General features: G+C 66.6%; 47 protein-coding genes, 1 tRNA gene and 1 pseudogene (1 of these 49 running past the window's edge). 22 read left to right on the forward strand and 27 right to left on the reverse strand.

Going from position 1 to position 57,671, the window contains the following annotated elements:
• On the reverse strand, window positions 1-750 hold a 750-nt coding region (locus E1202_RS20100), incomplete at its 3' end, for a formate/nitrite transporter family protein (protein ID WP_235878694.1).
• 719 nt (window positions 751-1,469) lie between these two features.
• On the opposite strand from E1202_RS20100, the gene moaA reads away from it, so the two are divergent.
• Window positions 1,470-2,534, forward strand: a complete 1,065-nt coding sequence (gene moaA / locus E1202_RS20105; RefSeq protein WP_132684699.1) for a GTP 3',8-cyclase MoaA — start codon at window positions 1,470-1,472, stop codon at window positions 2,532-2,534.
• 4 nt (window positions 2,535-2,538) lie between these two features.
• The gene (locus E1202_RS20110) at window positions 2,539-2,823 is read left to right on the forward strand and encodes a MoaD/ThiS family protein (RefSeq protein ID WP_132684700.1); all 285 of its coding nucleotides are present in this window, start codon (window positions 2,539-2,541) and stop codon (window positions 2,821-2,823) included.
• A gap of 17 nt (window positions 2,824-2,840) precedes the next feature.
• Here the strand turns inward: E1202_RS20110 and mobA are convergent, their stop codons facing one another.
• The 5 genes from mobA to E1202_RS20135 form a co-directional block, all read right to left on the reverse strand.
• Entirely contained in the window at window positions 2,841-3,758 is a 918-nt protein-coding gene (mobA, locus tag E1202_RS20115; protein ID WP_132684701.1) for a molybdenum cofactor guanylyltransferase, read from the reverse strand.
• Entirely contained in the window at window positions 3,713-7,102 is a 3,390-nt protein-coding gene (cydD, locus tag E1202_RS20120; protein ID WP_165943920.1) for a thiol reductant ABC exporter subunit CydD, read from the reverse strand. The genes mobA and cydD overlap by 46 nt, the downstream gene beginning before the upstream one ends.
• A 69-nt stretch (window positions 7,103-7,171) precedes the next feature.
• Window positions 7,172-8,407, reverse strand: coding sequence for a molybdopterin molybdotransferase MoeA (locus E1202_RS20125; protein WP_132684702.1), 1,236 nt, complete (start codon window positions 8,405-8,407; stop codon window positions 7,172-7,174).
• Window positions 8,394-9,467, reverse strand: a complete 1,074-nt coding sequence (gene cydB / locus E1202_RS20130) for a cytochrome d ubiquinol oxidase subunit II (protein ID WP_132684703.1) — start codon at window positions 9,465-9,467, stop codon at window positions 8,394-8,396. The genes E1202_RS20125 and cydB overlap by 14 nt, the downstream gene beginning before the upstream one ends.
• Before the next feature lie 19 nt (window positions 9,468-9,486).
• The gene (locus tag E1202_RS20135; protein ID WP_132684704.1) at window positions 9,487-11,034 is read right to left on the reverse strand and encodes a cytochrome ubiquinol oxidase subunit I; all 1,548 of its coding nucleotides are present in this window, start codon (window positions 11,032-11,034) and stop codon (window positions 9,487-9,489) included.
• Window positions 11,035-11,510: 476 nt separating this feature from the next.
• Here E1202_RS20135 and E1202_RS20140 point away from each other — a divergent pair, with 476 nt between their 5' ends.
• Both E1202_RS20140 and fdhD read left to right on the forward strand, forming a co-directional pair.
• Window positions 11,511-13,796: an FdhF/YdeP family oxidoreductase gene (locus E1202_RS20140; RefSeq protein ID WP_132684705.1), complete on the forward strand. Its 2,286-nt coding sequence runs from the start codon at window positions 11,511-11,513 to the stop codon at window positions 13,794-13,796.
• A 121-nt stretch (window positions 13,797-13,917) separates the two neighbouring features.
• Window positions 13,918-14,751, forward strand: coding sequence for a formate dehydrogenase accessory sulfurtransferase FdhD (gene fdhD, locus E1202_RS20145; RefSeq protein WP_132684706.1), 834 nt, complete (start codon window positions 13,918-13,920; stop codon window positions 14,749-14,751).
• 20 nt (window positions 14,752-14,771) lie between these two features.
• Here fdhD and E1202_RS20150 read toward each other — a convergent pair whose 3' ends face one another.
• Window positions 14,772-15,791 (reverse strand): FUSC family protein, encoded by a 1,020-nt coding sequence (locus E1202_RS20150; RefSeq protein ID WP_235878696.1) that lies wholly within the window; start codon window positions 15,789-15,791, stop codon window positions 14,772-14,774.
• Window positions 15,792-15,811: 20 nt separating this feature from the next.
• Window positions 15,812-16,111: a hypothetical protein gene (locus E1202_RS20155; protein ID WP_132684708.1), complete on the reverse strand. Its 300-nt coding sequence runs from the start codon at window positions 16,109-16,111 to the stop codon at window positions 15,812-15,814.
• A gap of 48 nt (window positions 16,112-16,159) precedes the next feature.
• Here E1202_RS20155 and E1202_RS20160 point away from each other — a divergent pair, with 48 nt between their 5' ends.
• The 3 genes from E1202_RS20160 (at window position 16,160) to E1202_RS20170 (ending at window position 20,297) form a co-directional block, all read left to right on the forward strand.
• Window positions 16,160-17,083, forward strand: coding sequence for a LysR family transcriptional regulator (locus E1202_RS20160; protein WP_132684709.1), 924 nt, complete (start codon window positions 16,160-16,162; stop codon window positions 17,081-17,083).
• A 92-nt stretch (window positions 17,084-17,175) separates the two neighbouring features.
• Window positions 17,176-18,816, forward strand: coding sequence for a Na+/H+ antiporter (locus E1202_RS20165; RefSeq protein WP_132684710.1), 1,641 nt, complete (start codon window positions 17,176-17,178; stop codon window positions 18,814-18,816).
• A 206-nt stretch (window positions 18,817-19,022) separates the two neighbouring features.
• Window positions 19,023-20,297: an ATP-binding protein gene (locus E1202_RS20170; RefSeq protein WP_132684711.1), complete on the forward strand. Its 1,275-nt coding sequence runs from the start codon at window positions 19,023-19,025 to the stop codon at window positions 20,295-20,297.
• Window positions 20,298-20,597: 300 nt separating this feature from the next.
• Here the strand turns inward: E1202_RS20170 and E1202_RS31860 are convergent, their stop codons facing one another.
• The gene (locus E1202_RS31860; protein ID WP_207918795.1) at window positions 20,598-20,942 is read right to left on the reverse strand and encodes a hypothetical protein; all 345 of its coding nucleotides are present in this window, start codon (window positions 20,940-20,942) and stop codon (window positions 20,598-20,600) included.
• 10 nt (window positions 20,943-20,952) lie between these two features.
• Here E1202_RS31860 and E1202_RS32250 point away from each other — a divergent pair, with 10 nt between their 5' ends.
• Complete coding sequence (locus E1202_RS32250) at window positions 20,953-21,933, forward strand: hypothetical protein (protein ID WP_235878698.1); 981 nt, start codon at window positions 20,953-20,955, stop codon at window positions 21,931-21,933.
• Window position 21,934: 1 nt separating this feature from the next.
• Window positions 21,935-22,742, forward strand: a pseudogene (locus E1202_RS20180) (IS5 family transposase).
• Window positions 22,743-23,192: 450 nt separating this feature from the next.
• Here E1202_RS20180 and E1202_RS20190 read toward each other — a convergent pair.
• Window positions 23,193-24,314 carry a hypothetical protein gene (locus tag E1202_RS20190; RefSeq protein WP_132684713.1) on the reverse strand — a complete coding sequence of 374 codons (1,122 nt, stop codon included), beginning with the start codon at window positions 24,312-24,314 and terminating at the stop codon, window positions 23,193-23,195.
• A 284-nt stretch (window positions 24,315-24,598) separates the two neighbouring features.
• Between E1202_RS20190 and E1202_RS20195 the strand changes: the two genes are divergently transcribed.
• Both E1202_RS20195 and E1202_RS20200 read left to right on the forward strand, forming a co-directional pair.
• Window positions 24,599-24,814 carry a zinc finger protein gene (locus tag E1202_RS20195; RefSeq protein ID WP_132684714.1) on the forward strand — a complete coding sequence of 72 codons (216 nt, stop codon included), beginning with the start codon at window positions 24,599-24,601 and terminating at the stop codon, window positions 24,812-24,814.
• Window positions 24,811-25,032: a hypothetical protein gene (locus tag E1202_RS20200; RefSeq protein WP_132684715.1), complete on the forward strand. Its 222-nt coding sequence runs from the start codon at window positions 24,811-24,813 to the stop codon at window positions 25,030-25,032. The genes E1202_RS20195 and E1202_RS20200 overlap by 4 nt, the downstream gene beginning before the upstream one ends.
• Window positions 25,033-25,244: 212 nt before the next feature.
• On the opposite strand, the gene E1202_RS20205 is transcribed toward E1202_RS20200, so the two are convergent.
• From E1202_RS20205 to E1202_RS20225, 5 genes are read right to left on the reverse strand one after another with little or no spacing between them, the layout of a single operon-like run.
• Entirely contained in the window at window positions 25,245-27,371 is a 2,127-nt protein-coding gene (locus E1202_RS20205) for an FtsK/SpoIIIE domain-containing protein (protein ID WP_132684716.1), read from the reverse strand.
• Window positions 27,368-28,096 (reverse strand): hypothetical protein, encoded by a 729-nt coding sequence (locus tag E1202_RS20210; RefSeq protein ID WP_235878700.1) that lies wholly within the window; start codon window positions 28,094-28,096, stop codon window positions 27,368-27,370. Before E1202_RS20210 ends, E1202_RS20205 begins: the two co-directional genes overlap by 4 nt.
• On the reverse strand, window positions 28,093-28,422 hold the full coding sequence (locus E1202_RS20215) for a hypothetical protein (protein WP_207918797.1): 330 nt from the start codon (window positions 28,420-28,422) through the stop codon (window positions 28,093-28,095). Before E1202_RS20215 ends, E1202_RS20210 begins: the two co-directional genes overlap by 4 nt.
• Window positions 28,397-28,780, reverse strand: a complete 384-nt coding sequence (locus E1202_RS20220; protein WP_132684717.1) for a WhiB family transcriptional regulator — start codon at window positions 28,778-28,780, stop codon at window positions 28,397-28,399. The genes E1202_RS20215 and E1202_RS20220 overlap by 26 nt, the downstream gene beginning before the upstream one ends.
• Window positions 28,777-29,052 carry a helix-turn-helix domain-containing protein gene (locus tag E1202_RS20225; RefSeq protein ID WP_132684718.1) on the reverse strand — a complete coding sequence of 92 codons (276 nt, stop codon included), beginning with the start codon at window positions 29,050-29,052 and terminating at the stop codon, window positions 28,777-28,779. The genes E1202_RS20220 and E1202_RS20225 overlap by 4 nt, the downstream gene beginning before the upstream one ends.
• Window positions 29,053-29,225: 173 nt before the next feature.
• On the opposite strand from E1202_RS20225, the gene E1202_RS20230 reads away from it, so the two are divergent.
• Window positions 29,226-29,609: a helix-turn-helix domain-containing protein gene (locus tag E1202_RS20230; RefSeq protein ID WP_132684719.1), complete on the forward strand. Its 384-nt coding sequence runs from the start codon at window positions 29,226-29,228 to the stop codon at window positions 29,607-29,609.
• 174 nt (window positions 29,610-29,783) lie between these two features.
• Window positions 29,784-30,794: a protein kinase family protein gene (locus tag E1202_RS20235; protein WP_328591003.1), complete on the forward strand. Its 1,011-nt coding sequence runs from the start codon at window positions 29,784-29,786 to the stop codon at window positions 30,792-30,794.
• Between the two features lie 52 nt (window positions 30,795-30,846).
• Here the strand turns inward: E1202_RS20235 and E1202_RS20240 are convergent, their stop codons facing one another.
• The 3 genes from E1202_RS20240 to E1202_RS20250 all read right to left on the reverse strand — a co-directional run bounded on the left by E1202_RS20240 (window position 30,847) and on the right by E1202_RS20250 (window position 33,911).
• Complete coding sequence (locus E1202_RS20240; RefSeq protein WP_132684720.1) at window positions 30,847-31,434, reverse strand: NUDIX hydrolase; 588 nt, start codon at window positions 31,432-31,434, stop codon at window positions 30,847-30,849.
• 140 nt (window positions 31,435-31,574) lie between these two features.
• A complete protein-coding gene (locus E1202_RS20245; RefSeq protein ID WP_132684721.1) occupies window positions 31,575-33,515 on the reverse strand; it encodes a DNA/RNA helicase domain-containing protein in 1,941 nt (646 codons plus the stop codon).
• A gap of 42 nt (window positions 33,516-33,557) precedes the next feature.
• Complete coding sequence (locus tag E1202_RS20250) at window positions 33,558-33,911, reverse strand: nucleotide pyrophosphohydrolase (protein WP_132684722.1); 354 nt, start codon at window positions 33,909-33,911, stop codon at window positions 33,558-33,560.
• A 572-nt stretch (window positions 33,912-34,483) separates the two neighbouring features.
• Between E1202_RS20250 and E1202_RS20255 the strand changes: the two genes are divergently transcribed.
• Together E1202_RS20255 and E1202_RS20260 are read left to right on the forward strand one after the other, a co-directional pair.
• Window positions 34,484-35,122 (forward strand): Hachiman antiphage defense system protein HamA, encoded by a 639-nt coding sequence (locus tag E1202_RS20255; RefSeq protein ID WP_328591004.1) that lies wholly within the window; start codon window positions 34,484-34,486, stop codon window positions 35,120-35,122.
• Window positions 35,112-38,615 carry a DEAD/DEAH box helicase gene (locus E1202_RS20260; RefSeq protein ID WP_132684724.1) on the forward strand — a complete coding sequence of 1,168 codons (3,504 nt, stop codon included), beginning with the start codon at window positions 35,112-35,114 and terminating at the stop codon, window positions 38,613-38,615. The genes E1202_RS20255 and E1202_RS20260 overlap by 11 nt, the downstream gene beginning before the upstream one ends.
• A 139-nt stretch (window positions 38,616-38,754) precedes the next feature.
• On the opposite strand, the gene E1202_RS20265 is transcribed toward E1202_RS20260, so the two are convergent.
• Both E1202_RS20265 and E1202_RS20270 read right to left on the reverse strand, forming a co-directional pair.
• On the reverse strand, window positions 38,755-40,005 hold the full coding sequence (locus tag E1202_RS20265; RefSeq protein ID WP_132684725.1) for a site-specific integrase: 1,251 nt from the start codon (window positions 40,003-40,005) through the stop codon (window positions 38,755-38,757).
• 83 nt (window positions 40,006-40,088) lie between these two features.
• Window positions 40,089-40,164, reverse strand: a tRNA-Leu gene (locus E1202_RS20270).
• Window positions 40,165-40,430: 266 nt separating this feature from the next.
• Here E1202_RS20270 and E1202_RS20275 point away from each other — a divergent pair.
• Complete coding sequence (locus tag E1202_RS20275; RefSeq protein WP_132684750.1) at window positions 40,431-41,735, forward strand: amino acid permease; 1,305 nt, start codon at window positions 40,431-40,433, stop codon at window positions 41,733-41,735.
• Window positions 41,736-41,856: 121 nt separating this feature from the next.
• Complete coding sequence (locus E1202_RS20280) at window positions 41,857-42,468, forward strand: ANTAR domain-containing response regulator (protein WP_132684751.1); 612 nt, start codon at window positions 41,857-41,859, stop codon at window positions 42,466-42,468.
• 88 nt (window positions 42,469-42,556) lie between these two features.
• On the opposite strand, the gene E1202_RS20285 is transcribed toward E1202_RS20280, so the two are convergent.
• Window positions 42,557-42,955 carry a PaaI family thioesterase gene (locus tag E1202_RS20285; protein ID WP_408006927.1) on the reverse strand — a complete coding sequence of 133 codons (399 nt, stop codon included), beginning with the start codon at window positions 42,953-42,955 and terminating at the stop codon, window positions 42,557-42,559.
• Window positions 42,956-43,112: 157 nt separating this feature from the next.
• Between E1202_RS20285 and polA the strand changes: the two genes are divergently transcribed.
• Window positions 43,113-45,758 carry a DNA polymerase I gene (polA, locus tag E1202_RS20290; RefSeq protein ID WP_235878717.1) on the forward strand — a complete coding sequence of 882 codons (2,646 nt, stop codon included), beginning with the start codon at window positions 43,113-43,115 and terminating at the stop codon, window positions 45,756-45,758.
• Window positions 45,759-45,998: 240 nt separating this feature from the next.
• On the forward strand, window positions 45,999-46,385 hold the full coding sequence (locus tag E1202_RS20295) for a VOC family protein (protein ID WP_132684727.1): 387 nt from the start codon (window positions 45,999-46,001) through the stop codon (window positions 46,383-46,385).
• Between the two features lie 220 nt (window positions 46,386-46,605).
• Here E1202_RS20295 and E1202_RS20300 read toward each other — a convergent pair whose 3' ends face one another.
• The 4 genes from E1202_RS20300 to E1202_RS20315 all read right to left on the reverse strand — a co-directional run bounded on the left by E1202_RS20300 (window position 46,606) and on the right by E1202_RS20315 (window position 51,250).
• Window positions 46,606-48,627: a YhgE/Pip domain-containing protein gene (locus E1202_RS20300; RefSeq protein ID WP_132684728.1), complete on the reverse strand. Its 2,022-nt coding sequence runs from the start codon at window positions 48,625-48,627 to the stop codon at window positions 46,606-46,608.
• Window positions 48,627-49,280, reverse strand: a complete 654-nt coding sequence (locus E1202_RS20305; protein ID WP_132684729.1) for an ATP-binding cassette domain-containing protein — start codon at window positions 49,278-49,280, stop codon at window positions 48,627-48,629. Before E1202_RS20305 ends, E1202_RS20300 begins: the two co-directional genes overlap by 1 nt.
• Before the next feature lie 47 nt (window positions 49,281-49,327).
• Complete coding sequence (locus E1202_RS20310; protein ID WP_132684730.1) at window positions 49,328-50,260, reverse strand: GNAT family N-acetyltransferase; 933 nt, start codon at window positions 50,258-50,260, stop codon at window positions 49,328-49,330.
• A gap of 132 nt (window positions 50,261-50,392) precedes the next feature.
• A complete protein-coding gene (locus E1202_RS20315; protein ID WP_132684731.1) occupies window positions 50,393-51,250 on the reverse strand; it encodes a class I SAM-dependent methyltransferase in 858 nt (285 codons plus the stop codon).
• 307 nt (window positions 51,251-51,557) lie between these two features.
• Here E1202_RS20315 and rpsA point away from each other — a divergent pair, with 307 nt between their 5' ends.
• Window positions 51,558-53,075, forward strand: coding sequence for a 30S ribosomal protein S1 (gene rpsA, locus E1202_RS20320; RefSeq protein ID WP_132684732.1), 1,518 nt, complete (start codon window positions 51,558-51,560; stop codon window positions 53,073-53,075).
• Window positions 53,076-53,239: 164 nt separating this feature from the next.
• Complete coding sequence (gene coaE / locus E1202_RS20325) at window positions 53,240-54,427, forward strand: dephospho-CoA kinase (RefSeq protein WP_132684733.1); 1,188 nt, start codon at window positions 53,240-53,242, stop codon at window positions 54,425-54,427.
• Window positions 54,428-54,534: 107 nt separating this feature from the next.
• Here coaE and E1202_RS20330 read toward each other — a convergent pair whose 3' ends face one another.
• Together E1202_RS20330 and E1202_RS20335 are read right to left on the reverse strand one after the other, a co-directional pair.
• Window positions 54,535-55,014 carry a hypothetical protein gene (locus tag E1202_RS20330; RefSeq protein ID WP_235878703.1) on the reverse strand — a complete coding sequence of 160 codons (480 nt, stop codon included), beginning with the start codon at window positions 55,012-55,014 and terminating at the stop codon, window positions 54,535-54,537.
• A gap of 143 nt (window positions 55,015-55,157) precedes the next feature.
• Window positions 55,158-55,754 carry a DUF402 domain-containing protein gene (locus E1202_RS20335; protein ID WP_132684735.1) on the reverse strand — a complete coding sequence of 199 codons (597 nt, stop codon included), beginning with the start codon at window positions 55,752-55,754 and terminating at the stop codon, window positions 55,158-55,160.
• A gap of 193 nt (window positions 55,755-55,947) precedes the next feature.
• On the opposite strand from E1202_RS20335, the gene uvrB reads away from it, so the two are divergent.
• A protein-coding gene (gene uvrB, locus E1202_RS20340; protein ID WP_132684736.1) for an excinuclease ABC subunit UvrB crosses the window boundary here: on the forward strand, window positions 55,948-57,671 show its 5' portion. It continues 442 nt past the right edge of the window; the window shows 1,724 of its 2,166 coding nt (coding positions 1-1,724); its start codon is at window positions 55,948-55,950; its stop codon lies beyond the right edge, outside the window.

Here is a 57,671-nt window from a genome sequence, read left to right on the forward strand (position 1 = left end):
GGAGTAGATTGCGCCGACCAGCAGGCCGCCACCCACCAGGTTGCCCAGGCCGACGAAGAGGAGGTTGTTCGCGAAAGCCTCGGCCGTCACGCCGGGCACGCGTGCGAACAGGCCAAGCGAGAAGCAGGTCATGTTGGCGACGACGTGCTCGAATCCCGAACCGACGAACGCCAGAAGGCCCCAGAAGACCAGAGCGATCTTGGCACCATCGGAACGGGTTCGGCCGGCCATCCACACGGTGAGGCAGACCAGGAAGTTGCAGAGGAGCCCGCGGAAGAAGAGGTCTTCGGGGCTTTCGGACAGCTTCGCCCCCAGCAGGCTCCTCAGCATCGCTGCGCCGGGTGCGGGCTTGCCGCTGTCAGCCGCGACGTCCAGCACACCGGCGGAGTGCACGAGCCAGGCGAAGACGGCGGAGCCGACGAGGTTTCCGACGAAGGAGACGACGATGACCGTCGCCGCGCCGAAGAGCGACACCCGACGGCGGCTCAAACCTTGGACCATGGTCATCATGTTGCTGGTGCACAGCTCGGAGCCTGCGAAGAGCACCAGTGTCAGCGCCACGCCGAAGACCAGGCCCTGGATCAGCTTGGTCCATGCGGAGTGCTCGGTGTAGAGCGGTCCGGTCACCATGAGCAGGAGGACCACGGCCACGCCGATGAAGGCACCGCCGAGCGACGCGAGAAGCAGATAGCGTCCAGGGCTGCGGAGTTGGGACGCTTTCGCTTGCGCCGCCACGACCTGCTCTTCCAAGGACTCGTGAAGTGGAATCGGCATGGTGGTCCTCTCAGTACTGATCAGGTTCGGAAAAAACCGTTGCTCACGGAGACGGGTGCTCGGACCTCCGGATGCGGCGATTCCACATCAGGCTCTGGTCGTGTTCCACGTCTTTCATGGAGTGACCGACAGGACAGCTCAGGGACCTTCGAACGCACTCATGATGTGGCCATGCGGTTGTTCTGCACCCCGGTTTGCGCCGTCCCTTTCCCGCCGCATGTTGGCGAACGCTGAAACCAACCGCGCGACAGCTTTAGCCCTCGGGGCGGGGGAGTCAAAGAGAAACCGATGATGGTGCGATAGACAGCGTTTTCGCCGCTGCATCGACAACGCGTCCGGTGTCCGGCGATCGCGTTCAGCAACGGCTAGCCTGGCTGCGGCGAAGCACAGCGATAGCAGCGAGGCGCCGGTGCTCGTTGGGCTGACCGCTGGATCTCGGTGAGCATTGGGTTGTCCTCCCGTGCTTGGCATCGGCATGGATTATCGATCGGTTGACAGCGCGAATTGGAGTTACGCGCTCGCTCACTGGAGAATGCGGTTGGGACGTCAGCGGATTTGACCGCTACGTGCAGCGTGATCGACGAGGATGGGCATGGACGAGCACAGTTCCCCTTTGCATGAGCGAGCCATCTCGGTAGACGCACGTTTGGACGTGTGCGCGACGCGGGTCGTCACCTGTGCGTGGGAGCGGCGCCATGACTGAGGTGGCTTTGGGAATGCCCGGCATGCCGCATCGTGTGCATCCAGGGTCGGACATGCGTCCGGACACGTCCCAGCTCGTGGACAGCTTCGGCCGGATCGCGACGGACTTGCGGGTGTCGTTGATCGACAAGTGCAACCTGCGCTGCACGTACTGCATGCCGGCTGAAGGGCTTGCCTGGCTCAAACGGGCGGAGCTGCTCGACACCGAGGAGATCCTCCGATTGATCGGAATCGCGGTGGAGCGCCTCGGTGTGCGAAACGTGCGGTTCACCGGTGGTGAACCGCTCTTGCGCAAGGATCTCGTCGAGATCATCGCGAGGACTTCGCGGCTTCCCAGTGGGCCGAGAACCTCGTTGACGACCAACGGTATCAACCTGGGCTCGTATGCTGATGATCTGCGCCGCAGCGGTCTGGACCGGGTAAACGTGTCCCTGGATTCCCTTGACGAGAACACCTTTCGCGAGCTGACTCGTCGCGACCGGTTCCACGACGTCATCGCAGGATTGGAAGCTGCGCGGGCCGCGGGGCTCGAGCCGGTCAAGGTCAACGCCGTGCTGATGCGGGGTCGCAACGAGCACGAGGCCTGCGACCTGCTGAGGTTCTGCCTCGAACGGGGTTATCACCTGCGGTTCATCGAGCAGATGCCGCTGGATGCGCAGCACGGTTGGGACCGTGCTGCGATGATCACCGCTGACGAGATCCTCGATCTTCTGGGCACCGAGTTCACCTTGACACCGCACGCGGCCGAACGCGGCTCTGCTCCGGCTGAGCGGTGGCTCGTCGACGGCGGCCCGGGGACCGTGGGCGTGATCGGCTCGGTCACCCGACCGTTCTGCGCCGCCTGCGATCGCACTCGCCTCACCGCTGATGGGCAATTGCGCTCCTGCTTGTTCTCCACGGAGGAAACCGATTTGCGCGGTCCGATGCGAGCGGGTGCCGAGGACGAGGAGTTGATCCGGCTGTGGCAGGACACCATGTGGGCGAAGGCCGCGGGTCACGGTGTCGACGGTGCTGGTTTCGCGCGGCCTGCGCGGCCCATGAGCGCGATCGGAGGTTGAGCGGATGACTGCGGTGGACGAGCAGGTCGGTGTTAGGGTCCGGTACTTCGCGGCTGCGCGCGCGGCTGCGGGTGTCGCCGAGGAAGTGGTGCGAGTCGGGAGGTCGACTGATCTCGCCCCGACCGCGGGCGATGCCATCGACGCTGTCACCGCGGCGCACGGCGATCGTTTGGCCGCGGTCGTGACGGCGTGCAGCTTCCTGCTGAACGGTGTGGCGGTGCGGGACCGTTCCGTCGAAGTCCACGACGGTGCTGAACTCGACGTGCTGCCCCCGTTCGCCGGCGGATGAGTCGAGATTTGCCGAACCTACGCGGAAACGGGTCGCGAAGCGGTCAGCAACATCACGACGTCACCGGACTGCAATGGCGACTGCGCCTCGGCGGGAAAGCACGATCCGTTGACCGCCACGACGACCTGACCGTCGAGCTGCACACCTGACTGCTCGGCCGCCGCGCCGAGCGTGCTCGCGCGGACGCACCGCCGCTCGCTCGCGACGAGTTCGGTCCCCACCAGGATGGACTTCTCGACGACCACCTCGGGTGTCGGCTGCGCGCACGCTGCCCGGTACTGCTCGGGGGTGTTGACGTTGAACACCGACGCCAGGTCGGGGTCGGCGGCGAACAGCCGCGTGTCGGCGAGCAGGGTCGCCTCGTCGAGCAGGTGCACGTCGACGCTGTCGAGGAGGTCCGACAGGCGCGAGCGCCCGGCTTCCAGCAGCGCATGGAGGTGGGGCGCGAGGCTGGTGCGATAGCCGGCGGCCAGCGGCTGCCGGAATCCCCGAATGCGCGGTATTGCCGCGTCCGGTGTGGCCCAGTCGTCGCCCGCCGCGGCGGCGGTGAAGCCGCGGAGCACGGCGTCGACGAAGGCGGAGTGCAGCAGGGGGAGGTCGGTGGCGCAGGCGAAGGCCAGGGACGCTCCCTCGCGTTCCGCGACGGCCAGCCCGGTGGCCAGACCTTGCAGCGGTCCGCGGCCCTGTTCGGCGTCGTCGCAGACGATCACCTGCGATCCGAGCGCGGGCAGCGCTTGCCCCGGCGCCCGCACGACGATCACGGGACCACCGACGGCTCGGCCCACCACGTCGGTCACGTGGCGCAAGAACGTGGAACCGTGCCATTCCAGTGATGCCTTGGCAGCGCCCATCCTGCTCGAGCATCCCCCGGCGAGCACCACTCCGGCCGTCATCGGACCACGTCCTGCTGGGTGCGTTCGAGCGTGGCGTGCCATGCCGTGTCCTCTCCTTCGTTCGGTCCTCCCACGTGCGTTGCGGTGCGCGAATCGACAAGTCGGCTGCTTTTCCACCCGGTCTCGGTGGGGTGCTCAAGCGTGATTTCGCCGTCCCGGATGTGCAGCACCATGTTGGCGTGCGCGGTGTCCGACCAGCGATGTGTCACGTGCACGATGGTCCGGCCCCGCCAGGCGCGGCTGATCTCGGCGAGCACCTCGTCGGCCTTGGCGATGTCGAGGTGCGCCGTGGGTTCATCGAGCAGCACCAGCTGGGCGTCCTCGACCAGCAGCGCGCGGGCCAAGGCGAGGCGCTGCGCCTCACCACCGGACAGCGCGGTCCCTCCGGGTTCGACGAACGCGTCCAGCCGGTCCTGCCATTCGTCCAATCCCGCAGTGCGCAACGCTTGCGCGATGTGTTCGTCGCTGGCCCGCGGTGCGGCCAGCAGCAGGTTCTCCCGAACCGTCGTCGCCACGAGCTGCGGTTCCTGCGGGCACCACGTCACCGGTTGCGGTGCCCTCACCTGACCGCTTTCGAGTTGCAGGAAGCCCAGCAGCACCGACACCAGCGTCGACTTGCCGCCACCCGAGGGGCCTACCACGGCCACGTGCGCACCGGCCGGCACTCGCAGGTGCGGCACGCACAACGCCGGTCGGCCCGCACCAGGCCAGCGGACGACCACGTCGTCGAGCTCGACGGCACCATCGGACCTCGTGCGGGGGTCGTTGGTCGGGGGCGCCGCGAGCACCGCTTCCAGGCGCGCCTGCGCTTTCCGCAGGGAGCGCAAGTGCTGCGCTGCCGCGGGGAGGAGCCCGACTGCCTCGGTGGCCGCGAGTGGGACCAGGACCAGCAGCGGTGCGAGCTCCGGTGCGAGCACGCCCCGCGCGACGGCGTCCGTGCCCAGCCAGCAGCCGCCGAGAACCGCGATTCCGATAGCGAGGGTGATCAGGCCACTGGCCGCACCAGCACCGAACGCGCCGCGGCGGGCGCGGCGCCCGAGTTGCGCGTCCGCAACGGCGAGTTCGGTGCGCCGGGCACCATCGGCGCCGAACGCCAGCAGTTCAGCGGAACCGTCGAGCAGCGCCAGCACGTGGGCGGCCACATCCCGTCGGGATTCCTCGGCGGCGGCTGTCGCGCGGCGTTCTGCCGCGAGAGCCGCGATCGGACCGCCGATCGCGGCGATGAGCAACGCACCGCCGAGCACCGCTCCAGCAGCCGGCAGCACGGCGAACTCGATGACGATGGCGCCGAGCGCAGCCACGACGGCTACGGCTGGGGGCACGATGACCCGGGGGACGAGGTCGCGCACCACGTCGGCGTCATCGACCAGGTGGGCCAGACCGTCGCTGCGGCGGTAGCGGGCGGCGCGCACCGGGCCGAGGCGCACGAGCGCCTCCCACAGCCTGACGCGCAAACGACCGGCATCCCGCAGCGCGGCGTCGTGGGTCGCGAGTCGTTCGAGGTAGCGCAGCACAGCGCGGGACAAGGCGAAGGCGCGGACACCCACGACTGCGACGGACAGCGAGAGAATCGGTGGTTGTTGCGAGGCCCGGGCGATGAGCCAGGCCGAGGTCGCGGCCAGTGCGATGCCGGACAGCAGGGACAACGAGCCGATACCCGCTCCGATCAGCATGCGCGAGCTGACCAGGTCGCGGAGCCGGGCTCGTGCGGCGGGCGCCTCCGGCGCTGCCGGGATGTCGGTGACCGCGTCAGTATCAGGCGTGGTCGCGGCCGTGTCCGGGCGGTGGCTTGCCAGCAGCACCGCAGCACCGCGATCGGCGGCGTCCCGGAGCGCGTCGTTGACCTTGCGCGCGTTCGCGGCGTCGAGGCTCGCGGTCGGTTCATCGGCCAGCAGGATGCGCGCGTGGCCCTGCAGCCGGAGCAAGGCCCTGGCCACGGCGACCCGCTGGCGCTCGCCGGTGGACAGCGAATCGACCCGACGGTGCACGAGGTGCGCCGCGCCCACCTGGCCGAGCGCGCACGAAGGGTCGAGGTTACCGGGCTGGTCAGACGTGGCGACCGCCAGCTCGTCGGCGACCGTTCCGCCGGTGAAGGTCGGACGTTGCGGGATCCAGGCGAAAGTGCGCCGCCATTCGGCTCGATCGCACTGATCGATGTCAACTCCGCCGCAGCTGATCCGGCCTTCGTCAGCGGCGACGAACCCGAGCAGGGCGGCGAACACGGTCGACTTCCCGCTGCCGCTCGGTCCCAGCCCCCCGGAGTTCTCAAGACGGACGATGTCCCCGGCCCGCGCGCTGCAGTTGAACCCCTCGGGGGCGCGGCGTTCGCGGCGGACAACCGACAAACCCTCCACCGCCAGGGGACCGAGGCCGGGCACCCGCCGACCGTGCGCAGGACTTGTCGTACCCACGATGCCGTCGACTCGTCGGACGGCTTCCACGCCATCCTCGCTGGCGTGATGAGCTGCGCCGGCTGCTCGCAGCGGTAGGTAGCATTCCGGCGCCAGCACGAGGACGAGCAGCCCAGTCGCCAGGTCGAGCTCGCCTGAGACCAATCGCAATCCGATGCCGACGGCGACCATGGCGACCGACAGCGAGGAGAACAGCTCCAGCACCAGCGCTGACAAGAAGGCCACGCGCAGTGTCGCTGCGGTGGTGCGCCGCTGCTGGTCGCTGAGCTCGCGCACGATCGCGACCTGGGCACTCGCTCGGCCGAACGCGGTGAAAACCGGCAGGGCGCGGACCAATTCGAGCATTCGTGCGGACAACCGCTGCAGCGCGTCCAGGGCGGCGGCGCTGCGCTTCTCGGTGTAATGCCCGACGAGCCAGGCGAACAGCGGGATCAAGGGCACGGTGAGCGCAATGACGATCGCCGACACCCAGTCTGAGAACAGGATCCACGCCCCCACGCACGGTGGCACGATCGCCGCGTTGACCAAGGCCGGTAGGTACTTGGTGAAGTAGGCGTCGAGCGAATCGAGCCCTTTGGTCGCCAGTGCGGTGAGCTGGGCCGGACCACGTCGCTGGATCCACTCCGGTCCACGTCGCAGAGCCGCGTCGACGAGCAAAGCCCGCAGTTCCTCCTTGGCTCCGGTCGCCGCGCGAGCTGCCGCGAACTCCATGCTCCACGCCAACGCGGCTCGCGCCGCGATGGAGCCCGCGAGGACGAGAAGTCGCTCGGGATGGACGGAGCCTCCCGTCACAACGGGAGCCAGGGTTGTGGCGATCGCCCAGGCTTGGACGATCAGTGCCACGGCATTGCAGGCAGAGAGAAAGCCGATCAACGTCAGGGCACGTCGTGCCGAAGCCGACAGCTTCGGGAGTGCCCCGAGCGGGGACAGCGCGTTGCCGGGTCTGGAAGTGGAGTCGCCTGATCCAGCACCCATGTCCGTCACCTCGTTCGGTTGACAGTGACGTCTGGGCCACGCGGGGAGGTGCGTCACGATGGGCCGCGGCTACCACGGGCGCGGCATGGGTAGGAACTCGGCGGTGGCGCTGGCGAGGACACCACCTGGCGGCACCACCGCGAGTCCGTCGGCTGCGGCGAGGCCGCGCAACATCGCTGGCCCGTGGAACGGCAAGGGGAGTGCGGTGTTGTTGTGAAGCCGCACCGGCACCAGCCTGGTGTTGTCCGAATGCCACGGGAGTTCGGTGGTGCCTCGCACCTGGTGGAAGTCGATCGCGGGACGCCCGCTGAGGCGCTCTAGGAGGGGCATGGCCAGGGTGACGATTCCGGCCACGGCAGCCAACGGGTTGCCGGGAAGCCCGACGAGTCGACGGGCGCGACCGTCGGCTGAGTTCGGCAGCTCGGCCAGCAGCATGGGGTGGCCCGGTCGCACCGCCACGGAGTCGACCAGCAAGCGTGCGTTGATCTCGGCCAGCACCGCGTGCAAGTGGTCGACTGGCCCCGCGGCCGTGCTGCCGGTCGTGATCACCACGTCCGCGGGGGAGTGGCGAACGGCGTCGAGCAGCGAATCGCGGTCATCGGACACCAGGCGGCGAGTGATCACCTCGGTAGCGCAACGCAGCCAAGGCTCGAGCATGGGGCTCAGCGCGTCCCTGACGCGGCCCTGGTGGGGGAGGCCAGTGTCGAGCAGTTCGTCCCCGAGCACCAGGAGCTCGACGGTGGGGCGCTGGTGCACCGCGAGGTGGTCGTATCCGGCTGCCGCGGCGAGTCCCAGCACGCCGGGCGTGACCGTGCTGCCCGCCGGCAGCAGTGGTTCGCCACGACTGCACTCCTGGCCGCGTGGACGGACGTCGCGGCCGGGCGTCGGGGAACTCGCGGTGCCGAGTTCCCACAGCAGCGCGGTGGAACCGTCGACGTGTCCGTGCTCGTAGCGCAGCACTGCGCTCGCCCCGGCAGGAAGTTGAGCACCGGTGGCGATGCCCACGGCAGCCCCGTCGGGCAGCGGCGCAGGTTCCTGGCCGGCGAGCGTGGTGGATTCGTGAATCGTCCAGGGGCCTGGCCCGGCGACGGCCCAGCCATCCATCGCGGAGGTGTCAAACGCCGGAAGGTCTGTCAGCGCGGTCAACGGCTCGGCGAGCGTGTGACCGAGCGCCTCAGGAAGTTCCCGGGTGCGGGCGGGCATCGCGACTCCTGTGTCGCGCGCGATTTTTCGTGCTTTCGTCCACGTCGTGAGGTGACCGTGCGGTCTCGCGTGATGTTTCGGCCTGGTTCTACCGGCTGACATGGTTACGGCCCTCCTTGCCCGCTTCGGTGGTCGTGGCTTGGCCGGGAAGACGATCCGCCGGTGTTGGCGCGGGCGTGGGGGGCGCGCCGATTCGCTGGCGGAAGACCCAGTAGGTCCAACCCTGGTAGAGCAGCACGAGAGGGGTCGCGAAGCCCGCGATCCAGGTCATGATCTGCAGGCTGTAGTCGCCGGAGGCGGCGTTGTCGACGGTCAGGCTCCACTGCGCGGTCAGCGTGGAGGGCACGACGTCCGGGTAGAGAGCGAGGAACAACGTCACGGTCACCGCGACCACGCTCACACCGGAGAAGACGAAAGCCCAGCCTTCTCGGGCACGACGGTTGGCCTCTAGCGCTGCGATCAGACCGGCCAGCCCGAGAATCGCGATCGGGATGCTCGCGGGCGCCCCGAATTCCACGGTCGTCCAGACCAGGAAGAAGGCCGCCAGTGCAAAGGTGATCAAGCCTGCCTTGACCGCGAGGTCGCGCGCACGTCCGCGGATCGCACCGTCGGTCTTCAACGCGGCGAACACCGCTCCGTGGAACGTGAACAGGACCACCGCGAGCAGCCCACCGAGCACCGCGTAAGGATTGAACAGGTCAGCGAGGGCCCCGACGTAGACGCCATCGGCTTCGATCGGAAGCCCCCGGACGAGGTTGGCCAGCAGCAGGCCCCACAGGAACGGAACCACCAGCGAAGACCAGAACAGGATGACGTCCCAGTTGCGCTTCCAACGGAGATCGTCCCGTTTCGCCCGATACTCGAGGGCGAGGCCTCGCAAGATCAAGCCCACCAGGATCACGAAGGTCGGCAGGTAGAAGGTGCTGAACATGGTGGCGTACCAGTCGGGGAACGCGGCGAAGGTGGCGCCCGCCGCGGTGATGAGCCACACTTCGTTGCCGTCCCACACCGGACCGATCGTGCTGATCAGCGCGCCGCGTTCCTTGCTGTCCCGGCCGATGAGCTTGGTCAGGATGCCGACGCCGAAGTCGAAGCCCTCCAGGAAGAAGTACCCGGTCCACAGCACAGCGATGACGACGAACCACACGTCGGGGAGTTGCATGATCCTGCTTCCTCTCGGATCAGTACGCGAACGAGAGCGGCTTCTCAGCGTGTTCGGACGGGCGTGAAGGCACAGTGGAGGCCCGGGGTGGCCGTTCGGAGGTCGGGGGTCCTGCGCTGGCGTACCTCGCCAGCAAGCGGACTTCGACGATCGCCAGGGTCAGGTAGAGCCCGGCGAAGCCCAGCAGCGTGATGAGTTGCTCGGTAGTCGACACAGCTGGGGACACGGCATCGGCGGTGCGCATCAAGCCGTAGACGACCCAGGGCTGGCGTCCCATTTCGGTGAAGATCCAACCACTGGCGTTGGCGATCAGCGGCAACGCCAAGGTGAACAGGGCGATCCGCCAGGCCCACGCCGAGGCCGTGGTGCTCAACTCGCGGTTGCGCGTGACCATCAGCCGCGGGACCGCGTCATGGCGTGTCCGAAACTGCGGCGAGAGCCACAACCTGTTGCGGGTCAGCCACAGGCCTGCAACACCGACCAAGAAGGAGACCATTCCAGTGCCGATCATGACGCGGAAACCCCAGTAGGCGATCGCGACCTGCGGCAGGTAGTCGGCGGGCTGTCCGCCGAACGCGGCGGCCTCGGCCGCGGCGATGTCGTTGATCCCGGGCACCGGAGTGCTGAAGTCACCGTGCGCGAGGAAGGACAGCACTCCGGGGATCTGCACATCGATTTCGTTGCGCCCCTCGGCGACGTCGCCGTAGGCGAACACCGAGAAGGGCGCCGATCGCTCGGTCTCCCAGAGAGCTTCGGCGGACGCCATCTTCATCGGCTGCTGCTCGAACATCACCTTCGCGAGGCTGTCACCGGAGAGAGCGGTGCCGAGGCCGGCGATCGCGGCCAGCACCAGACCCAGCCGGAGTGAGCTGCGCATGGCGGCCACCGCATTGGTGTCCACGGGCGCGCCTCGGTTCTTGCGTCGGCTGTCGCGCCACAGGTGCAGTGCGGAGATGCCGACGACGAAGGCGCCAGCGGTGAGCATGGCGGCGGTCAGCGTGTGCGCGACCACGACCACGGTCGTCTTCTGGAAGAGCACGGCGCCGATATCGGTGAGCTGGGCCTTGCCGGTTGCCGGGTCGATCCGGTAGCCCACCGGGTGCTGCATCCAGGAGTTCGCGGCCAGGATGAAGTAGGAAGACAGCACGGTGCCGAGTGACACGATCCAGAGGCACGCGCAGTGGATCTTCCTCGGAAGCCGGTCCCAACCGAAGATCCACAACCCGATGAAGGTCGATTCGAAGAAGAAGGCCAGCAGTGCCTCCATCGCCAGCGGTGCGCCGAAGACGTCGCCGACGAACCGGGAGTAGGCCGACCAGTTCATCCCGAACTGGAACTCCTGCACGATCCCGGTGACCACACCCAGAGCGATGTTGATGAGGAAGAGCTTCCCCCAGAACTTGGTGGCGTGGAAGTACTTCTCACGGTCCGTGCGCACCCATGCGGTCTCCAGGCCGGCGGTGATGGCCGCGAGACCGATGGTCAGCGGGACGAAGATGTAGTGGTAGACGGTCGTGAGCCCGAATTGCCACCGCGCGAGAGTGTCCTCGGCCAGTGCCGTGTACACGTCAACTCCTCCTCGGCCGCGCACCTGGACGTGCCGGGATTGCATCGACACGTCGCGGGAAACGCGAAATCTTGACGACGACCACCTTTGTTGCTTTTTCTTGGCCGGTCAAAGTGGTGTTTTCGAAGGGTTGATAACCAGCGCCTATTGATGGCTGAATGATTGCTCCGGTTGTTTCCTGTTGGGGTGCACTTGCGCGCGGTTGAGGTCTGTCCGGTGTGCGTGATGCTGGGCACGTCTGGGCTGGAATGCTCGTGAGCGGTCGCGGCAGAATGCCTGCAACTCCGTCAGTGGCAACGTTTTTCGGCGAACGCGGAGCTTCGTGGTTCGTGATGGTAAAAGCTGCTTATCGGACGATATCTTCTTGTTCTTTGACTTTGTTTCGGATTCGACGTTCGCTCGTTGCCGACTGGATTTTGAAGTCCGTCGCTACGCGATTTTCGCGCCCGACGGGCGATTAGGGGATTGGTCACAACATGAGCAGGATGGAAGATCCCGACGACGACCTGAAGGTCACCCCACCGAAGACGTGGGCGACAGGTGTGCCGGCCGTCACACACGCCATGCAGTACTCGCTCAGCCAGACCTCGCCGCGACGGACCGCGCTGACGCTGCTGAACCTCAACCAGGGCAAGGGGATCGACTGCCCGGGATGTGCCTGGCCGGATCCCAAGCACCGGCCGATGAACGAGTACTGCGAGAACGGCGCCAAGCACATCAACGACGAGGCGACCACCAGGCGTGTCACCGCCGAGTTCTTCCGGCAGCACCCGGTTTCCGAGCTCGACGAGAAGTCGGATTACTGGCTCAACCAGCAGGGAAGGCTCACCGAGCCGATGGTCAAGCGCCCGGATTCCGACTTCTACGAGCCCATCGACTGGGACGAGGCCCTCGATCTGATCGCCGGGGAGTTGCGCGCGCTCGACTCCCCCAACGAGGCGCTGTTCTACACCTCGGGGCGCCTCAACAACGAGGCGGCCTTCCTGCTGCAGCTGTTCGCGCGGGCGTTCGGCACGAACAATCTGCCCGACTGCAGCAACATGTGCCACGAGTCCAGCGGGTTCGCGATGCAGGAAACGCTGGGCATCGGCAAGGGCAGCGTCAGCCTGGACGACATGCACCACTCCGACCTGATCTTCGTGATCGGCCAGAACCCGGGCACCAACCACCCGCGGATGCTCTCGGCGTTGGAGAACACGAAGCGCAACGGTGGCGAGGTCGTGGCGGTGAACCCGCTGCCGGAGGCCGGGCTGATGCGGTTCAAGAACCCGCAGAAGATGCGTGGTGTCCTAGGGCGGGGGACCGAAATCGCCGACCAGTTCCTGCAGATTCGTCCCGGCGGCGACTTGGCGTTGTTCAAGGCCTTGAACGTGCTGTTGCTCGAGGCCGAGGATGCCGCTCCCGGTACTGTTCTGGACCACGAGTTCATCCGTGCGCACACCACGGGGTTCGAGGAGTTCGCCAGGCAGGCGCGCGAGCTGTCGTGGGACGACGTGCTTTCGGCGACAGGCCTGACTCGTCAGGAGATCGAGCAGGTCCGCGATCGCGTGCTCGCCAGCGGCAGTGTCATCGCGTGCTGGGCGATGGGATTGACCCAGCACAAGCACGGCGTGGCCACGATCCGCGAGGTCATCAATTTCCTGATGTTGCGCGGCAACATCGGCAAACCCGGGGCGGGGGTGTGCCCGGTGCGCGGGCACAGCAACGTGCAGGGGGACCGCACGATGGGTGTGTGGGAGCAGATGCCGCAGGAGTTCCTCGACTCCCTCGAGCACGAGTTCGGATTCACGCCGCCGACCGAGCACGGCTGGGACTCGGTCGACTCGATTCGCGCCATGCTGGACGGCCGCGCACGGTTCTTCCTCGGCGTGGCGGGCAACTTCGTCCGTGCCACCCCGGACAGCGAGGTCACCGAGAAGGCGATGCGGCAGTGCCGGGTGACCGCCCACATCTCCACCAAGCTCAACCGATCGCACACCGTGTGCGGTGAGACCGCCTTGATCCTGCCCACCTTGGGGCGAAGCGACCGGGACATCCAGGCCGGCGGCGAGCAGTTCGTCACTGTCGAGGACTCGATGAGCATGGTCCACGCCTCCCGTGGACGGCTCGAGCCGGCATCGGATCGGCTCCTCAGCGAGGTCGCCATCCTCGCCCGGCTGGCCCGCCGCGTGCTCGGGGACGATCCCGACATCCCGTGGGAGGGGTTCGAGGCCGACTACGACACGATCCGCGACCGGATCTCGCGCGTGGTTCCCGACTTCGAGGACTTCAACGCCCGGGTGGCCGATCCCGGTGGGTTCGCGCTGCCGAACCCGGTGAACAGCGGCACCTACCCCACCGCGACCGGGAAAGCGGTCTTCACCTGCAACGAGTTCGAGAGCCTGGAACCGGGCAAGGGATATCTGGTGCTGCAGTCACTGCGCTCGCACGACCAGTGGAACACCATTCCGTACGCGTTGAACGACCGGTACCGCGGTATCCACAACGCACGGCGGGTCGTGCTGGTGAACCCGGCGGACCTGGACGAACTGGGCATCGCTGATCAGACCGAGGTGGACCTGGTGAGCGTGTGGCACGACGGTGTCGAACGGCGGGCACCGGGCTTCCGGGTGATCGCCTACCCGGCGGCGCGCGGGTCCGCGGCCTCCTACTATCCGGAGACCAACGTCTTGGTGCCGTTGGACAGCGTGGCCGACACCAGTAACACGCCCACCTCGAAGGGTGTGCTTGTGCGCCTGGAACCCGCCGCTAGCGCGAGTTGACGAGACCCGGCAAGCGCTCGCTCCCGGAACGCGGGGCGGGCGCCTGCCCGCGGTTCGTGGAGCGGAGTTTGACCCCGAGCGCTGCCCGGCCGGGCCGGGGACGCTGTAGAAGGAGAGCACGATGGGAAGAGTGACCGTCAGACGTCCGGTGTTGCGCATCCGCGATGGCAGGCAGTCGCAACGGCCCGACACCCTCGCTGCCGAAGAACCGATGGAGGTCCGCATCGGAGGGCGTCCGGTCACGGTCACCATGCGCACTCCTGGTCACGATTTCGACCTCGCGACCGGGTTCCTGGTGAGCGAAGGCGCGGTGCGTGCGGCCGAGGACGTCATGTCCATCCGATACTGCGCGGGTGCCACGGCCGATGGTGTCAACACCTACAACGTCGTCGATGTCGCGCTGGCGCCAGGAACCCCGGAACCCGAGGCATCACTGCAACGCAACTTCTACACCACCTCGTCGTGCGGGGTGTGCGGAAAGGCCAGCCTGGATGCGATTCGCACGACGACGACGTGGCCGATCGCCGATGACCCGCTGGAGATCGACGCGGCCACGCTCACGTCCTTGCCCGATGTGTTGCGGTCGGCCCAGCGGGTGTTCGACAGCACGGGCGGACTGCACGCGGCCGGACTGTTCACTTCCGGTGGCGAACTCATCTGCTTGCGCGAGGACGTCGGGCGGCACAACGCGGTCGACAAGGTCATCGGAAGCGCCGTGCGGTCCGGCCTGCTCCCACTACGTGAAACCGTTCTCATGGTCAGCGGCCGAGCTTCGTTCGAGCTGGTTCAGAAAGCCGTGATGGCCGGGATCCCCGCCTTGGCGGCCGTGTCCGCACCGTCGTCGTTGGCCGTGGAACTCGCCGAGGACAGTGGACTCTCGCTGATCGGTTTTCTGCGTGGTGAGTCGATGAACGTCTACTCCGGAGCCGAACGGCTGACGTTCGAATCTGCGTGACGGCCTGGCTGGAACCGTCGTCAGGTGCGGAACGCTGTGCTGAGGTGGGACCGGTCCGGGCTCGACTTCAGCTTCGGCCGTCTGACGAGTACCGCCATCGCGATGCCGGCGGCGACCCCGATCAGAGTGTCGATGCCGCGATCGGTGAGCATCGTCAGCGGGTCGGACGGGTCGGCGAGTTGGGTCATCAACATGATCAACGGCGTGAAGAAGCCGAGAGCGATCCCGTAGTGGCGCATCATGAACAGTTCGGTCGGGAACAGCAGCACGATCACGAGGACAGCGAGCACGGTGCTGCCGAAATCGGGGGCCAGCAGCAGTGCGGTGGCGACGAGGCCGGTCAGCGTTCCTAGAACGCGGTGGATTCCGCGGTGGACGACGTCGTGGATGCCGGGGTCGAGCAAATTCGCCTTGTCGATGACGGCCAAGGGCACGGCAGCTGACACCATGGCCCAGTTGGCGTGCTCGGTGCCGAGCAGCAGCCCGCAGGTACCGGCGGCCGAGATCGCGAAGGCGTAGCGCGCCGCGTGGATCAGCAGGTCGAACGCGCACGGGCGCCGGCGGTTGGTATCGCGGGTGCTGCGCTCGCCCAGGGCGTTCCCGGCGGTTCCGATGCGGGACACGAGCAGGCAGAACAGCGCGGTGCCCAGGCAGATGCCCACAGCGAGGTCGAAAGGGACGTGACCTGCCGGGATGGTGGCGGTGGTGCCGAGCGCGAAGATGCCGAAGAAGGGGCCCGCAGGACGCAGGTCCAAAATGTCGGTCAGCAACGAGATCAGCGTCGCGCAGCAGACGGCGACTGCGACGAGTGCCCATGGAGGGGCTTGAAGCTCGGAGAGCACGACGCCGATGCTCACCGAGGCCACGAGGATCGCGCCTGCTTGGGTTTGATGTCTCAAGCGGAGGCGGTAGGGCTCGGCTCGCCCGTACATCCCGGTAAAGGAGCCGAACACGGCGTAGACGAGCATCTCGTAGCGGCCGGAGAGCAACACCAGGATTCCGGGGAAGAACAGGCCCAGCGCGACCCGGAATGCGTGCACGTGATCCCTGTCGGACGGGCTCATCCTGATGAGGAGGCGGACGTGCCCGCGGACCGACCGCAGGTGCTCCTGTCGACGAACAGCGCGCAAGGGAACCTCCCGATCGCGTCGGTGCTGTAGCGCACCATCCTGCCCGCGATCACATCGAATTCTGGGTTCTGGGAAATGCCGAGACGGCATCCCGCGTGAATTCCGGCCCCTTTGCCGCGAATTTCATCGCAATTGGTTACAGAAATTATCTGTCGCTGGATCTCAGATGTCCAAGTGGTGATGTCGAACGGCCGATAGGGATGGCTTATCGGACCCACATCGGCGCTCACCTGCGGGTCTTCAGTCGACCGGGCTAGAACCGTGTGGTCAAATGGGTCATGCTATTCCGCCAGCTTGAGTACTTCGTCGCCTTGGCGCGGGAGCGCCACTTCGCGCGAGCGGCAAGCGCTTGTTACGTCTCGCAGCCGGCGTTGTCCGAGGCCATTCGCAAACTCGAGCACGAACTCGGAGTGCCACTGGTCTGGCGCGGGCACAACTACGAGGGGCTGACCCCGGAGGGGGAGCGGCTGGTGTTGTGGGCGCGGCGGATCCTTGCCGAGCACGATAGTCTCAAGCAGGAGGTCGCGGCCCTGCAAACCGGGCTCACCGGCCGGCTCCGACTGGGCGTGATCCCGGCGGCCTCGGGTACGGTCGCGTTGCTGACCGATCCATTCTGCGCCGAACATCCGCTGGTGAACGTCCATCTCGAAACCAGCTTGCGATCGAGCGAGATCGTCGATCGCATTCGCCGGTTCGAGCTGGATGCCGGCCTCGTTTACCCCGACGACCAGGACGTCTCGGACGTCCTCGTCCACCCGCTCTACGAGGAACAGCACGTTCTCGTCGCCAATGGCGAACTGGTGGCAGGCTACGCGGACACCATGAGCTGGTCGGATGCGCTCGAACTGCCGATGTGCCTGCTCAACGAGGGAATGCGCGGGCGCCAACTCATCGACGCGGCATTGGCCGCGCACGACCTGAAGCTCACGCCGAGACTGGAAACGGACTCGTTCGTCTCGCTGCTCGCGCATGTGGGAACCGGCCGGTGGGCCTGCATCATTCCGCAGACGTGGCTGCGGACCCTGCGGCCACCTGCGGGCGCCAGGGTGCTGCGCTTGGAGGCGCCGTCGTTGCGGTCGTCGATCGCGCTGGTCACCAGCGCCGCCGAGCCGGGGCCGGTGCTGGCTCGAGCGTTGCGGAGCACCGCCCAGAACGCGGAGATCGCGGGCACGCTCGGAACCGCCCCTCCGCCCGACGAGTGATCGGTGCGGCGGCCGCCGGCTGGCCAAAAAACCGCGCATGATGGTCCGCTGTCCTGATTCGCGGGCGGATTCACTCGGGTGGAGGTGTGCCCATGCTTGGTGAGGTCGGCTTTGCGCTGGCCGTGCTCGCTGTCGTGGTGCTGGTGGGCCAGTCCGGTAGGTGGACGCGACTGCCCGACGCGGTCGTGCTCGCGGTGGTCGGGCTGGTGTACGCGGCGCTTCCCGGGCCGACCGTGCGGTTGGATCCGGAGGTCGTGCTCGACCTGGTGCTGCCCCCGCTGCTGTACTACGCGGCGCTCAATTCGAGCTTGCTGGCGCTGCGCAACCGCCTCCGGGCAGTCGTCAGCCTCTCAGTGCTGCTGGTGCTCGTCACGGCGTTCGCCGTGGGCGGTGTGGTGGCGTGGCTGGAGCCGGTGGTCCCGTTGGCTGCGGCGGTGGTGCTAGGAGCTGCCGTAGCTCCGCCGGACCCCGTGGCCGCGCTCGCCGTGGGGCGACGTGCTCAGCTGTCCGGTCGGCTGTCGACGCTGATCGAGGGCGAAGGCCTGCTCAACGACGCCACGGCGCTGACCGTGTACCAGCTGGCACTGGTGGTCGCGGTCGGCGGGCAGTTCGACGCCGGGTCGGCTGCCGGGACGTTCCTTCTCGCGGTGCTCGGCGGCCTGGGCATCGGGACTGCGGTCGCGTTGCTGGTGCGATCGACCAGGCCGTTCCTGACCGATGCCATCCTGGTCAACGCGGTCTCACTGGCAACGCCCTTCGTGGCTTACGTCCTGGCCGAGCTGTGCCGGGTGTCGGGGATCCTCGCGGTCGTCGTGGCGGGTTTGATCATCGGACATCAGAACCCGCGGTTGCAGAGCAGCGCGAGCCGGATCCAAATCAGCGCGGTGTGGCGGCTGGTCAACTTTCTGCTCGAGGGCGTGGTGTTCCTGCTCATCGGCATGCAGCTGCCGGAGGTGGTGCGCGGCGTCGAGCAGTACCCGCCGGCAACCGTGGTCACCACCGTCGCGGCCACGCTGGGCGGGGTGCTTCTGGTACGACCTGCCTGGCTGGTGCTCACACAGCACGTGCCGCGCCGATTGCGGAGCAGGCTCGGTGGCCTCGACGATCGCAGAACTGCCGAAAAGGCGTTGTCCGGGCGGGAAATCGCCGCGTTGAGCTGGGCAGGAACCCGCGGCGTGATCACCCTGGCTGCGGCGTTCGCGATCCCGGAGACGACCGACTCCGGTGCCGCTTTCCCCGCGCGTGATCTTCTACTGCTGTCCGCGTACGTCGTCGTGCTGGTCACGCTGGTCGGTCAAGGCCTGACGTTCGGACCGCTCGTGCGCATGCTGGGAACACGCGCCGATCTGGTGGATCAAGCGCGGCTGCGCAACTACGCGCGCATCGCCGCGTCTGACGCCGCTTTGATCAGGTGTGACGAACTGGTGCGCGACGAGCAGCTCTCCGAGCAGACAGCCGCTAGCATCCGCAACAGCCTGCTCGCACGCCGCCGACGGCACCTCGACCAAGCGGCGTTTCTCGAGGCGGATCCGGCCACACCGCGTTCGGCCGACTACGAGTCCGCGCTGCGGGTGCGCCGCGGTGTGCTGGACGCTCAGCACGACGAACTCCTCAAGTGGCGTGATGCCGGGCGCTTGCCGGACAGCGACCTGCGCTTGCTCCAGCGAGAACTCGATCACGAGGAACGCACCCTGCCGATGCCCACCGAGGGTGACTCTCGAGGGCACGCCTAGGGGCTGCGTCGGTCGATTCGCGCGAGACCGCGTGGCGCGTCTGCGTCGGGAGGTTTCTGCTTGACCGCCTGCGTCCTGATAGGACGCGCCGATCGACCCATCGGAAACGCGTCTTGGCCACACTGGATTGTGTGGTGCTGTACTTCGGTCACGGCCGGGGACGCGGCGGTCCGGATTCCACCGCGCGAGATTCGAGGGGGTGTGCCGTGCCGGTGTGGCGGGTGCGCGATTTCCACGGCGACGACCTGGATCAGGCGATCCACATCTGGGATCAGAGTCGCGAAGGTGCGGAACCGGTTTTCTCGGCCGCCGAGGTCGTGTCGATGGCGCAGTCCGGTCACCCGGCGATGGTCGCGGTGGTCCAGGACGACGTCGTCGGGATGGCGGCGGCGAGGGTGGAAGGCGAACGGGCATGGCTGGCTCTGTTCGCGCTGGACAGTCGTTGGCGCAACCGTGGCATCGGCAGCGCGTTGCTCACCGAGCTCGAGAAGAAGCTGCGTCATCAGGGGGTGCATCGCATCGCGAGCCTGGTTCCCGAGGGAGCGGCTGGGGAGAAGGCGATGGTCAACTCCGGCTATCGCCCGCGCACCGACCTGACCTACTTCGAGAAGGTCGACGAGCTCGACCCGGCTGACGTCGACATGCTCGAACACCTCGGCGGCAGCCTCATCCCGCCGGGTCGGTGGGATGAGCTCGCAGGCATGCAGCGGGAGAAGGACATCATCGAACGCCGGGTCGTGCTGCCGATCACGCACCGCGAGCAGGCGGAGCGACACGGCGTGCTGCCGCCGAAGGCCACCGTGCTGTTCGGACCGCCGGGCACCGGCAAGACCAGCTTCGCCAAGGCGATCGCTTCCAGGCTGAACTGGCCATTCGTCGAACTCTTCCCCTCGCGACTGGCGGCCTCGTCGTCGGACGGACTGGCGGCGTCACTGCGCGAGGTCTTCGCCCAGCTGGAAGAGCTCGATGACGTCGTGCTGTTCATCGACGAGGTTGAGGAGATCGCGGGTACTCGCTCGACGCCCTCGGCGGGCCCGGCGCACGGTGTGACCAACGAGCTGCTGAAGTTGATCCCCGGTTTCCGCGAGCACGATCACCGGCTGCTGGTCTGCGCCACCAATTCGGTGCACTCGTTGGACCCGGCGTTCCTGCGCCCGGGACGTTTCGACTACATCATTCCGGTCGGTCCGCCGGATCGGCCCGCGCGTCGCGCGGTGTGGTCGCGCTACCTCGGACCTGCACGCGACAACGTCGACGTGGACCTTCTGGTCGAGCGGAGTGAGTTCTTCACCCCGGCCGACATCGAATTCGCGGCACGTCAGGGTGCGCAAGCGGCTTTTGAACGTGACGTGTTCGAGACGAGCGGGGAACTCGCCACCACGGAGGACTACTTGCAAACGATCGCCGAGGCGCGCCCGACGCTGTCGGCTTCGGCGATCAGCGACTTCGAACGCGATATCGACGTTTACACGCGGCTGTAGGCCGTGTGCTCGCTCGTGATCGTCTGTGCACGACGGAAGGTGGATGTGCATTATGCGTAACCGGCCGCTCCTCTGGGCTTGCGCGGCCGTCGTGGTCGCGTCTGGGCTGATCGCGTTCCACGTGATCGCAGCGCCGCGAGGTGAGCTGGCGGGAGGGCTCCACATCGGCATGGGGCTGATCTTCGTCGCACTGCTGGCTGCGAAGCATCACCTGGACAAGAAGGCGCTCGCCCTGTCCGAGCGCAGACAGGGTGGCCGAGCTTCGCAACAAGCACGGTCTTGTGATCCGCAGCGCGCCGCTTAGCGGTGGGCTGCTGATGGTTCCACGGTGATGGTGACGTGCTTCATCAAAGGCTGGTCGCTCTGGGAGCTGTGATCACCGAGGGCGCACAGCACGTTCATCTCCGGCGTGTATCCCGCGGCGCAGCCTCGCGGGATGTCGTAGGGAATCGCCGTGTAGCGCTGAAGATGGCGAGTGCTGCCGTCGCGGGCAGTGCTGGTGATGTCGACGTCGTCGAACTCGTTGATGCCGCGCTCCCGCATGTCGTCGGAATCCAGGAAGATCAGCGTGCGCAGATTCTTGATGCCGCGGTAGCGGTCGTTGTCGGAGTAGATGGTGGTGTTCCACTGGTCGTGGGAGCGCATCGTTCCTAGCGTGAGCGTGCCGCTCGCGGGGACGACGTCGGGCAGGGCTGCTGCGGAGAATTCGGCGCGTTGCGTGGGTGTGGAAGATGAGTTTGCGGGCCGGCTGGCGGAGGCGGAAGCCCAGCGGTTGCCGGACGCGGCGGTTGAAGTCCTCGAACCCGTCGAGTGCTGTGGCCATCTTGTTCCGGCTCCGGTCGTAGGCGTCCACGTAGGACTCCCACGGGGTGGCGCTGTCGGGAAGCGCGGCGCGGGCCATGCCGGCGATGATGGCGGGTTCGGAGAGCAGGCCCGGGGACGCCGGGCGCTTCATGCCGACCGAGAGGTGGACCATGCTCATCGAGTCTTCGACCGACGTGGCTTGCAGCCCGCTGCGCTGCTGGTCCTTCTCGGTGCGTCCCAGGCAGGGCAGGATCAACGCCTGCCGGCCGTGCACGAGATGACTCCGGTTCAACTTGGTGCTGACCTGCACGGTCAGTTCGCACTTGCGGAGTGCGGTGAACGTGTATGGCGTGGCGGGAGCGGTGAGGGCGAAGTTGCCGCCCATGCCGACGAACACCTTCACATCACCCCGGTGCATGGCCTCGATGGTGCCGACGGTGTCCAAGCCGTGAGCGCAGGGCGGTTCGATCCCGCATGCGTCGGCGAGGCGGTCGAGGAACGCGGCGGTGGGCCGGTGGTCGATGCCGCAGGTTCGATTGCCCTGCACGTTGCTGTGCCCGCGCACCGGGGACGGACCGGCTCCTTCTCGTCCCAGGTTCCCGCGCAGCAGGAGCAGGTTGATGATCTCGCGGACGGTGTCTACACCGTGCTCGTGCTGGGTGATGCCCAGGCACCAGCTGAAGATGCTGCGATCGGCTTCGCAGTAGACGCGGGCTGCGCGGTGAATCTCGGCGCGGTGGAGCCCGGACGAGCAATTCGTCTAGGTTCTGTCCCTGAAATTGATCTAGCTGCGGGGTCTGCTTTGATCTTGAGCCCGAGTAGGTCGTGGTGAGTTGACGGATCGTGCGTGGGCGCGGATTGAGCCGCTGTTGCCGCTGGTGTCAGGGCGAGGGCGGCGATGGCGAGATCACCGGCAGGTGATCAACGCGATCTTGTGGAAGCTGCGTACGGGTGCTCCGTGGCGTGATCTGCCGGAACGGTACGGGCCGTGGAAGACCGCGCACGAGCGGTTGCGGCTGTGGACCGCTGATGGCACCTGGCAGCGGATCTTGGATGAGGTGATCGTCAAGGACGATTCCGTCGGCGAGGTCGAATGGATTGTCAGCGTTGACTCCTCGGTTGTCCGGGCGCACCAGCACGCTGCTGGCGCCCGGAAAAAAGGGGCTGTGCCGCCACGATCGAGGAACTCGCGGTCGAGGGAGAAGGACTCGGACGATCCCGCGGCGGATTGAGCACCAAAATTCACCTCGCGGTCGACGGGCGGGCCTGCCAATGCGAGTCTTGCTCACCGGCGGCCAAGCGGGCGACAACCCTCACCTGTTACCGCTGCTGAATGCCGTCTCGGTGGTGATCGCGGACAAGGCCTACTCATATCCCTCGACCCGGCAGGCCATGCGCGTACGACGGATCCGGTTCATCAGCCCCGAACGTGATGACCAGATCGCCCGCCGCGCCGCCAAAGGCGCCCGCGGCGGACGACCACCAGCCTTCCACGCCGAGGTCTACAAACGTTGCAACGTCGTCGAACGCTGCTTCAACCGACTCAAACAATTCCGCGACCTGGCCACCCGCTACGCCAAACGCGCCGCCTACTACCAGGCCGAACTCACCATCGCCGCCATCGTCCTTTGGCTCCGATGACTTACAGGACAGAACCTAGGGAGTGCGATGGTGGGGCGAGGGGTGAGTGAGCGCTGAGCGGTATTGATCAACATGAAGCTCGAGAAGATCGCTGCGGCGATGTCCACGGTACCGATCATCAGCACAGGTCTGCGCCCAATGCGGACGGACAGTCGGCCAGCCAATGGGATAACGAGGATCTGCCCGTCGAGAGCGATCACAACACCCAACGCGCCACCGACTTCGACAGGCCCAGTTGGGTCGTCGCGTAGCTAATTTCGTCGTCGAGGTGGGTGTTGTGGCGTTGGAGTCCAGTGAGATTGCCCCAGCGCGCCGGTGTAGGAGCGATGATCATGAGAATGCTTCGCCGGGCCAAAGCACAGGTTGCGGGTTGGAGTGCTGCCGCGAAGGCTCGTTCGGGCGTTACCTCCAATCGAGTCGTTTGGACGTCGGCAGCGCCGGGTTAGCCGGTCATGCGCATACCAATGCCGCGATGCGGCGTTGCTGGCGAACGGAACCGATGTTTTCGGCTAGGGACGAAGCCCTGTCGAATTGAGGCTTGGCCGCTTCGGGGTTGTCGGTCGAAGCCAAGGCTCTTGCCAGGTCGATCCGCAATGAGGTTTCGGCTCGGACGAAGGTCGGGTCGAGCTCGTCCAGTGCTGACGTCAGTGTCTCGATTGCCTCAGGGGCTCCGAATCGGGCGAGGGCGTGGCCTCGCCAGCGCCCCAGGTGTACGGAGTCGAGCACTACGTAGGGGCCGTCGAGGTTGATGGTGTCGGCTGGCAGCAGCTTGGAAGCGGTGTCGAAGGCTCGGAGGCTGTTGGCGGGTTGGTCGTCGGCGGCGAGTGCTTCCCCGTGAGCGGCTGCGAGCCACGAGTTCAACACCGGTGGTGATCCGGCTTTGCTTCGGTTGCGCGCTGCTTCGAGGAGTTCTGTCGCGGCTTTGGTTTCGCCGATGTCGAGCAGCACGAATGCCTGCTCAGCTGTTGTGTGGACTTCGTAGGACTCGAGTCTGGACTCGCGGGCGGCTCGCTTGGCTTGTTCGTAGTGCTGCCACGAGATGTTGGTCTTGCCGAGGTCGAGGGCTTGCCAGCCCGCGAGGGTGTGCAGCTCGGATAGCAGGGCGGCGAGTTGTTCGCGGACGGTGCCGGGAAGGCTGTGGGTGAGGAGCGCGCTGACCTGCGCGGCTTTCAGGCAAGCCTCCTCGTGGGCCATGACTGCGCCGAGCTGACGATCGAGGCGACGGATCGTTGCGAGCTGCTCACGCAGGAGGTTGAGCACCTGGTCGTCGACCTGCCGTGAGGTGTGCAGCATCTGGCGTAGCTCGTTTGCTGGTTCGTCGGTCGCAGCCGGGCTCGTCACCGGCGAAAGCAGTTCCTCGATTTTCGCGTCGAGCATCTTCTCGAGGAGCCGGGCGGTGGCCGGCCGAACGGGGCCGAGTGGCCGCCCGTTGGGTCCTCGACCGGAGACGAGACGCTGCAGGTGGCGCACACCGATCGTGCCCGCTTCACCGTGATCGCGGGCGAACCGCTCTGCTGATTCAGCGAACTCTTCTAGCGTCTGGCGTCGCTCTCGGATCTTCTGCTCAAGCAATGTGCGAGGTGGTCGCACGGTCTTCCCTCCCGTCCGCGCGCGGGTGGTCCTCAAGTCGTCCTTGTGTCGTGTTCCTGACATGGCGCTTATATCGTTCAGTTGACAAGCTTATTTCAGTGTGATCGGGATAGCTACTCGCGGTCCCACCTCAGCCTGGCGGCGTGCTCTCCGCGCCTTCGCGCGTCGCCGGGCTCGAAGGCAGGGACCGGGGCCGGACGTGACCGACCCCTCGGGCTCCGGTCCCTGCGCACGGTGTTAGAGCTGGGGAACGTGGAGGTGTCAGGATGCATCCGTTTCGCTGGGTGCCTGCGGACGGCGGTCGCCATGCCACAGCGGACATCCGCCTCGCTGGCGCATATGCGGTGGGGGAGACCATCACTGCGCTGTGCCGGCGTTCCGTGACCGTCGCTCGGGGAACCGAGCTCGCATGGCTGTGGCCCACCTGCGCGGAGTGCAACCGCGAAGCCCATGTGTTGGTCGAGACGGGAGTGAGTCAGTGACCAGCGATGTCGCTGCTCTGGCGGTCCTACTGCGGAAGATCCAATGGCTGCTCGACGACGTTGCGTACGAGGTCGCTGCCGGACGCATGGATGAAATTGACCTTGGCCAGGTGGCTGGCGTGCTGGAGGGCGTCGCGAAGCTCCTGCGAAGCCAAGGTGACTTACCAGCTCTTCCGGACGAGGACGGCGAGGTCGAATCCGCCAAGTGCGAACACTGAAGGAGCTCGTGGGACAGGTTGCCGTCGTGAGGCTCGTGAAGTCGACATGAGGCCGGGTTTGGGACGGCTGGGACGGGTGCGCGGACACCCGTCCCAGCCGTCCCGCTGAGCGTCTTGCCTGGTCAACGGCTACTTGGTCGCGTCCTGTCGCATGGGACGGGTGCGGACGTGGGTGTCAGGTTTGGGACGGGTTCGCGGCTGTCATGGGACGCCTATTCGCCCTCCTTCTTCTGGGCCGTGCGGGCCTCGTCCACTGCTTCCCGGAGGTCCGCGGTGTAGTAGCCGCGGACCTGGCGCACGGTGCCGTCTTCGGAAGCGACGCGGGCGCGTCTTGGCTGGCAGCCGAGCTCGCCCATATGCCGGCCGAACAAGGTCGGTTCGGTGTCGAGTGCGTCGATGAGCTCGGCCGTCGGTACGAAATCGCGCTGGTCGATGTCGTCTCCCAGGTAGTCGACGACCGACGACAGGGGCTCTGGCAGTGCTGAGGGGGCGTCCAGAACCGCGGGGCCGCTGCCGAGCGCCTTGGCCACTGCCGCTGGGTCCACTGCCCGTTGCAGGTCATCACCAGCGGCATGGCCGGTCAACGTTCCGGCAACCTCGCGCAGAGCTCTTCCGCGGCCGCAGATGGTTCGCCATTCCGGGTTCGGCATGAAGAACGTGCGGACCAACGTGGCGATGGTGTCCGCGCCGGTTTCGCTGTCCGGTCGCAAGATTCCGACTCCTTTGTGGCTGGGGAGCAACGTCGAGGCATCAAAACCCCGGGTGTTCATCTGCTCGCCGAGCACGATGTTGGAATCACGCCAGTCCATGACCCGCAAGGCGAATCGCGAGCCGAGCACCGCGCGCAGCCGGGACGGGATCGTGTTCGAGTCGGGGCGCTGGGTGGCGAGGATGACCACGATGCCCACGGCCGGACCTTTTCTCGTGAGGTACGTGAGCAGGTCAGCGATGTAGGCGCCGATGGTGCTCTTCTTGCCGCCGACGTCTTCGCGGGCGGGGTTCTCCAGGTACACCTGCACCTCGTCGATGATCACGGCCGTGATCGGCATGTCGAGGTCGGTGTCCCGGGAGATAGCAGGGGTGATTTTCGATTCCGGGCAGGTGTCGTCATCAAGCCTGGACATCCGCGCGTAGCGGGATTGGACTTCCGCCACCAGCTCCACGAGATGATCGCGAACGGCCTCGACGTGCTCGATCTCGTCACCGCAGACGAACCGGTGCGCGACGGCCTCCGCGGCTTCCCAGTCCTTACCTCCCTTGCCGTCGAAGACGTACAGCCTTGCGTGCGGGTCGAGGATCAACCCTGCAGCGGGTAGTCGTGTCGAGAAGGTTTTGCCTTGCCGGGGAATCGCGCCGACCAGCAATGATGTCCACACGAGCTGCAGGTCGACGCGGCGGTTGCGAGCGTCGCGCCCGAACGGGATCGCGCGCCACGCGTCCCACTGCTCGACGTCGAGTAGCGGGAAGCGCATCGGAGGCCCTGCGTACGGGTCGGCGTCGGCGACCCACAGGAAGACGCGACCGGCGTGCCCGCCGCGGCCTCGAACTCGTTCGATGATTAGCTGCAGCTCGTCGACCGCAAGCGCTGATGCGAGCGCCTCTCTGTGCTTGATGACGTCTGCTGCCTTGCGCGTCGCCGGCAGATCGACCGTGACCGCCCAGCCTGAGCCGTCGTGTGCAGCCCTTTCGACCAGGCGCAGGGACTCGTCCTTGCCGATCAGCTTGGCATCGCGGAACGCTTCGACCAGGACTTGCGGATCCATCGTCCAAGTCAGACTGCGGGGGCCGGACAGCACGGGCTTCCGGCCCGGCGATCCCTCCTTGCGGCGTCCGAAGATCGCTAACGTCGCGGCCGCCAGGCCACCCGCAGCCCACAGAGCTGGTGCGCCGTACAGGACATACGCGACCACCACGACGGCGGCGGAAGCCAACGCGGCAGTTCCGGTCACCTTCCACCGGAACAGGGCTAGCTCTCGGATCTCGATGAACTTGTCCGCGAGCTTCTCGGATTGCTCCGCGGCGTCCCGGTAGTCGTGAACCCGGACCCACCGACGCCAAGCACGCACTGCGGCGACGGTCCCGCGGCCGACGGCGCTGACGAACCGCCACGGGAGGCGTACGACGAACAGGAGGAGATCCAGGAGGGCCTGCTTGGTGGCCTTCTGTGACTTCAGTGCGGTAGGCACGCGTGGTGAACGCTGCCACCAGTTCATGAACCGCTGCCATCGCGTCAGCTTCGGGATCGACGGCGGATTGTCCACGAGCTCGGCGTCGAAGATCGCGGATTCGACTTCGCTCGATGGCCGTGGCACCGGGAGCGGCTCGCCCCGCTCGTTCATCGCGGATCACCTCCCTCGTTCACTTCAGATGCGAGTGCGGCGGCCAGCCGCGACGAGAGTCCACGGGAGCAGCCAGTTACCTCCCGAATCCACGAGGGCGACACCGTCACGTCCGGACTCCACGCGCTGCGCGCCCGCTCCAAGTACTCCTCGAACGACGTCCGTCGCTTGACGCTCGCTGGGCGAACCGACCGCTCGTGGTTTTCGCTAGCGCTGTCGGGCGAGGCGGCCGCTGCGTTCGTGAACGCTGTACGGACGGCTTGGCTGAGTTTGTCCCGCAGATCGGTCACGGCCTCGGCGGCGACGAACACGACCAGTGGAGGCACGGAGTGCAGAACCACTGAGTCGGCCTCGCCGGCCGCGTACGCGGCCCACGTGTTCATGACGTACGTGGCCGCGAGCGTGAACCACTTCGCAGCACGCACCCAGCCACCGGTGCGGATGCCGTACCTCGCGGTTACCTGCTCGGCACGCAGGATCGCCAAGAGGACCAGCGACACCATCGGGTCGAGCAGCCACGCCGCCAACCACACCAGCGACCACGGTGGCGAGTCAGCGGCGGCGAACTGCTGGACGTTGGTCATCGTGAAGGCCAGGCCGAGCAGGATGCCCGTCCAGCACAAGCGGTCGACCTGCTTGCGAACCTGTTCGACGTGCTCGGCCTCGGCCCGGGTGGGCGGCAGCTGCCGCCCACCCTTCGCCGTAGGTGGAACCTGCCCGATCATCGCCGCCGACTCCTTCGCTGCGGAGTCTCGAGCGTGGTCACAGTCAGAGCCCGGGTGAGCGCGTACGACGCGAGCAGCGCCGGCACCGCGAGCACCGAGAGCAGCAACACCGTGTTGCCGGGATTGACTATTACGATCCACTGAACCCCGACGATGGTCGCCGCCGTCAGCAGCACCCGCCCTGTGAGCGACATCAGCCGGGCTCCAGCCCGCGTCGCCTCGGAAGCCCGGTGCGCAGCGCGCGCACTCGCGCGCCACACGGCGAACAAGGCGACGACGATACCCAGGCCGATCAGCACTTCAACGAGTGTCAGTTGCACCATCATCGCCAGTCACCTCCTCGTTGCTAGTTGGTCCGTGCTGTCGATGCGCCAACCAGATCGGGTAGAGCGCCCATCGGTCCTGATCGGACATTGCTCCCCACACGCCGAGCGTTCGTCCGCCGTGCAAACGGAATTCGAGCTCCAGGCATGCGTCCTGGACGGTGCAGCCCGAGCACAGATCGGCCGCGAGCTGCCGATCCGGGTTCGCACTGGCAGATTCCGGCGGTTCCCCGCCTGTTGTGATCTGCATGCACCTGCCGTCGCGCACGACGACCTCGGCGAGTACGTCGGTGGGGACGTGCCGCAAGCGATCCAGCTGTGCGGCGATTCGCTGGAGTCGTTCGATGTCGAGGTGGTTCATCGCGCACCACCCGTCAGCCGAGCGATCTCCTGAGCGGTGCGGTGCTCAGCAGCCATCTGGGCGACGTCAACGCAACCACCCGAGGTACTGGCCTCGTTGGCGAGCTTGTCCACCGCTGCGGCGGGGACGACGTAGCGGGTGCGGACCCGAACTGCGGGGAACGCACCTTCGCGGATGGCTCGGTAGAGGGTCGAGGGATTGCATCGCATGATCTGCGCGGCTTCACGGACCGTGTAGAAGGTCGGCCGCGCGTTTTCAGCGCTTGTTTCCATGGCGGTATGCCCTTCGATTGAAGAGGTAAGAGGTTGTTTCGGCGCATTTGAACGCCAATTTCAGCGCTCAATGCGCAGATTGGTCGAACCCCGGCGATTCGCGAGCCGGGTCTGTCTTTCGGATCCGCTATTGCGCGCTAATCTCGGCGCTGAGGCGGAGCGCGGAGGAATACGTGACGGAAGACTGGGCTGCGGTCGCGCGCGCGATCAATCAGCGCACGAGCGAGCTGGGCATGCGTCAGCGGGAGCTGTCGCGGCGCTCGCACGTGTCGCAGGCGACGGTGCGCGAGTTGCAGCGCAACACGGTGCAGCGACGTCGCAGCGCGCGAACTTTGGAAGCGCTGTCGCTCGCGCTCGGCTGGCACCCGGAACATCTGTTGGCAGTACTGCAAGGGCGTGAGCCGCCCCTGGCCGGCGAGCCGGTGTTCAAAGAGGACGACGTGCCGTCCAGGCTCTCGGCGATCGAGCGTCAGCTCGGCCAGATCACCCGCCAACTCGACGAGATGAACGCCCGACTGCGCGCTGGGACCGGCAGTGACGGCGAGCGAGCGGGGTAGCCGGCTCTGGTCCTCGACGGCCCGCCGCAGTGACGGGCTGGTGGTTGCGTTCGTGCTGCGCATGCCACCAAGAAACGGCATCCGCGGACGTTTTTGCAGATGGCGCGGGTTAACCGCGAATCCATTAACCGCAATTAACTTCGCAGGTCAGGACCGTTATTCAAGGTGGGGGCGGTGATGGAGGAGAAGCGACTTCAGGCCGTCCGCAAGCAGCTCGGTTACTCGGCCGAGGCTGTCATTCGCATGCTTCTCAAACGCGCCGACGCCCTCGGCGTCCCGGTGATGACGGCGGCGAGCCTGAAGACGAAGCTCTCCCGCTGGGAGAACGGGCACGAAGCCGTCAGCGAGACCTATCAGCAGCTGTTCCGCGACATCTACGGCCGCACCAACGAAGAACTCGGCTTTCCTCCGGAGGCCGAGGACAGCGACGCCGCGGAGCTGCGGTCGAGGCTGGCGATGGCGAAGACCGTGGACGCGGACACGGTCGAGGTCTTCCTGCGGCAGATCAACGATGCGAGACACGTCGACCGCCGCTTCGGCGGGATCACACTGCTCGACCAGCTCCGCAGCACCATCAAGCAGGTCGAAGACCTGCTCAGCTACAACACCATTGGCAGACAACGGGAAAAGCTCGCCGGTGCGCTCACCGAGGCGTCCACATTGGCGGGCTGGGAAGCACTGGACCGGAACGCCCTCGGGCAGGCGTGGGAGCACTACGAACGCGCAAAATCAGCGGCCCGAGAGGCCATGGCTCCGGCCCTGCTGGCACACGCCGCGGCGGAGCAGGCGTTCGTCTTGATCGACGTCGGGGAGACCGCCTCGGCCGTCGAACAGCTCGCGTATGCCTGCGAGGTCGCGGAGGGGACGGCACCGCCGCTGCTGCGAGCGTGGCTGTCCGCGGCTCACGGGGAGGGACTGGCCGCGGTTGGCGACCGCGACGGTGCGTTGCGGGCGTTCGACGTGGCAGACGCGTTGTTGCCTTCCGAGCCAGTCGACGCCGCGCTGCCGTTCCTGTTCCTAGGCGGCTCGCACCTCGACCGCTGGCGCGGTAACGCCCTGAGCAAGCTCGGTGAACCCGAGGCGATCGACCAGCTCGTTGAAGCGCTTCGTGCGGGCGCGCACCGGTTTGCTCGTCGACCTGGCGCTGGCGTTTGCCGCCGCTGGAGACCGCGACGCCGCGCTTGACCACTCCAGGCAAGCGCGACGTCTGGCAGCTCAGATCAAGTCAGACCGACACCTACGCCGGCTCGGCGGGCTGATCTTGCCCGGTTCCACCGAGGGTGTTGCGTGAAGCGAGGAAGTACAGCAGCGCCACCAGGGTTCCCGAACCGAGCAGCTCCTGCCGCTGCGCCAGCTCGGTAACCCGAGATAGCGGGACCCACTCGACCTGGCCGACTTCCTCGGTGTCGGTCGGATCGCCGATGTGCTTCGCTCCACGCCACAAGTAGACGTCCACCGGGGCGGTGACCTGTCCAGGCAGAGGCTCGAAGGTCACCAAGTGCTGACCCTCGCCGACCGGCTCCCAACCGCTCTCCTCAGCGGCTTCGCGAGCGGCGGTTCCAGCCGAATCGTCACCGTCGTCGACCAAGCCACCAAGCAGCTCGTAACCCCACTGCTGGGTCGGGAACCGGTAGCGCCACAGCATCAGCGCCCGGTCCTCGTCGTCCACGATCAGAGCGATCGCGATCCGCGCCAGGTGAACGACGTGGTACTCCCATCGCTCACCGTTCGGCGCCTCCACGTCGGCCAACCCCAACCGAACCCACCGGTTGTCGTAGACCAGCCGCTCCCCGTACGTCTTCCAAGCTCCGCGCTCAGTGCTCACGGCAAAGAGCGTACGTGCTTGACCGGGTCTCGTTCCCCCACGCTCGTCGCGGACCGATTGTTGAGTGGGCAGCCGCCCGATGAAGGGTCGGCCATCCCAGTCGAACTCTTGACGCGGCCTCAGATAGCGACGAGGTTGCTTCACACCTTCTGGATGCCAAGGTCAGCAAAGAGGCGCCTGGTTGCCGGGTCGACGGAGTACAAAACAGTGCCGCGGATCGAGCGAGTCATGAGAACGCCATAGGCGTTCCGGACAACACGTAGAAGATCGTCATCCGAATCAATCCTGCTGGCTTTGCTCAGCACGTTGCTGCGGTGGACCCTCCAACCATCGTTCGTCCACGTGAGATCCGGCCCCATGATCACGCCGCCCCACTCGTACTCAAGTCCCTGAGCCGTGTGCACACAGCCGATCTGGCCGAATCCACCGGGTTCAGTGGCCCAAAATCTCCGCCTCGGCACCCCCGGCGTGTCATGTTGGTCCCCCGCGTTCCACGGGCGGGCCCAACCTGGTTCAGGGTTGACTTCAGGCTCGGTGCCGCTTTGGTCTTCCCATTTCCAGCACAGTCCGGCGCTCATTCGAGCCGTTTCCCCAGCGTCGTTCTTATAGTGCAGGAAACGCTCCATCGCTGCGGGGTGGTCGGAGTAGTAAAGCTGAAAGGGCTCCGGGTCGAAGTCGTCGTCAGGCCGCCAAGCCAGTGGGTTTCCGGACAGGAATTGTTGTAGCCAAGTGTCGTAAGTCGAACTCCCGACCGCGCGTAGTACCCGGTCCAGATTGATCGGCACGACCTCGGCGCCCAGATTTTGGATCTCCTTGGTCAGTGCCTCGGGCGACCAGACCTCTTCTGCGAACAGGCGTTGGTCTCCATCGATAAAAAACACCGGTACCTTGGCCCTTGTTACGACTACTTCGACCGACGATTCACCAGGGCGCATTGAGTAGGAACCGCTCATGGGGCGCTCGGTCAGTCGATGCGCTTCGTCGCACAGCAGAAGGTCCAGTTCATCGACTGATTTGCTATTGGCGATGTTGTTCAGGGTGGCAAACGCCTTGCCATGCCCCTTTGAGCCCCGCCTGAAGGTCTCGCGTGACGCAATGCCGCCGGAGGCGTAGGAAGCATTCTTGTTGGCAGCCAGCGCTTGGCTGAGAAGGGTCAGTGCCACAAGCGATTTCCCGCTACCGGCACGGCCGCTGACAACGAATACTTTCTTCGGCCCTACCCGCGAGGAGCTGTGCACCGAATCCATCACCGACTTCACTGCTGTGAGTTGTTTTCCTATGAGACTGAACTGAGTATGCCCGTTGACTATCAACCCGATTTCTGGCGTGATGGTCGACGTGGATCGACGACGCTCGAGTAGAGCCTGAGCTGCCTCGGATCCCGACTCAGCGCTGAAGTTCTTGCCTAAGAACTCTTCGAGTTCGCGAGGGGCGCGAGCTGTGAACGTCGGAAATTCAGGGTGAGGTGAGACGTTCCTGATCCACTGAAGATCCGGGTTCTTGAGGTTGTGAAGGTACGATGCGCCTACAAGATTGACGTAACGATCGTCGAACATGCTGTGATGCTTCTTGAGTGCAGCAACGTTCGCGTTTACCTGCACTGCTGGGTGCTTCGTGTTCTGCCCGTTTTTCCCGTACGATTTCATGAAAACTTTGCCAACTGCGCATTCGTTGCAGAGTGTCCCAGAATTCGCTTTGCGGCAGGAAGCGCACAGGCCGTCAATCACACTAGGGTTTGGGCGCGCAAAATTGCTCCATTGCTTCAGCTCGATCGCGCCGAAACTCAAGCCGCCCTCCGGGTGGCGGCCAGCGAGAACCACGTCGATTGGGTTCATGTTCGGGTCGACACGGTACTCCACGAACATCCAGACTTGGTCCAGGCCGAGTCGGTCTAAAAGCGAAGCTAGCCAGTAGACGCTCTCTCGCCACGACGTGACGTCGGAAGGAGACGGTTCTTCACCCTTGGGGTGTGCATCTTTGTAAGACTTTTCAATTTCTGGCACTAAGCGGGCGTGGTCTCGAAGAAATTCCTTTACTGGCCAGTACGCTTCCAGTGGTTTCCACGTTTTCTTCGTGGCCATTAATCAACCAGTTCCCGGGATGTTTCGGCTTCGATCTGTTCGTCAATCGAGCTTGTCGTACTTGGCTGCGGTTCCGCGTGCGCGGTCAACGGGATAGCGCGTCTCGTTAAGGGAGATCTTCGAGGACAAGGCAGCTAGCAGGTCGACGTCTAGCACGTCGGCCAGTCGGACAAGATAGGCGAGGATGTCGGCGAGTTCCTGGCGAACATGCTCAGCGCGCTCTGGTTCGTCCATGACATCCGTGGACTGCTCCGGCGTGAGCCACTGGAAGATCTCCAGCAACTCGCCAGCTTCACCTGCTAGCGCCATCGCCAGGTTCTTCGGGGTGTGGAACTGCCCCCAGTCCCTCGCATCGGCGAACTCGCGCAGCCGCGTCTGAAGCTCCTCCAAGCTCATCCTAAAGAGCTATCACACGCAAGGCCGTTCAGTCTGACGTTCGTTCAGGAAAGTCGGCCACTGGCTCGAGCTTGCACGGGTCCTGACTGGGGAAGGGGCAGGTCGGACGTTCGATGGTGGCCTGCTGTAGGAGAAGCAATACTGCCGCGGACTTCCAAGCAGCGTCGGGGCGTAGCGACGTACCCGGGCGGCATGACCTAGGACGACGGGGCGGATTTGATCACGAATTCTGGCTTTCTACGCCAACGCCTCTACCAGGGCATACTGCAATGGGCCATGCTGGAACTCCTCGGAGCTTGGTCCCGTTGCCGCTCCCGTGATCGCAAGAGTCTCCGCCGAACGGTTGAGAATCAGGTATTTTCGCAGTGGGCACCTGATCAACCCCGTAGGGCCCGCGTTTTGTCCAGGACCCACGTGGGCGGGAAAGGGCGCGTGAGCGGCAGGCCATGGTTGACTTTCGTAGCTGGTGCACTGTTGAGGAGCCCGTACGTGTGGGTGGGCACCTCGCCGGCGTCCTTACGTCGGATGACGCAACAAGGGGAGTTGCAGTCCTGGGAGCGGCTCTGCCGACCATGTATGCGAAGTCCGACACGTTGGCGCGTATCGCGGAACGACTGGGGAAGGATGCGGTCGCAGAGCACCTTCGTAACACGCTCCCCACTGAGTCAAGCGCCCGTTCTGGTGACATGGGTGAGATCTTCGCGACGGCGTATCTTCGCGAGGAACAGGGATGCGTGGTGGGACCAAGTCGACTCATGGAGCGTGACCATCAAGAGTGGGCGATGAGGGGCGATGATGCGCTCGGGGCTAAGTACGACTCCGATGGGAAATTGCGAATCGTCAAGGCGGAAGCCAAAAGCCGCAAGCGGCTTGATAAGCGTACTGTCGTGGAGGCTCGCGAAGGCCTGGCGCGAAACGATGAGTTGCCGTCGCCGCAGTCTCTCGCCCAGTTTGCCACACGGCTCCTGTCCACGGACGATATCGAGGTGGGAGAAGCTGTGTTTAGGTTGCAACTCATTGAGGGAGTGCGGCCTGATTGTGTTGAGCATCTGATGTTCCTATTGACGAGCAGTGACCCGAGCGAGCACGTTAAGGCTGATCTGGAGTCTTATCGTGGGTCTGTGTCTCAGTTGACGATCACGTTGCGAATTCAGGGGCACCAGGAGTTCGTCAAGAATGCCTATGAGAAAGTGACTTTCGGTGGCTCGTGAAGCGCAGGAACTGGCGCAGATTCTGACTGCCGCCCTCGATAACGAATTCCGCGGACGCCTACTGGCTCGTGGGCAAGCTCAGTCGATGGTTCGCCGTGACGGGATCTTGCCGCCGGACGCACCCGGCTTCAGTCCTTTTCTCGATGCGGACTTGCTCAACTATGGGTACGCGTTGCTGTCCACCAGCCTCGAGCTGTTGGAGATCGCGGAAGATGGCTCGGTTGACCAGATCAACCTCGCGCGAGAAGGACTCATCCAGAGTTCCTACGCGTTGGAAGCTGCTATCCGAAACGCGGCGGCCGGGATGGATCTGGTTCTTCATAGGCTTGTCGCCGGCGCGGCCAGCCATCTCGGTGGGTATGCCGCGCGCGCGTTCTCGCTAATCCGGACGAGTCGCCAATCGGAGCGGCTGACTCCGATGGAACAAACGTTGGCAGACCTGCTCATGCGCGATTTGAGCTCTATCGAACGGCGGACCGCAGCGCTGCGAGCGTCGGCAGAGGTTTCCGACGGGACGCTGTTGGATGCCCTCACCTCCGCGGAGGAGGGCCGTATGCGCAACGACACGCGGCCTGACGAGTTTGGCCCCGTGGTCCTTCTTCTCAGTGAGAACTACCTTTCCGCCGTCTCAGCTGGCCTGTTCGCGATCGAGATCGGCAGCGGGATCCTCCTTGAGCGAGCGATTGAGGAACTTCGCGAAGGTGAGCAAGCAGCCCTTGATGTGAGCGCCCCAGGTCCCTGGTGGGTTTACCGGCTTACCCGGTACCTGATGGGTGGGCTGTTCGACACCAGCCTCGAAACCAATATCCCGCGCGAACCACCGTCCGGAGTTGACAACGACATTGAGCGGTGGAACGAGCTCCGACGCAACTTCGTTGCGTCGTTGCTGGCGCGGGAGCGGTCGGAGATCGATCTGTGGCCTTCCCAGCTGCACGTCGTCGACCGAATCTTTCGTGACGTACGTGATCTCGTCATCGCGCTGCCGACCAGCGCTGGCAAGACCCGCATCGCCGAATTGGCGATTTTGGCTTGTCTCGCGCAAGAGCGTCGGACGGTTTACGTTACCCCGCTGCGAGCTCTGTCTGCGCAGACCGAGCATGTTCTCGCCCGGACGTTTTCGCCGCTGGGTATACGAGTCTCGTCGCTGTACGGAAGCATGGGAACGAGCGACGTTGACGAGGATGGCTTGCATTCCAGCGAGATCGTCGTCGCGACGCCGGAAAAGCTGGACTTCGCCCTTCGAGCTGATCCGTCTGTGCTTGACGACGTTGGCCTGATCGTATTGGACGAAGGACACATGATCGGAGCGTCCGAGCGGGAAGTTCGGTACGAAGCCCAGATTCAACGACTGCTGCGCCGCTCGGATGCGTCAGAACGCCGAATTCTAAGCCTCTCAGCGATTTTCCCCTCGGGGTCGGAGTTGGACGACTTCGTCGCGTGGATCACTGGCGACGAGGCGGACGCCCTGCATCGCGAGTCCTGGCGGCCGACCGAGCAGCGATTCGGCATCGTTGAGTGGCGTGGAGATCATGCACGGTTGTCCATAACTTTGGGAGCGGAGCGGCCGTTCATCCCCCGGTACTTCGAATCGGAGAGGCCCAGCGGTCGGCGCAGAAAGACATTCCCGAAAGATCAGCGTGAACACGTCATCGCCACCGGGTGGCGGTTGGTCGAAGAGGGCGAGACTGTCCTGATCTTTTGCCCGCAGCGGAACTCCGTCGAGCCTTACGCCCGCGAAATCGTCCGGCTTCACTCGCAAGGCCTGGTGACATCGGTGCTGCCACCAGGTATGGACCTGAGGGAGGCACTGGCTGTGGGTGCTGAGTGGTTCGGCGCTGGCCATCCCATCCTGCGGTGTCTTGAGCTCGGCGTGGCGATCCACCACGGAGCGCTGCCTGGCCCCTTCCGGCGCGAGATCGAGCGGCTCCTGCAACGAGGGATCTTGAAGATCACCATCGCTTCACCGACACTCGCTCAAGGCTTGAATTTGTCTGCTTCGGCGGTGCTCTTCCACAGTGTGCGGCGCGGGAAGGACCTCCTCAAGGGTTCTGAGTTCGCCAACGTGATCGGGCGCGCGGGCCGGGCTTTCGTTGATACCGAAGGCCTTGTCCTATATCCAATTTTCGATAAGGTTCAATCGAGGACTCGGGACTGGACGAAACTAACGAAGGGCGGCAGGGGTAAGGCGCTGCGGTCGGGATTGATCGATATTGGTGTCGCTCTCCTGCGTAGGATGCAAGAGGCGCAGGGACGAGCTTCAGTCGAGCCGTTACTGAATTATCTGTCCGGTGGTCCCGACTGGGCCTTACCCATCGTGGCTAAAGAGAGCGCCGGCCGACAGACAGCCGCGGCCGAGAGCTGGCAATCGAATCTCGAGCTGCTTGACATCGGAATCTTGAGCATCGTCGGGGACGATGATCAGGACGTAGATGCTGATGCCGCGACGCAGATCGTCGCTGATGCGCTGCGCGATTCATTGTGGGAACGTCAACTCGCCCGCTTCGACGACGACAGGGCAGCCTCCATACGGGCAATCGTGTACAGCCGAACCAGACATTTGTGGAGGACTGGCACACCTGCCCAGCGCCGAGGTTGGTTCCTGGCTGGACTGGGTGCAGACGCTGGCTCCGAACTTTCCCGAAAGTCCAGCCAAATCACCGATCTGGTAGGACAGGCCGAGATCGCCATCCTGGAAGAGGCATACGAGACGGCCGCCGACCTTATTGTGGCTGTCGCTGACGTCGTTTTTGGGATGCCTACGTTCCAGCCAAAGACGAAGCTCCAACGCTGGCGCGACGTGTTGCGGCGCTGGGTAAATGGATCGGATCTCAGCGAGATCTCCGGTGACCCCATTGACGTAGCGCAGTTCATCGAGGATGACAGTACCTACCGACTTGTTTGGGGGATGGAGGCGGCCAGAGTCTACGAGGCTGCACAAGGTAATGCCGACGCTGACATATTATCAGGATCGGCGGTGGCAGCCATTGAGACGGGAACGTTCAACCGGTCAGCCGCGATACTTATTCGCTCCGGTTTCGATCATCGAATGGCGGCCATCTCGGCGGTCACGACCACCAACGCCAGGTTCGACTCGCCCGCGGGAATGCGCCAGTGGATCGATAATCTCGGGCCCGAACAATCCCTCAACGAAGACTGGCCCACACCCGAAACACGGTCTGCATGGGACGCCTTCGTCAACCGTTCACGGACACGCCATTCGCGTCGGTGGAGGCGCCAGAGCAGGGATGTACCTGATGTAAGGTGGTATGGAACGATCCCGGATCCAGGTACATGGCTGCGCGTGACTGACGAGGAACCAGGCAAGATCAAAATCTGGTCTACCGGTTTCGAACTGCTCGGGGAGGGGTCCGTTCACCTCGAACATGATCGGCAGGGTGTCCTGCGCGCTCGGCGGCACCGTGCTGATACCGATATTCGTCTCCGCTACTACGGCCCGGACTATCTGATGCCCGATTTCTACACCGGCGGATAGGTCCCTCGGCCCTGGCTTAGCTTGGTACGGGGTCGTAGGTGAGGCGACTGCCCCTTTTGCGGACGGGTGGTTGGAACGGTTGCGGCGGAGGATCCGCACCAAGCGTCGTTCTTTACCAGTGCTCAGTGCTGTCCCAAGTTCATCCACGTTTCGGCATTCGGCTCCCGAGGATCTCGGCGGCCTTGCGGTCGGAAGCTGCGACCCAGGCTGCGTAGACGCGGAGGGTGGTGGCGCCTCCGCCGCCATGTCCGAGACGGCCGGAGACTGTGGGGAGGTCGATGCCTGCGGTGAGGAGCTCGGTGGCGGAGTAGTGGCGTAGGGCGTGGAGGTGGGTTTTGATGCCCAGCCTGTCGGCCATGTCCTTGTAGCGCTGGGTTATGGCGTTGGGGGAGTAGGGCTGGGTGTGGTCGGGGTGTTGGGTGCCGGCGAAGACGTAGAGGTCGTCGTTGAACTTGCCGCCTAGATCCCGGACTCGGTCGGCGACGCGGTCGCGGTGTTCGCGGAGCAAGGTGACGGTTTCCGAGTCGAGGGCGATTCGGCGGTTCTGGTGGGTTTTGGTGTCCTTCTCCTTGCCGCGGACCCAGTTGCGGCGGAGGTCGATGACTTCCTCGTCGAGGTCGACGCGCGAGAAGCGCAGACCGACGAGTTCTCCGCGGCGCATGCCGGTGGTCATGGCGAGCCAGACGAGCGTGCCCCAGTCCTCGTCCATCCGGAATGCTTCCTCGGACAGTCGCGCTGCCTCGGCGGGAGTGGGCGGGTCCGGTTCCGGGCGCTTCTGGCGCGGTTTCCGTGCGACGCGGGCTGGGTTGGAGCTGATCCAGTCCCAGCGTTCGGCGGCGTCGAGGGTGCCGCTGATGATCGCGTGGATCTGGCGGACCGTTGAGGCGGCCATCGGTTTGCACGCGTGCGGACGGCATTCCTCGGCGACGCAGTCGTGCTCGCCCGGCTTCTTGTGCTTCTCGATGTAGGGCTTGCCGTCGCAGCGGGCGCGGCAGCGTCGAAGCTCGGTGTAGAAGCCCTCGAGCATCCTCGCGGAAATCTTGTTCACCGCAGTCTCGCCGAGCGCCGGCTTGATCGAGCGGTCGATGTAGCCGCTGTAGGTGTGCCGGGTGCTGTCCTCGATCTCGCTGGTGCGCATCCACTCGTCCAGGGCGAAGGACAGGCTCACGGTTGAGGGGGTGGAGCGCTGGTTGTCGACCTGTGCCAGCAGCTTGGTGAGCGCCTTCTCGGCGCGCTTGTAGGCGGCCTTGTCCGTGCCGTTGATCGTCTCGCGGAGGTAGGTGCGGCGACCCGTCACCGGGTCGTTGCCCGCGAAGACGACCACCCGGAGCGTCTTGCTGCGCTCCTCGATGCGGCCGCGTTGACGTTCATCGGGGTGTGAACGACTCATGGCCTTGAGTGTACTCGCACCCAAGGCCGCACCCAGGACCATTTCCATGATCCACATATTCGGTTGTTTTGCCTGGTGAAGGCTGGTGCCCCCGGTGCGATTCGAACGCACACTGGACGGATTTTGAGTCCGCTGCCTCTGCCGTTGGGCTACGGGGGCTGGTCTTGTCGTCAGCATACGTGACGGCCGATCAGGGTCTTCCGGGAGGGTGTCCGGTGGGTTATCCCTGGTCACGGTGTTGCTGCGGGGTTCTGGTGATCCTTTCCGCGGGGGTCTGGTGGTTGTGATCACGGCGGTTTAGGTTCGCGGGGTCGTGCAGTGTGTGGTGGGTCGAACGCGCGGAGGCCGTGTTGGTCGATGGGAGAACGCAGGTGGAGCCGACGCCCGCCGGGCTGCGGCGGAGTCTGAAGAACCGGCACCTGCAGATGATCGCGCTCGGCGGGATCATCGGGGCGAGCCTGTTCATCGGCAGCGGCGCGGTGATCTCGACCGTCGGGCCGGCGGCCGTGGTCTCCTACGCGATCGGCGGGCTGATCGTCGTGCTCGTCATGCGGATGCTCGGTGAGATGGCCACCGCGGCGCCCACGTTGGGCTCCTTCATGGAGTACGCGCGGACGTCGCTGGGGGAGTGGGCGGGATTCACGCTCGGCTGGTTGTACTGGTACTACTGGGTCGGCGTGGTGGCCTTCGAGGCCGTCGCCGGGGCCGAGCTGATCAACCCGCTGATCCCGATGGTGCCCCAATGGGTCATCTCGCTGGTTCTGATGATGGTGCTGACCGGGACGAACCTGGTGTCGGTGCGCTCGTTCGGCGAGACCGAGTTCTGGCTGGCCTCCATCAAGGTCATCACCATCGTGATCTTCCTGCTGTGCGGGACCGTGTTCGTCCTCGGGCTCTGGCCCGGGGCCGAGATGTCGGTCGGCAACATCGGCAAGGACGGGTTCTTCGCCAACGGCGGCTTCTCCGTGCTGCACGGCGTGGTGATCGTGATCTTCTCCTACTTCGGGACCGAGATCGTCACCATCGTCTCCGCCGAGTCCGACGAGCCCGAGCGCTCAGTGGCCAAGGCGACCAAGGCCGTGGTGTGGCGGGTGCTGCTGTTCTACGTGGGGTCGGTGACGCTGCTGGTGATGATCACGCCGTGGGACCAGGTCCCCACCGAAGGCAGCCCGTACGCGGCGGCGTTCACCCGGTTCGGGCTTCCCGCGGCCGAGGTGGTCGTCGACGTCGTGGTGTTCACCGCGGTGGTCTCGGTGCTCAACTCCGGTCTCTACACGGCTTCCCGCATGCTGTTCGCGTTGCAGCAGCGGTCGTTCGCTCCCGGGTGGGTGCGCGATCTCAACGGTCGGGGTGTGCCGTGGAAGGCGATCCTGCTGTCCACACTGGTCGGTTACGTCGCTGTTGCGGCGAGTTACGTCGCTCCGGACACGATCTTCTACTTCATCATCAACAGCGCGGGTGCCGTGGCTCTGTTCATCTACGCCATGATCGCGTTCTCGCAGCTGAAGATGCGGCGTCGCCTGGAGCGCGAGGCGCCCGAGTCGCTGAAGTTGAAGATGTGGTTCTTCCCCTACCTGACCTGGGTCACGCTCGGGCTGATCGGCACCGTGATCGCCGCCATGATCTTCGTGCCGGACATCCGGTCGCAGCTCGTGCTGAGCCTGGTCAGCGTCGCCGCGATCCTGGTGATCTACCTGGTGTTCGTGCGGAGGAAACCTTCGAAAGCGTGAGCGCCCACGATGTCGCAATGGTCACGCCGCCTATTAACCTCGGCGTGAAGTCACTACCGGTAAGCTGCGGTTTCCGATGCAAACCGCATTGGCGGACCCCGAGTTCTACTGGAGGATCCCGGTGACGACGCCGGCTGCCGAGGACACACGCGAGGCCAAGCCCGTCGAACGTCGCGTACTCGTGGCCGAGGACGAGGCGTTGATCAGGCTTGACCTCGTGGAGATGCTCCGCGAGGAGGGCTACCAGGTCGTCGGCGAGGCTGGTGACGGACAGGAAGCCGTTCGGCTCGCTGAGGAACTTCGACCCGATCTGGTGATCCTGGACATCAAGATGCCGAAGATGGACGGCATCGAGGCCGCTTCCAACATCGCTGGGGAACGGATCGCGCCGGTGGTCATCCTGACCGCCTTCAGCCAGCGCGATCTGGTGGAGCGGGCGCGCGACGCCGGGGCCATGGCCTACCTGGTCAAGCCCTTCGCCAAGCGCGACCTGGTGCCGGCCATCGAGCTGGCGGTGTCCCGGTTCACCGAGGTGCAGGCCCTGGAAGCCGAGGTCAACGACCTCACCGAACGCCTCGAGGCGCGCAAGACCATCGAGCGGGCCAAGGGCCTGCTGATGAGCAAGCACAACCTCTCCGAGCCCGAGTCCTTCCGCTGGCTGCAGCGAACCGCGATGGATCGCCGCACCACGATGAAGGCGGTCGCGCAGGCGGTTCTCGAAAACCTGTCCTAGGCGGTTTTCCACAGCCGTTCTGCGTGGCGGTTGATCGACGACGAGAGGCGGGGTGCCCCACGGGTGCCCCGCCTCTTTCGCGTTCTGATCACTTCGGCGGCTGGTCGCGCAGGATGCAGGTGAGTCGCGCCGAGCAGGTGCGGCGGCCCTTCTCGTCGGTGATCTCGATGTCGTAGGTCGCCGTCGAGCGGCCCCGGTGCAGCGGGCTGGCCACCGCGGTCACCTGGCCCTCCGTGGCCGCGCGGTGGTGGGTGCAGGTCAGCTCCAGGCCGACGGCGATGCGGCCTTCGCCGGCGCTCAGCGCTGCCGCGATCGAACCGGCCTGCTCGGCGAGCACCGCGTTCGCGCCGCCGTGCAGCAGGCCGTAGGGCTGGCGGTTGCCGGCCACCGGCATCGTCGCGACCACCCGATCGGGGCTGTATTCGACGATCTCGATGCCCATCCGGGAGCTGAGCTGTTCGTCGGTGGCGCTCAGCAGCGCCTCCAGGTCGGCGTCACCGCTGGTCACGGCTTCACCGTTGTCGGTAGCGGGCACTGCTGGTCCTCCCCGTCGCCTGCGGTACTGGCTGTCAGAGCTTCAGCCTAAACTCGCGGCCGTGACGCATTCCGAGGACCGACGCCTGCTGTTGATCGATGGCCACTCGATGGCCTACCGCGCCTTCTACGCCCTGCCGAAGGAGAACTTCCAAACCGGCACCGGGCAGCACACCAACGCGGTGTACGGCTTCACCTCGATGCTGATCAACCTGTTGCGCGACGAGCAGCCCACTCACCTCGCGGTCGCCTTCGACGTCTCCCGCAAGACCTTCCGCAGCGAGACCTTCACCGAGTACAAGGCCAACCGCAGCGCCAGCCCCGACGAGTTCAAGGGCCAGGTCAGCCTCATCCAGGACATCCTCGGCGCGCTGAACATCCCGGTGCTGAGCAAGGACAACTACGAGGCCGACGACGTCATCGCCACGCTGACCACCCAGGCCACCGGCGGCGGCTTCAAGGTCGCCATCTGCACCGGCGACCGCGATGCGCTCCAGCTCGTCACCGACGACGTCACCGTGCTGTACCCGACCAAGGGCGTCTCCGAGCTGACCCGGTTCACCCCGGAGGCCGTCGAGGCCAAGTACGGGCTGAGCCCCGAGCAGTACCCCGACTTCGCAGCGCTGCGCGGCGACCCGTCGGACAACCTGCCCAAGATCCCGGGGGTGGGGGAGAAGACGGTCACCAAGTGGATCCAGCAGTTCGGCTCGCTGGCCGGGCTCGTGGACCGGGTCGACGAGGTCAAGGGCAAGGCGGGCGACAACCTGCGCGAGCACCTGTCGTCGGTGCTGCTCAACCGGCAGCTCACCGAGCTCGTGCGCGACGTCGAGCTCGAAGCCGGGCCGGACGAGCTCGAGGTGCGCGCCTGGGATCGCGACGCCGTGCACCGGCTGTTCGACGACCTGGAGTTCCGGGTGCTGCGCGATCGGCTGTTCGCCACGCTCTCCAGCGCCGAACCCGAGGTCGACGAGGGCTTCGAGATCACCGGTGGCGTCATCGAGCCCGGCGCGCTCGCCGCGTGGCTCGACCAGCACGCCCGCGGCGGCAACCGCGTCGGCCTGTCCTGCACCGGCACCTGGGCGCGCGGCCACGGCGACCTGGCGGGCATCGCGCTGGCCACCGCCGACGGAGCAGGCGCGTTCGTCGACGTCACGTCGCTGACCAGCGAGGACGAGAAGGCGCTCGCGTCGTGGCTGGCCGACGCCGAGGCGCCCAAGGCCGCTCACGACGTCAAGGGCCCGCTGCACGCCATCCGCGACCGCGGCTGGACCATCGCCGGTCTCACCAGCGACACCGCCCTGGCCGCCTACCTGGTGCGTCCCGGCCAGCGCTCCTTCGAACTGCCCGACCTGGTCGTGCGCTACCTGCAGCGCGAGCTGCGCGCCGACAGCGGCGAGGGAGACGGCCAGCTGTCGCTGCTGGAGGACGAGTCGGAGAGCCAGGAGAAGGCCGCCGAAGGTGAACTGCTGCGGGCCCGCGCGGTCGCCGAGCTCGCCGACGCGCTGGACATCGAGCTCGCCCGCATCGACAGCACCAAGCTGCTCACCGACCTCGAGCTGCCGCTGCTGCTGGTCCTCTCCGAGCTCGAAGGCGCCGGCATCGCGGTGGACGCCGAGCAGCTGGCCGAACTGGGCGCCCGCTTCGCCGCGCGCGTCAAGCAGGCCGCGCAGGACGCCTACGCCGTCATCGGCAAGGAGATCAACCTCGGCTCGCCGAAGCAGCTGCAGGTGGTCCTCTTCGACGAGCTCAACATGCCGAAGACCAAGCGCACCAAGACCGGCTACACCACCGACGCCGAAGCGCTGCAGACCTTGTTCGAGAAGACCGAGCACCCGTTCCTGCAGCACATGCTCGAACACCGCGACGCCACCCGGCTCAAGACCACAGTGGAGGGTCTGGCCAAGTCCATTTCGGACGACGGCCGCATCCACACCACGTTCAACCAGACGATCGCCGCCACCGGCCGGCTGTCGTCGACCGAGCCGAACCTGCAGAACATCCCGATCCGCACCGAAGAGGGCCGCCGGATCCGCGAGGTGTTCGTCGTCGGCGGCGACTACGCCGAGCTGATGACCGCCGACTACAGCCAGATCGAGATGCGCATCATGGCGCACCTCTCCGGCGACGAGGGGCTCATCGAGGCGTTCAACACCGGCGAGGACCTGCACAACTACGTCGCCTCGCAGGCGTTCGACGTGCCGATCGGCGAGGTCGACCAGGAACTGCGGCGACGTGTCAAGGCCATGTCCTACGGCCTGGCCTACGGTCTGTCGGCCTACGGTCTGGCGCAGCAGCTGCGCATCTCCGCCGAGGAGGCGAAGGCGCAGATGGACGCCTACTTCGCCCGCTTCGGCCGGGTCCGCGACTACCTGCGCGAGGTCGTCGACCAGGCCCGCAAGGACGGCTACACCTCCACCATCATGGGACGCCGCCGCTACCTGCCGGACCTGCTCAGCGACAACCGGCAGCGCCGCGAGATGGCCGAGCGGATGGCGCTCAACGCCCCGATCCAGGGCAGCGCCGCCGACATCATCAAGGTCGCCATGCTGGGCGTGCACGGAGCCATCAAGGCGGAGGGCCTGCGCTCGCGCACCCTGCTGCAGGTGCACGACGAACTGATCATCGAGGTCGCCGACGGCGAGCGGGACGTGGTGGAGAAGTTGGTGCGCGAGCAGATGGGCTCGGCGTACCCGCTGGACGTGCCGCTGGAGGTCTCGGTCGGGTCGGGTCGTTCCTGGGACTCCGCCGCGCACTGAGCGGCGAGGGATCTCGACTCGATCACAGAACCCCCGTTTCGGGGATGTGCCCCGGCGTGATGTTGTGCAATGGCGAACATCACCGCTGGTGGGGCCCGAACGCGGGTACCGAACACCGGTGCGGATAGCCTGCGGTACACGCTCCGGCCGGGCTCGGCCGCTGCGGCGTTGTGGCCGGCGGGGCGTCACCAGGGCGCGGCAGCACTCCCGGAGCTGACCGCGCCGACCCCGAGGAGGAGCATGATCAGCATCGACCGAGTCGACCACCTGGTCCTCACCGTCGCCGATGTGGATCGGGCGGTCGAGTTCTACCAGGGCGTGCTCGGCATGGAGCCGGTGGAGTTCCCCGGTGCGCGGCGTGCGGTTCGCTTCGGCGACCAGACCATCAAGCTGCACGCGGCTGCCGAGCTGGTCGAGCCGACCGCGACCCACCCGGTCCCCGGCTCCGCGAACCTGTGCTTCGTCACCAGCCACGCGCTGGCCGACGTCCAGGAGCACCTGCGCAACAACGAGGTCCGCATCGAGGAGGGCCCGGTCGGTCGCACCGGCTCCAGCGGCCCCATCACCTCGCTCTACCTGCGCGACCCCGACGGGAACCTCATCGAGATCGCCCGCTACGACGACTGAGACCTGTTCGGTGGCGGGTAGCGGAACCTGGCACGCCTTCTGGACTCCGCGCGCCACTCCTCGTGCATGCCAATGCACGGCGTCGCGGCGTACGCGTCGGTGCCGGCTGAGTCCCACACCTGAGGCAGCGGCTCCGCCGCGTTGCACGCACCTCTTCCCACCCTGATCAACGCGAACGGCGGGCCTCCGGATCTGTCCGGCGGCCCGCCGTTCGCGTTGATCAGAGCGACAGCTCGGGTTTGAGGCGGCTGGGGGTCCAGACCCGCTGGCGCCAGGCCGCGATCGTGGTGAGCAGCAGGGACGCCACCAGGTAGCAGAGCAGGACCGCCACGGCTTGACCGACCGAGGCCTCCGTGCCGCCGTAGATGAGGTGGCGCAGCCCCGTCACCACGTAGCCCAGCGGCAGGACCTGGTGCAGCGGGTGCAGCGGCTCCGGGATCGTCTGCCACGGGAACGTGCCGCCCGCCGTGACCAGCTGCAGCACCAGGATCACCAGGGCGATGAACTTGCCCTTCGGGCCGAACGCCGCGTTCAGCGAGTGCACGACCGCGGTGAACGCGAACGAGGTCAGGATCAGGAAGGCGAGCGTCCGCCACTGGTGCGCGGGGTGGACTCCGATGGCGAACACGACCACCGAGAACAGCAGCACCGCCTGCACGAGCCCGATCAGCGCGGCGGGCAGCCAGCCGCCCAGCGCGACCCGCCACGGCGCCACACCGGCCGCCAGCGCCCGGTTGGACATCGGCCGCATCAGCAGGAAGAGGACGAACCCGCCGACCCACAGCGCCAGGCCCATGAAGTAGGGCGCCAGCCCGGCGCCGTAGGTGTCGGCCTTGACCTGCGCCTGCGTGTCGACGGCGACCGGGTCTCCGATGGTGTCGGCGGTGGCCTGCCGGGTCTTGTCGTCGGGGTTGGGGATCTCGCCCGCGCCCTTGCCGAGCTCGGTGGCCAGCGTGGTGGAGCCGTCGACGAGCCGGCCGGAGCCGTCGTGGAGTTGCCGGGTACCGCCGACGAGCTGGTCGGCGCCGTCGGCGAGCCTGCTGGTGCCCGACAGGGCCTGCTGCTGGCCCTCGCGCAGCTGGGCGGCTCCGTCGTCGACCTGCCCGGCGCCGCTGGTGAGCTGCTGGATGCCGCTGGTCAGCTGCGGGGTGGCGTTGGCCAGCGCCCGGTTGCCGTCGGCGACCTGGCGGGATCCGTCGGCGAGCATGTTGAGCTGCCCGACCTGCGTTTGCAGCTCGGTGTTGGCGTCGGTGGCGGGACTGCCCAGGTCGTCGAGCCCGACGACGATCTTCTGCACGGTGGCTTCGTCGACGCCGGCCTGGCGCAGTTGCGCGGCGGTCTTGGCCTTGGTCTGGTCCAGGTTGTCGACGATGCTCTGGGAGAGGTCGCCGACGACGTTGGCCTTCTGCGCGAGCTGCTCGTTGCCCTGGGCGACCTTCTCGGCGCCGTCGGCCAGCTTCGCGGTCTGCTCCGGCAGCTGCGCGGTCGAGGCTCGGAGCTGCTGCAGGCCGGTGTGCAGCTGGCCGGTTCCGTCGGCGAGCCGGTTGGCGCCCGAGGCGAGCTGCTGCTGTCCGCTGAGCAGCTGGTGGGCTCCGTCGGAGAGCTGGGTGCCGCCCTGCTCGGCCTGGCCGAGCCCGTCGCGCAGCTGCCCGGCGCCGTCGGCGAGCTTGCCCGCGCCGTTGGCGGCCTCGACGGTCTTGTCGTGCACCGTGGAGAAGCCCAGCAGGAACTGCTCGGCGGCGGTCGATCCCGCGTTGGACGCGACGCCCTTGCGGACCTCACCGGCGAGCTTGTCGGCGATGGTGCCCACCAGGTAGTTGTTCGCGTCGTTGGTGATCAGCTGCAGCTTGGCCTGCCGCGGCTCGAAGTCGGCGGGGGAGACCAGGGCGTGGGAGAAGTCCCGGGGGACCACCAGCGCGAAGGTGTAGTCGCCGTTGGCCACGCCGGCCTGGGCGTGCTGGAGATCGGTGCGGGTCCAGGAGAACGTGCCGGAGTCGATGAGCTCGTCGTAGACGTCCTGGCCGGCGTTGAGCGGCTGGCCGTCCTCCTTCTGGGCGCCGGTGTCGTCGATGACGACCGCGGCGGGCACCGAGTCGAGCTTCCCGTAGGGATCCCAGTTCGCGTAGATGTACATCGCGCCGTAGAGCAGCGGCACCAAGGTGACCGCCAGCAGCGCGAGCTTGGGCAGCTTGCCCGAGGTGAGTCGTCGCAATTCCGTTGCGGCGAGCCGAAAAGTAGTCATCACGGACCTTCAGGTGTCAACCGGCCGAAGTGGACTTCTTCGGTGTCGTCCGCGCCGATGCGGACGGCGGGCGCTCCGAGCTTGTCGGCGGAGTGCGTGGAGCAGAGGATGACCACCGCCATGCCTTCTCCGGCGCGGGCGGTGGCCAGGGAGTACCAGATCTGCGGGTCGTCGCCGTGGCGGTCGGGGCAGTCGAGCACCAGCGCGCGCGTGGTGCGGGACTCGCAGGCCAGGTCGATCAGCAGACGGGTGCGCTGGTGCGCGGTGAGGTTCTCGAACCGGACGTCGCCGGGCAGTTCGCGGTCGGCCAGCCAGCCGCGCACCTTGCGCCGGGTCGAACCGCGCCGGGCCAGCGCCAGACCTTCGGCGGTCACGTCGCGGACCTGCAGTGAGTCGTCCGGTTCGGTGATCTGCGGGGCGTCGACGACGGCGACGGCGCGGCGCAGCCGGTCCGCGTCGGCCGAGCCGTCCAGCCGGATGCTCCCGCTGCTGGGCTTGAGCCGTCCGGACAGGGCGAGCGCGAGCGCGGTCTTGCCTGTTCCGGCTTCGCCGGTGACCAGCAGGGTCTGACCGTCGGCGACCCGGAGCGAAGTGGGGGCCAGCAGTGGCCCGTGCGCGCCGATGACCTCGACGCCGGTGGCGACGATCTCCACGCCTTCTCCTCGATCCCTAGGACCTGCGCGCAGGCCCCGGGGCGGGGTCAGCGCACTGCGGTGGCCGGGCGCACCTCCCACATCGTCCACAGTGGCCGGTATCCCTGGCGGGGCCAGAACACCGAGGACAGCGGGTTGGGCGGGTTGTAGTACAGGAAGCTGCCGATGGCGCCCCGGCGCACGAACTCGTTGTGCACCACCGACATCAGCTGCCTGCCGATGCCGGTGCCGCGCGCCTTCTCGTCCACCGACACGCAGTTGACGTATCCCCACGAGCCGGGGCGCAGCCGGTAAGCCCGCGGGGACTTGCCGGTGTCGATCCAGCCGCACTCCGCGACCGCGACGGGCGTGCCGTCCTGCTCCGCGAGCCAGACGGGGTCGTCGGAGTGCAGGCGCACTCGGGCGGCGGTCCGCTTCAGCTGCGCGGCATCGGAGCGGTACGTGGCGGTTCCGACGAGGGCTGCGTACTCGAGCTCGGTGAGGGTGAGCTCGACGACGGTGTCCAGGTCGGCCGGTCCGGCGCGACGCACCTTTACGGTACCAGACAGTTCCGTATCTGCGGCCGGGGTGGGTGATCGAATCGCGAGCACCGACAGCGGGAGGAAGCCGTGATCCAGCAGCGCCCGCGTGGCCTGCACGTCACGGCTCGGCCAGACCACCATCGCCGAGGAGTTCGGGCCCGGGTCGTCCTGCTCGCCGAGCCATTCCCGCCACGCGCCCAGCAGCGAATCCATCCCCGCGCGCGGGTGCTCGCCGATGATCGGGAACAGCTCGAACGCCTCGCCGGCCTGCCACAGGCCGCGCGCCGAGCCCTCCGGGTTCGAGGTGTGCGTGACCAGCCCGGCCACCGCGTGCCCGTCGGAGGTCCGCGCCGCCACCGGCTCGGCGTCGGTCGGCACGAACTGGTCCTGCGGTAACTGCGGGTCCAGGGCGGCGAACCGCGCGAACTGGGCCTGCATCAAATCCTGCGCGGTCGCCACAGGGGGCTCCTCACACCTAGGGCCCGCGCCTCACCGGCGCGGGCGTGGACGTCGGCCGAGCGGTGAAGTCGCCTTCTCCGCCACCTGAGGTTCCGCTACCCGCGGCGCCGAGCAAGCCGATCGCGGGACACCTCAGTCGAGCGTGCACACGAAAATCGCGGTCCCGGGGAACAGCCTGCCGCGAAGCGGGCTCCACTGCCCCCAGATCTGAGTGTGCCCCTCAGGCCACTCCGGTTCGATCAGATCGGTCAATCGCATCCCGGCCCCCGACAGCGCCCGCACGAAGTCGCCCAGGGTGCGGTGGTGCTCGACGTAGGTGGCGCGGCCGTCGCCGTCGATCTCCAGGTAAGGGGTGCGGTCGAAGTAGGAGTTCGTCGCCGTCAGGCCCGTCGGCCCCGGGTCGTCCGGGAAGATCCACCGCATCGGGTGAGTGACGGCGAACACCCACCTGCCGCCCGGCCGCAGCACCCGGGCCACCTCGCGGAACACCGCGCCCACGTCGGCGACGAACGGCACTCCGCCGAACGCCGAGCAGGCCATGTCGAAGCTGTCGGTGGCGAAGGGCAGCAGATCGGCGCTGGCCTGGACCAGCGGCACGTGCGTCCCGCTGCGCCTCGCGGCGTCGACCCCGTGCCGCAGCATTCCGGCGGAGATGTCCAGGCCAACGGCCTCGGCGCCCTGCCCGGCCAGCCAGCGCGCGCACGACGCCGCACCGCAGCCGACCTCCAGGACCCGCTTGCCGCGCACGTCCCCGAGCAGGCCGGCGTGCTCCTCGCGCAGGCCCTCCGGACACCACACGAAGTCGTCGTCGCCGAGGAAGTCGCCGTGCTCGGCGTGGTAGTCGTCGGCGTCGGCGTCCCACCACAGCCGGTTCGCCGAACGCGACTCCGCGGCGTCCACGCTGCGCTTGCGGACACCGACCGTCCCCAGCAACCGCTCCGCCGAGCTATTCTGGGAGCTGGCGTTTTCCGGCTCGTCGGGATGTGTCAAGGATTCCCCCGGGTGAAGGTGGTTCAGGGCGTGGACGTGAAGAGATTGTGTCGCGCGTCCGAAGCCCGTCTGCCATCCAGGGGTACCGCGGTTTGCCCGGCGATCGAGAAAGCGCGTACGATACCGCCCGCGCCGTGGGTCTTTTTCTCGGCGGCTTCCGCGTCCCGGTTCAGACCGGGTTGTGAAGGCCGTTCGGCAAAACGGAATCCGCAGGTCCGGCTCCTCGCTGGACCGGACGAAACCGGCCATGGCGCGGCACAAGCGTAGAACCAGCGACCAACCTATCCGTACCGGAGCAACCCACCTGATGTCCACCGACACCACCACCGTCCCGACTGCAGCCGCCACCAAGCCGCAGGTCGCAGTGAACGACGTCGGGACGGAGGAGGACTTCCTCGCCGCCGTCGACCAGACCATCAAGTACTTCAACGATGGGGACATTGTTGAGGGCACCATCGTCAAGGTCGACCGTGACGAGGTGCTGCTTGACATCGGCTACAAGACCGAGGGCGTCATCCCGTCCCGGGAACTGTCGATCAAGCACGACGTCGACCCCGCCGAGGTCGTCACCGTTGGTGACTTCGTCGAGGCGCTTGTTCTCCAGAAGGAGGACAAGGAAGGCCGACTGATCCTCTCCAAGAAGCGCGCCCAGTACGAGCGTGCCTGGGGCACCATCGAGGAGCTCAAGGAGAAGGACGAGCCCGTCAAGGGCACCGTCATCGAGGTCGTCAAGGGCGGCCTCATCCTCGACATCGGACTGCGCGGCTTCCTGCCGGCGTCCCTGGTCGAGATGCGTCGTGTCCGCGACCTGCAGCCCTACGTCGGCCGCGAGCTCGAAGCCAAGATCATCGAGCTGGACAAGAACCGCAACAACGTGGTCCTGTCCCGTCGCGCCTGGCTGGAGCAGACCCAGTCCGAGGTCCGCAGCGAGTTCCTCAACCAGCTGCAGAAGGGCCAGGTCCGCAAGGGCGTCGTGTCCTCCATCGTCAACTTCGGTGCGTTCGTCGACCTCGGTGGGGTTGACGGTCTGGTGCACGTCTCCGAGCTGTCCTGGAAGCACATCGACCACCCGTCCGAGGTTGTCGAGGTCGGCCAGGAAGTCACCGTCGAGGTCCTCGACGTCGACATGGACCGCGAGCGCGTCTCGCTGTCGCTGAAGGCCACCCAGGAAGACCCGTGGCGTCAGTTCGCCCGCACCCACGCGATCGGCCAGATCGTGCCGGGCAAGGTCACCAAGCTGGTGCCGTTCGGTGCGTTCGTCCGCGTCGACGAGGGCATCGAGGGCCTGGTCCACATCTCCGAGCTGGCCGAGCGCCACGTGGAGATCCCGGAGCAGGTCGTCCAGGTCGGCGACGAGGTGATGATCAAGGTCATCGACATCGACCTCGAGCGTCGCCGGATCTCCCTGTCGCTGAAGCAGGCCAACGAGGGCTTCAGCCCCGACTCGGAGTTCGACCCGACCCAGTACGGCATGGCTGCCGAGTACGACAACGAAGGCAACTACATCTACCCCGAGGGCTTCGATCCGGAGACCCAGGAGTGGCAGGAAGGCTTCGAGTCGGCTCGCGAGGAGTGGGAGCGCCAGTACGCCGAGGCGCACACCCGCTACGAGAAGCACATCGCGCAGATCACGAAGGCCCGTCAGGCCGACGCCGAGGCCGCGGCTGCCGCTGCCGCCGGTGGTGGCGACGACGACGAGCAGCCGGCCCCGACCGGTGGCGGCAACTACTCGTCGGCTTCGAACGACGAGCAGCAGGACAGCGGCTCGCTCGCGAGCGACGCCCAGCTGGCCGCCCTCCGCGAGAAGCTCTCCGGTGGTGCGTGAGCACTGACGCCTGAAGGCTGAAGTCCGAAGCGGCCCCGCATCCCCCGTGGATGCGGGGCCGCTTCGCGTCTCGGGCGGTTGTGGACCGTCCAAGATCGATATCCGGTTCGCCTGACCAGAACTGCCCCCTCACAGACGGGTGATCAGCTGGCAGGATGTAGCGCATGTTGCGCGTGGGTTTGACCGGAGGCATCGGATCGGGCAAGTCGACGGTAGCTCGGCGGCTGGCCGAGCTCGGCGCGGTGGTGGTCGACGCCGACGCCCTGTCGCGCGAGGTCGTCGAGCCCGGCAGCGCGGGCTTGGCCGAGCTGGTCGAGCGGTTCGGCGAGGCGATCCTGGACGAGACCGGTGCCCTGAACCGGCCGGCGCTCGCCGCCACGGCGTTCGCCGACGAGCAGTCCCGGCTCGACCTCAACGCGATCGTGCACCCCAAGGTCGCGGAGCTGACCGCGCAGCGAATGGCCGAAGCACCCGCCGACTCGGTTCTGGTGCACGACATCCCGCTGCTCGTGGAGGCGGGATATTCCCCGCATTATCACCTGGTGATCGTCGTCGATGCCGATGAGGACGTCCGGGTGCAGCGGCTGATCGAGCGCGGGCTCGCCGAGCACGACGCACGCGCGCGCATCGCCGCGCAGGCCACGGACGAGCAGCGCCGCGAGGCCGCCGACGTGTGGCTGGACAACGCGGACTCGGTCGAGGACCTGCGCACGAGCGTCGACGAGCTGTGGCGGGACCGCTTGGTGCCCTTCGAGCAGAACCTGCGGCTGCGCCGGCGCGCCGAATCCACGCCGCCGAAGCTCGTCGACCCCGATCCGGAGTGGGCGGCCCAGGCTCGGCGGCTGGTCGCCCGCGTGGAGCGAGCAGCGGGGCAGCGCGCGGTGCGCGTCGACCACGTCGGCTCCACCTCGGTGCCGATGCCGGCCAAGGACGTCATCGACCTCCAGATCACGGTCCGCACCCTCGCCGACGCAGACGCCCTGGCTGAGCCGCTGGGTGACGCGGGTTTCCCGGTCGTGCCCGCCAGCGACCACGACCACTCCCACGACTTCGCCCCGGAGCCGGAGCAGTGGTCCAAGCGCTTCCACGCCGGAGCGGACCCCGGTCGCCACGTCAACCTGCACGTGCGCGTCGAGGGCACCGCGGCCTGGCGGGTGGCCCTGCTGTTCCCCGACTGGCTCCGCGCGGACCCCCAGGCCCGCGAGGACTACCTCGCGACGAAGCGGCAGGCCGCCGAGGCGCACGCCGACGACCCGGACCACGAGGGCTACGCCGAGGCGAAGGAACCCTGGTTCGCCGCGAACCTCCCCAGGGCCATGACCTGGGCGGACGTCACCCACTGGACGCGCTGATCCATCCCCGTTCCCACCTCCTGACCCCCGATTTCAGTGGAAATCGGAACCCCGGGTTCCATGGAAATCGGGGACCGCCGCCTGTGGGGATGGGAGGTGGGGGAGGGTCACCAGGGGTCGAAGATGCCTCGGTAGGCGAGCCACTGGTTGATCGACCGGTGGAGGCTGACCTCGTCGAGCGTGCGGTGGACCGTCTGGAACGCGTAGTCGGCCTCGCTCTGCCGGATGGCGCCGGTGGCCACGGCGGAGGCGAACTCCGCGGCCCTGGTGATGCGGGGCCGGCCCCGGTCCGAGATCTCCAGGCCCAGCAGGAGGTCCGTGGTGGCCCAGGAGCGGGTGTCGCGGTGGATGGTGACCGCGGTGAGCGTGCTCGGGCTCGGTCGGGAGTGCCGGTTGCGCGGGCGGAACTTGGTCAGGCGCAGGCCCAGGTCGGCCAGTATCCAGGTGATCTCGACGTCGTGTTCCGGGGCCTGCGGAGTCGGGCACTCCACGGCAAGGCCCCATCGCTCGACGTGGCAGACCTCCAGCTGGTGCACGTACCCGGAAGGATGTCTGCGCTGCGAGCTGAAGAGATCGATGACTTCCATCATTTTGGGGGAAATCGCAGCGCTCACAGTTTCAAAGAGTAGCCGCGAAAACCGGCAACGTGATCATCAGTACCGGCTTTTAACATAACTTTTCCGCAATGGTCGGCCGGCGCAGGGAATTGCGCCGGGGCCAGCGGTGATGATCACTCCGTTGGCGGTAGCGAACGCGGTCCCGGTACGGGACCTTGGGCGGGTTGCCCACTCCACGGCAGCTCGATGTCGTTGGTGCGCAACCACTTCGGCAGGTCGTAGCCGCAGCGGGTGATCCCCTCCAGCGCCGCGGTGGCCCGCCGCATCGCGCGCTCGGCCGTCTCCGGTTCGAGAAGTCCGGATTGGACCGCGAGCACGAATTCATCCACGTCGAGCAGTTCCACGTCCCTGCCCTGGCGCACTTCCAGATCCAGGTAGTGGTCGATGGTCCGCCATTGGGCGTCACTCGATTCGATGTCGACCAGATCGAGGTAGTAGTCGAGGTCGCGTTCGAAACCGGGCCGCCAGTACCAGCGGGTCACCCGCAGTCCGAGCGAGGGCAGCAGCCACGACTCCAGCGCGGCGATCTTCGGCTGCCCCGGCAGCGGCCGGGCGAGGTAGAGCCCGAAGGGCTCGCGGCGGAAGCGGCTCACGGTGCGCACGTGGCCCTTGGGGTCGGTGTTGGTGCCCGCCGCGAGGTCGAAGACCTCGGTCTTCGGCGGATGCACGGGCAGTCCCAGACGCTCGGCGAGCTCCCGCTGAGTGGTCACAACGACACTCTAAGCGACCGGATGAGGCGGGCGCGACGTCCGAAGCACGCCGCGCCCGCTATCTCTCTTCCACTGTTCGCAGGTCACCTCCCATCGGTCGGGGCCGGTGACGCATCCCATTGTCCGCCCTCATCGGCCGGATGGCACCCCGTGACGCAACATGATGTCGGTGGTGCCTCGTACGCTGGGGAACGTGGCTTTTGCGACTGAGCGCCCCGAGGACTCCGTGCTGGCGCACTCCGAGTTCCGCCCGGTTGGCGACATCCCCCGGACCGACGCCCGGTTCCGCATGGTCAGCGACTACGACCCGGCCGGTGACCAGCCGCAGGCCATCGAGGATCTGGAACGGCGGATCAACTCCGGGGAGAAGGACGTGGTGCTGCTCGGCGCCACCGGCACCGGCAAGTCGGCCACCACCGCGTGGCTGGTCGAGCGGGTGCAGCGCCCCACGCTGGTGCTGGAGCCGAACAAGACGCTGGCCGCGCAGATGGCCAACGAGCTGCGCGGGTTCTTCCCGGACAACGCCGTGGAGTACTTCGTCAGCTACTACGACTACTACCAGCCCGAGGCCTACGTCCCGCAGACCGACACCTACATCGAGAAGGACTCCTCGATCAACGAGGACGTCGAGCGGCTGCGCCACTCCGCCACCTCGAACCTGCTCTCCCGCCGGGACTGCGTGGTGGTCTCCTCGGTCTCCTGCATCTACGGCCTGGGCACGCCGCAGTCCTACCTCGACCGCGCGATCCCGCTGGCGGTCGGCGGTGAGATCGACCGCGACGTGTTCCTGCGCGCGCTGGTGGACGTGCAGTACAGCCGCAACGACATCGCCTTCGCCCGCGGCACCTTCCGGGTGCGCGGCGACACCGTCGAGATCATCCCCGCCTACGAGGAACTGGCGGTGCGGGTGGAGTTCTTCGGCGACGAGATCGACCGGCTCTACTACCTGCACCCGCTCACCGGCGAGATCGTCCGCGAGGTGCAGGAGCTGCGGATCTTCCCGGCCACCCACTACGTCGCCGGTCCGGAGCGGATGGACAAGGCGATCCGCGCCATCGAGGGCGAGCTCGAGGACCAGCTGGGCCGGTTGGAGAAGCAGAACAAGCTGCTGGAGGCCCAGCGGCTGCGGATGCGCACCCAGTACGACATCGAGATGATGCGCCAGGTCGGGTTCTGCTCGGGCATCGAGAACTACTCGCGGCACATCGACGGCCGCGAGGCGGGTTCGGCCCCGGCGACGCTGATCGACTACTTCCCGGACGACTTCCTGCTGATCGTCGACGAGTCGCACGTGACGGTCCCGCAGATCGGCGGCATGTACGAAGGCGACGCCTCCCGGAAGCGGACGCTGGTCGAGCACGGCTTCCGGCTGCCCAGCGCGCTGGACAACCGGCCGCTGACCTTCGAGGAGTTCTCCGACCGCATCGGCCAGACCGTGTACCTGTCGGCCACGCCGGGCCCGTACGAGATGGCGCAGGCCGGCGGCGAGTTCGTCGAGCAGGTCATCCGACCGACCGGGCTGATCGATCCCGAGGTCGTGGTCAAGCCGACCGAGGGCCAGATCGATGACCTGGTGCACGAGATCCGCGAGCGCGCCGACCGCGACGAGCGGGTGCTGGTGACCACGCTGACCAAGAAGATGGCCGAGGACCTCACCGACTACCTGCTGGAGCTGGGCATCCGGGTTCGCTACCTGCACTCGGAGGTCGACACCCTGCGGCGGGTGGAGCTGCTGCGGCAGCTGCGGCTCGGCGAGTACGACGTGCTGATCGGCATCAACCTGCTGCGCGAGGGCCTGGACCTGCCGGAGGTCTCGCTGGTGTCGATCCTGGACGCAGACAAGGAGGGCTTCCTGCGCTCCGGGACGTCGCTGGTGCAGACCATCGGGCGTGCCGCGCGCAACGTCTCCGGTCAGGT

This window comes from Saccharopolyspora karakumensis (assembly GCF_004349225.1).
Classification (GTDB): Bacteria; Actinomycetota; Actinomycetes; order Mycobacteriales; family Pseudonocardiaceae; genus Saccharopolyspora; species Saccharopolyspora endophytica.

Excerpts from the sequence above, each read along its gene's own strand:
- E1202_RS20195 (WP_132684714.1), top strand. The coding sequence starts at position 24,599 with ATGCATCCGTTTCGCTGGGTGCCTGCGGACGGCGGTCGCCATGCCACA.
- coaE (WP_132684733.1), top strand. The coding sequence starts at position 53,240 with ATGTTGCGCGTGGGTTTGACCGGAGGCATCGGATCGGGCAAGTCGACG.
- E1202_RS20160 (WP_132684709.1), top strand. The coding sequence starts at position 16,160 with ATGCTATTCCGCCAGCTTGAGTACTTCGTCGCCTTGGCGCGGGAGCGC.
- mobA (WP_132684701.1), bottom strand. The coding sequence starts at position 3,758 with ATGGCACGCCACGCTCGAACGCACCCAGCAGGACGTGGTCCGATGACG.
- E1202_RS20300 (WP_132684728.1), bottom strand. The coding sequence starts at position 48,627 with ATGACTACTTTTCGGCTCGCCGCAACGGAATTGCGACGACTCACCTCG.
- E1202_RS20330 (WP_235878703.1), bottom strand. The coding sequence starts at position 55,014 with ATGGAAGTCATCGATCTCTTCAGCTCGCAGCGCAGACATCCTTCCGGG.
- E1202_RS20110 (WP_132684700.1), top strand. The coding sequence starts at position 2,539 with ATGACTGCGGTGGACGAGCAGGTCGGTGTTAGGGTCCGGTACTTCGCG.
- fdhD (WP_132684706.1), top strand. The coding sequence starts at position 13,918 with ATGGGAAGAGTGACCGTCAGACGTCCGGTGTTGCGCATCCGCGATGGC.
- E1202_RS20215 (WP_207918797.1), bottom strand. The coding sequence starts at position 28,422 with ATGATGGTGCAACTGACACTCGTTGAAGTGCTGATCGGCCTGGGTATC.
- E1202_RS20125 (WP_132684702.1), bottom strand. The coding sequence starts at position 8,407 with ATGTCAGCCGGTAGAACCAGGCCGAAACATCACGCGAGACCGCACGGT.
- E1202_RS20265 (WP_132684725.1), bottom strand. The coding sequence starts at position 40,005 with ATGAGTCGTTCACACCCCGATGAACGTCAACGCGGCCGCATCGAGGAG.
- E1202_RS20220 (WP_132684717.1), bottom strand. The coding sequence starts at position 28,780 with ATGAACCACCTCGACATCGAACGACTCCAGCGAATCGCCGCACAGCTG.
- E1202_RS20250 (WP_132684722.1), bottom strand. The coding sequence starts at position 33,911 with ATGAGCTTGGAGGAGCTTCAGACGCGGCTGCGCGAGTTCGCCGATGCG.
- cydB (WP_132684703.1), bottom strand. The coding sequence starts at position 9,467 with ATGCAACTCCCCGACGTGTGGTTCGTCGTCATCGCTGTGCTGTGGACC.
- E1202_RS20295 (WP_132684727.1), top strand. The coding sequence starts at position 45,999 with ATGATCAGCATCGACCGAGTCGACCACCTGGTCCTCACCGTCGCCGAT.
- E1202_RS20275 (WP_132684750.1), top strand. The coding sequence starts at position 40,431 with ATGATCGCGCTCGGCGGGATCATCGGGGCGAGCCTGTTCATCGGCAGC.
- E1202_RS20255 (WP_328591004.1), top strand. The coding sequence starts at position 34,484 with ATGTATGCGAAGTCCGACACGTTGGCGCGTATCGCGGAACGACTGGGG.
- polA (WP_235878717.1), top strand. The coding sequence starts at position 43,113 with ATGGCCTACCGCGCCTTCTACGCCCTGCCGAAGGAGAACTTCCAAACC.
- E1202_RS20205 (WP_132684716.1), bottom strand. The coding sequence starts at position 27,371 with ATGAACGAGCGGGGCGAGCCGCTCCCGGTGCCACGGCCATCGAGCGAA.
- cydD (WP_165943920.1), bottom strand. The coding sequence starts at position 7,102 with ATGGGTGCTGGATCAGGCGACTCCACTTCCAGACCCGGCAACGCGCTG.
- rpsA (WP_132684732.1), top strand. The coding sequence starts at position 51,558 with ATGTCCACCGACACCACCACCGTCCCGACTGCAGCCGCCACCAAGCCG.
- E1202_RS20245 (WP_132684721.1), bottom strand. The coding sequence starts at position 33,515 with ATGGCCACGAAGAAAACGTGGAAACCACTGGAAGCGTACTGGCCAGTA.
- E1202_RS20210 (WP_235878700.1), bottom strand. The coding sequence starts at position 28,096 with ATGATCGGGCAGGTTCCACCTACGGCGAAGGGTGGGCGGCAGCTGCCG.
- E1202_RS20165 (WP_132684710.1), top strand. The coding sequence starts at position 17,176 with ATGCTTGGTGAGGTCGGCTTTGCGCTGGCCGTGCTCGCTGTCGTGGTG.
- E1202_RS20140 (WP_132684705.1), top strand. The coding sequence starts at position 11,511 with ATGAGCAGGATGGAAGATCCCGACGACGACCTGAAGGTCACCCCACCG.
- E1202_RS31860 (WP_207918795.1), bottom strand. The coding sequence starts at position 20,942 with ATGCGCTCCCACGACCAGTGGAACACCACCATCTACTCCGACAACGAC.
- moaA (WP_132684699.1), top strand. The coding sequence starts at position 1,470 with ATGACTGAGGTGGCTTTGGGAATGCCCGGCATGCCGCATCGTGTGCAT.
- E1202_RS20225 (WP_132684718.1), bottom strand. The coding sequence starts at position 29,052 with ATGGAAACAAGCGCTGAAAACGCGCGGCCGACCTTCTACACGGTCCGT.